Annotated in this window: 61 protein-coding genes and 1 pseudogene (2 of these 62 cut by a window edge); 31 read left to right on the plus strand and 31 right to left on the minus strand. The window is 63.9% G+C overall.

What is annotated here, in order from left to right; genetic code table 11:
• A protein-coding gene (locus tag NVV79_RS06210; protein WP_303987258.1) for an ActR/PrrA/RegA family redox response regulator transcription factor crosses the window boundary here: on the plus strand, window positions 1–464 show its 3' portion. The gene continues 88 nt to the left of window position 1, outside the view; 464 of the gene's 552 nt are visible here — the last part of the coding sequence; the start codon falls outside the window, past its left edge; the stop codon is at window positions 462–464.
• Between the two features lie 2 nt (window positions 465–466).
• Here the strand turns inward: NVV79_RS06210 and NVV79_RS06215 are convergent, their stop codons facing one another.
• Entirely contained in the window at window positions 467–817 is a 351-nt protein-coding gene (locus NVV79_RS06215) for a DUF1428 domain-containing protein (RefSeq protein ID WP_303987259.1), read from the minus strand.
• 125 nt (window positions 818–942) lie between these two features.
• Between NVV79_RS06215 and NVV79_RS06220 the strand changes: the two genes are divergently transcribed.
• Window positions 943–2,595 carry an MBL fold metallo-hydrolase RNA specificity domain-containing protein gene (locus NVV79_RS06220; protein WP_303987260.1) on the plus strand — a complete coding sequence of 551 codons (1,653 nt, stop codon included), beginning with the start codon at window positions 943–945 and terminating at the stop codon, window positions 2,593–2,595.
• Window positions 2,596–2,606: 11 nt separating this feature from the next.
• On the opposite strand, the gene NVV79_RS06225 is transcribed toward NVV79_RS06220, so the two are convergent.
• Together NVV79_RS06225 and NVV79_RS06230 are read right to left on the minus strand one after the other, a co-directional pair.
• Window positions 2,607–3,005 carry a DUF4260 domain-containing protein gene (locus tag NVV79_RS06225; RefSeq protein WP_303987261.1) on the minus strand — a complete coding sequence of 133 codons (399 nt, stop codon included), beginning with the start codon at window positions 3,003–3,005 and terminating at the stop codon, window positions 2,607–2,609.
• Between the two features lie 95 nt (window positions 3,006–3,100).
• Window positions 3,101–3,472 carry a DoxX family membrane protein gene (locus tag NVV79_RS06230; RefSeq protein ID WP_303987263.1) on the minus strand — a complete coding sequence of 124 codons (372 nt, stop codon included), beginning with the start codon at window positions 3,470–3,472 and terminating at the stop codon, window positions 3,101–3,103.
• Between the two features lie 429 nt (window positions 3,473–3,901).
• Between NVV79_RS06230 and NVV79_RS06235 the strand changes: the two genes are divergently transcribed.
• Window positions 3,902–4,252, plus strand: a complete 351-nt coding sequence (locus NVV79_RS06235; protein ID WP_146291227.1) for a septal ring lytic transglycosylase RlpA family protein — start codon at window positions 3,902–3,904, stop codon at window positions 4,250–4,252.
• 55 nt (window positions 4,253–4,307) lie between these two features.
• On the opposite strand, the gene NVV79_RS06240 is transcribed toward NVV79_RS06235, so the two are convergent.
• Window positions 4,308–5,270, minus strand: coding sequence for an aldo/keto reductase (locus NVV79_RS06240; protein ID WP_303987266.1), 963 nt, complete (start codon window positions 5,268–5,270; stop codon window positions 4,308–4,310).
• Complete coding sequence (locus NVV79_RS06245) at window positions 5,267–5,431, minus strand: DUF1127 domain-containing protein (protein ID WP_146291223.1); 165 nt, start codon at window positions 5,429–5,431, stop codon at window positions 5,267–5,269. Before NVV79_RS06245 ends, NVV79_RS06240 begins: the two co-directional genes overlap by 4 nt.
• A 182-nt stretch (window positions 5,432–5,613) precedes the next feature.
• Between NVV79_RS06245 and NVV79_RS06250 the strand changes: the two genes are divergently transcribed.
• The 6 genes from NVV79_RS06250 to NVV79_RS06275 all read left to right on the plus strand — a co-directional run bounded on the left by NVV79_RS06250 (window position 5,614) and on the right by NVV79_RS06275 (window position 11,213).
• Entirely contained in the window at window positions 5,614–6,483 is an 870-nt protein-coding gene (locus NVV79_RS06250) for a LysR family transcriptional regulator (protein WP_303987268.1), read from the plus strand.
• Window positions 6,484–6,551: 68 nt separating this feature from the next.
• A complete protein-coding gene (locus tag NVV79_RS06255; protein WP_303987270.1) occupies window positions 6,552–7,109 on the plus strand; it encodes a hypothetical protein in 558 nt (185 codons plus the stop codon).
• A 139-nt stretch (window positions 7,110–7,248) separates the two neighbouring features.
• Entirely contained in the window at window positions 7,249–8,421 is a 1,173-nt protein-coding gene (locus NVV79_RS06260) for an MFS transporter (RefSeq protein ID WP_303987271.1), read from the plus strand.
• Window positions 8,418–9,608, plus strand: a complete 1,191-nt coding sequence (locus NVV79_RS06265) for an MFS transporter (protein ID WP_303987273.1) — start codon at window positions 8,418–8,420, stop codon at window positions 9,606–9,608. Before NVV79_RS06260 ends, NVV79_RS06265 begins: the two co-directional genes overlap by 4 nt.
• The gene (locus tag NVV79_RS06270) at window positions 9,601–10,062 is read left to right on the plus strand and encodes an MmcB family DNA repair protein (RefSeq protein ID WP_303987275.1); all 462 of its coding nucleotides are present in this window, start codon (window positions 9,601–9,603) and stop codon (window positions 10,060–10,062) included. The genes NVV79_RS06265 and NVV79_RS06270 overlap by 8 nt, the downstream gene beginning before the upstream one ends.
• Window positions 10,059–11,213 (plus strand): MFS transporter, encoded by a 1,155-nt coding sequence (locus NVV79_RS06275; RefSeq protein ID WP_303987277.1) that lies wholly within the window; start codon window positions 10,059–10,061, stop codon window positions 11,211–11,213. The genes NVV79_RS06270 and NVV79_RS06275 overlap by 4 nt, the downstream gene beginning before the upstream one ends.
• 12 nt (window positions 11,214–11,225) lie before the next feature.
• On the opposite strand, the gene NVV79_RS06280 is transcribed toward NVV79_RS06275, so the two are convergent.
• On the minus strand, window positions 11,226–11,831 hold the full coding sequence (locus NVV79_RS06280) for a dihydrofolate reductase family protein (RefSeq protein ID WP_303987279.1): 606 nt from the start codon (window positions 11,829–11,831) through the stop codon (window positions 11,226–11,228).
• A 75-nt stretch (window positions 11,832–11,906) separates the two neighbouring features.
• Complete coding sequence (locus NVV79_RS06285; protein ID WP_303987281.1) at window positions 11,907–12,626, minus strand: TetR family transcriptional regulator C-terminal domain-containing protein; 720 nt, start codon at window positions 12,624–12,626, stop codon at window positions 11,907–11,909.
• Window positions 12,627–12,801: 175 nt separating this feature from the next.
• Here NVV79_RS06285 and NVV79_RS06290 point away from each other — a divergent pair, with 175 nt between their 5' ends.
• From NVV79_RS06290 to NVV79_RS06335, 10 genes are all read left to right on the plus strand, one after another.
• Window positions 12,802–14,082 carry an aspartate aminotransferase family protein gene (locus tag NVV79_RS06290; protein WP_303988337.1) on the plus strand — a complete coding sequence of 427 codons (1,281 nt, stop codon included), beginning with the start codon at window positions 12,802–12,804 and terminating at the stop codon, window positions 14,080–14,082.
• Complete coding sequence (locus NVV79_RS06295) at window positions 14,082–15,578, plus strand: CoA-acylating methylmalonate-semialdehyde dehydrogenase (RefSeq protein WP_303987282.1); 1,497 nt, start codon at window positions 14,082–14,084, stop codon at window positions 15,576–15,578. The genes NVV79_RS06290 and NVV79_RS06295 overlap by 1 nt, the downstream gene beginning before the upstream one ends.
• 109 nt (window positions 15,579–15,687) lie before the next feature.
• On the plus strand, window positions 15,688–16,167 hold the full coding sequence (locus tag NVV79_RS06300; protein WP_303987283.1) for an endonuclease domain-containing protein: 480 nt from the start codon (window positions 15,688–15,690) through the stop codon (window positions 16,165–16,167).
• Window positions 16,130–17,380: a Zn-dependent hydrolase gene (locus tag NVV79_RS06305; RefSeq protein WP_303987285.1), complete on the plus strand. Its 1,251-nt coding sequence runs from the start codon at window positions 16,130–16,132 to the stop codon at window positions 17,378–17,380. The genes NVV79_RS06300 and NVV79_RS06305 overlap by 38 nt, the downstream gene beginning before the upstream one ends.
• Before the next feature lie 137 nt (window positions 17,381–17,517).
• The gene (hydA, locus tag NVV79_RS06310; RefSeq protein WP_303987287.1) at window positions 17,518–18,972 is read left to right on the plus strand and encodes a dihydropyrimidinase; all 1,455 of its coding nucleotides are present in this window, start codon (window positions 17,518–17,520) and stop codon (window positions 18,970–18,972) included.
• Window positions 18,972–19,790, plus strand: coding sequence for an ABC transporter ATP-binding protein (locus NVV79_RS06315; protein WP_303987289.1), 819 nt, complete (start codon window positions 18,972–18,974; stop codon window positions 19,788–19,790). Before hydA ends, NVV79_RS06315 begins: the two co-directional genes overlap by 1 nt.
• Window positions 19,791–19,971: 181 nt before the next feature.
• A complete protein-coding gene (locus NVV79_RS06320) occupies window positions 19,972–20,868 on the plus strand; it encodes an ABC transporter permease (protein ID WP_303987291.1) in 897 nt (298 codons plus the stop codon).
• Window positions 20,865–21,965 (plus strand): ABC transporter permease, encoded by a 1,101-nt coding sequence (locus NVV79_RS06325; protein WP_303987293.1) that lies wholly within the window; start codon window positions 20,865–20,867, stop codon window positions 21,963–21,965. Before NVV79_RS06320 ends, NVV79_RS06325 begins: the two co-directional genes overlap by 4 nt.
• A gap of 19 nt (window positions 21,966–21,984) precedes the next feature.
• Window positions 21,985–22,959: an ABC transporter substrate-binding protein gene (locus tag NVV79_RS06330; RefSeq protein WP_303987295.1), complete on the plus strand. Its 975-nt coding sequence runs from the start codon at window positions 21,985–21,987 to the stop codon at window positions 22,957–22,959.
• A gap of 291 nt (window positions 22,960–23,250) precedes the next feature.
• Window positions 23,251–24,141, plus strand: coding sequence for a hypothetical protein (locus tag NVV79_RS06335; RefSeq protein WP_303987297.1), 891 nt, complete (start codon window positions 23,251–23,253; stop codon window positions 24,139–24,141).
• Window positions 24,142–24,272: 131 nt separating this feature from the next.
• Here the strand turns inward: NVV79_RS06335 and truB are convergent, their stop codons facing one another.
• The 4 genes from truB to NVV79_RS06355 form a co-directional block, all read right to left on the minus strand.
• Window positions 24,273–25,175 carry a tRNA pseudouridine(55) synthase TruB gene (truB, locus tag NVV79_RS06340; protein ID WP_303987299.1) on the minus strand — a complete coding sequence of 301 codons (903 nt, stop codon included), beginning with the start codon at window positions 25,173–25,175 and terminating at the stop codon, window positions 24,273–24,275.
• Window positions 25,172–25,582: a 30S ribosome-binding factor RbfA gene (rbfA, locus tag NVV79_RS06345; RefSeq protein WP_303987301.1), complete on the minus strand. Its 411-nt coding sequence runs from the start codon at window positions 25,580–25,582 to the stop codon at window positions 25,172–25,174. The genes truB and rbfA overlap by 4 nt, the downstream gene beginning before the upstream one ends.
• Before the next feature lie 31 nt (window positions 25,583–25,613).
• Entirely contained in the window at window positions 25,614–26,261 is a 648-nt protein-coding gene (locus tag NVV79_RS06350) for a hypothetical protein (RefSeq protein WP_303987303.1), read from the minus strand.
• 178 nt (window positions 26,262–26,439) lie between these two features.
• Entirely contained in the window at window positions 26,440–27,465 is a 1,026-nt protein-coding gene (locus NVV79_RS06355) for a D-glycerate dehydrogenase (RefSeq protein WP_303987305.1), read from the minus strand.
• A gap of 104 nt (window positions 27,466–27,569) precedes the next feature.
• Here NVV79_RS06355 and NVV79_RS06360 point away from each other — a divergent pair, with 104 nt between their 5' ends.
• A complete protein-coding gene (locus tag NVV79_RS06360) occupies window positions 27,570–28,148 on the plus strand; it encodes an SH3 domain-containing protein (protein WP_303987307.1) in 579 nt (192 codons plus the stop codon).
• 70 nt (window positions 28,149–28,218) lie between these two features.
• On the opposite strand, the gene NVV79_RS06365 is transcribed toward NVV79_RS06360, so the two are convergent.
• The 3 genes from NVV79_RS06365 to NVV79_RS06375 all read right to left on the minus strand — a co-directional run bounded on the left by NVV79_RS06365 (window position 28,219) and on the right by NVV79_RS06375 (window position 30,600).
• Window positions 28,219–28,998 (minus strand): siderophore ferric iron reductase, encoded by a 780-nt coding sequence (locus NVV79_RS06365; RefSeq protein ID WP_303987309.1) that lies wholly within the window; start codon window positions 28,996–28,998, stop codon window positions 28,219–28,221.
• A gap of 67 nt (window positions 28,999–29,065) precedes the next feature.
• A complete protein-coding gene (locus tag NVV79_RS06370) occupies window positions 29,066–29,722 on the minus strand; it encodes an aquaporin (RefSeq protein WP_303987310.1) in 657 nt (218 codons plus the stop codon).
• A gap of 119 nt (window positions 29,723–29,841) precedes the next feature.
• Entirely contained in the window at window positions 29,842–30,600 is a 759-nt protein-coding gene (locus NVV79_RS06375) for a copper homeostasis protein CutC (RefSeq protein WP_303987311.1), read from the minus strand.
• A 462-nt stretch (window positions 30,601–31,062) separates the two neighbouring features.
• Between NVV79_RS06375 and NVV79_RS06380 the strand changes: the two genes are divergently transcribed.
• Together NVV79_RS06380 and NVV79_RS06385 are read left to right on the plus strand one after the other, a co-directional pair.
• Window positions 31,063–31,488 carry a TadE/TadG family type IV pilus assembly protein gene (locus tag NVV79_RS06380; RefSeq protein WP_303987313.1) on the plus strand — a complete coding sequence of 142 codons (426 nt, stop codon included), beginning with the start codon at window positions 31,063–31,065 and terminating at the stop codon, window positions 31,486–31,488.
• A complete protein-coding gene (locus NVV79_RS06385) occupies window positions 31,485–33,140 on the plus strand; it encodes a TadG family pilus assembly protein (protein ID WP_303987314.1) in 1,656 nt (551 codons plus the stop codon). The genes NVV79_RS06380 and NVV79_RS06385 overlap by 4 nt, the downstream gene beginning before the upstream one ends.
• A 211-nt stretch (window positions 33,141–33,351) precedes the next feature.
• On the opposite strand, the gene NVV79_RS06390 is transcribed toward NVV79_RS06385, so the two are convergent.
• Window positions 33,352–33,525, minus strand: a complete 174-nt coding sequence (locus NVV79_RS06390; RefSeq protein ID WP_303987315.1) for a hypothetical protein — start codon at window positions 33,523–33,525, stop codon at window positions 33,352–33,354.
• 140 nt (window positions 33,526–33,665) lie between these two features.
• On the opposite strand from NVV79_RS06390, the gene NVV79_RS06395 reads away from it, so the two are divergent.
• The 4 genes from NVV79_RS06395 to NVV79_RS06410 all read left to right on the plus strand — a co-directional run bounded on the left by NVV79_RS06395 (window position 33,666) and on the right by NVV79_RS06410 (window position 37,768).
• A complete protein-coding gene (locus NVV79_RS06395) occupies window positions 33,666–34,148 on the plus strand; it encodes a response regulator transcription factor (protein WP_303987317.1) in 483 nt (160 codons plus the stop codon).
• Window positions 34,149–34,159: 11 nt separating this feature from the next.
• Window positions 34,160–34,336, plus strand: a complete 177-nt coding sequence (locus tag NVV79_RS06400) for a LuxR C-terminal-related transcriptional regulator (RefSeq protein ID WP_303987319.1) — start codon at window positions 34,160–34,162, stop codon at window positions 34,334–34,336.
• On the plus strand, window positions 34,333–36,147 hold the full coding sequence (locus NVV79_RS06405) for a sensor histidine kinase (RefSeq protein WP_303987321.1): 1,815 nt from the start codon (window positions 34,333–34,335) through the stop codon (window positions 36,145–36,147). Before NVV79_RS06400 ends, NVV79_RS06405 begins: the two co-directional genes overlap by 4 nt.
• 196 nt (window positions 36,148–36,343) lie before the next feature.
• The gene (locus NVV79_RS06410) at window positions 36,344–37,768 is read left to right on the plus strand and encodes an MFS transporter (protein WP_303987323.1); all 1,425 of its coding nucleotides are present in this window, start codon (window positions 36,344–36,346) and stop codon (window positions 37,766–37,768) included.
• A 187-nt stretch (window positions 37,769–37,955) separates the two neighbouring features.
• On the opposite strand, the gene NVV79_RS06415 is transcribed toward NVV79_RS06410, so the two are convergent.
• The 12 genes and pseudogenes from NVV79_RS06415 to NVV79_RS06470 all read right to left on the minus strand — a co-directional run bounded on the left by NVV79_RS06415 (window position 37,956) and on the right by NVV79_RS06470 (window position 45,136).
• A complete protein-coding gene (locus NVV79_RS06415) occupies window positions 37,956–38,591 on the minus strand; it encodes a peroxiredoxin (protein WP_303987325.1) in 636 nt (211 codons plus the stop codon).
• 162 nt (window positions 38,592–38,753) lie between these two features.
• Entirely contained in the window at window positions 38,754–39,251 is a 498-nt protein-coding gene (locus tag NVV79_RS06420) for a CreA family protein (RefSeq protein WP_303987327.1), read from the minus strand.
• A 187-nt stretch (window positions 39,252–39,438) separates the two neighbouring features.
• Window positions 39,439–40,239: an amino acid ABC transporter permease gene (locus NVV79_RS06425; RefSeq protein ID WP_303987329.1), complete on the minus strand. Its 801-nt coding sequence runs from the start codon at window positions 40,237–40,239 to the stop codon at window positions 39,439–39,441.
• A gap of 221 nt (window positions 40,240–40,460) precedes the next feature.
• Window positions 40,461–41,264, minus strand: coding sequence for a transporter substrate-binding domain-containing protein (locus NVV79_RS06430; protein WP_303987331.1), 804 nt, complete (start codon window positions 41,262–41,264; stop codon window positions 40,461–40,463).
• 70 nt (window positions 41,265–41,334) lie between these two features.
• Entirely contained in the window at window positions 41,335–41,496 is a 162-nt protein-coding gene (locus NVV79_RS06435; RefSeq protein WP_303988339.1) for a YegP family protein, read from the minus strand.
• Between the two features lie 24 nt (window positions 41,497–41,520).
• Window positions 41,521–41,703: pseudogene (locus NVV79_RS06440) on the minus strand (YegP family protein); the annotation flags it as partial.
• An 86-nt stretch (window positions 41,704–41,789) separates the two neighbouring features.
• Entirely contained in the window at window positions 41,790–42,077 is a 288-nt protein-coding gene (locus NVV79_RS06445) for a SelT/SelW/SelH family protein (RefSeq protein WP_303987333.1), read from the minus strand.
• A complete protein-coding gene (locus NVV79_RS06450) occupies window positions 42,078–42,539 on the minus strand; it encodes a Crp/Fnr family transcriptional regulator (RefSeq protein ID WP_303987335.1) in 462 nt (153 codons plus the stop codon).
• Window positions 42,540–42,643: 104 nt separating this feature from the next.
• A complete protein-coding gene (locus tag NVV79_RS06455) occupies window positions 42,644–43,282 on the minus strand; it encodes a DUF1236 domain-containing protein (protein ID WP_303987337.1) in 639 nt (212 codons plus the stop codon).
• Between the two features lie 140 nt (window positions 43,283–43,422).
• Complete coding sequence (locus NVV79_RS06460) at window positions 43,423–43,893, minus strand: glutathione peroxidase (RefSeq protein WP_303987339.1); 471 nt, start codon at window positions 43,891–43,893, stop codon at window positions 43,423–43,425.
• 61 nt (window positions 43,894–43,954) lie between these two features.
• Window positions 43,955–44,149: a hypothetical protein gene (locus NVV79_RS06465; RefSeq protein WP_303987341.1), complete on the minus strand. Its 195-nt coding sequence runs from the start codon at window positions 44,147–44,149 to the stop codon at window positions 43,955–43,957.
• Window positions 44,150–44,557: 408 nt separating this feature from the next.
• On the minus strand, window positions 44,558–45,136 hold the full coding sequence (locus NVV79_RS06470; RefSeq protein ID WP_303987344.1) for a hypothetical protein: 579 nt from the start codon (window positions 45,134–45,136) through the stop codon (window positions 44,558–44,560).
• A 139-nt stretch (window positions 45,137–45,275) separates the two neighbouring features.
• Between NVV79_RS06470 and NVV79_RS06475 the strand changes: the two genes are divergently transcribed.
• Entirely contained in the window at window positions 45,276–45,704 is a 429-nt protein-coding gene (locus NVV79_RS06475; protein ID WP_303987346.1) for a hypothetical protein, read from the plus strand.
• Between the two features lie 5 nt (window positions 45,705–45,709).
• Window positions 45,710–48,442 (plus strand): KGGVGR-motif variant AAA ATPase, encoded by a 2,733-nt coding sequence (locus tag NVV79_RS06480; RefSeq protein WP_303987348.1) that lies wholly within the window; start codon window positions 45,710–45,712, stop codon window positions 48,440–48,442.
• A gap of 11 nt (window positions 48,443–48,453) precedes the next feature.
• Here NVV79_RS06480 and lepA read toward each other — a convergent pair whose 3' ends face one another.
• Entirely contained in the window at window positions 48,454–50,259 is a 1,806-nt protein-coding gene (gene lepA / locus NVV79_RS06485; RefSeq protein ID WP_303987350.1) for a translation elongation factor 4, read from the minus strand.
• Between the two features lie 101 nt (window positions 50,260–50,360).
• Between lepA and NVV79_RS06490 the strand changes: the two genes are divergently transcribed.
• Window positions 50,361–51,236, plus strand: coding sequence for an extensin family protein (locus tag NVV79_RS06490; protein ID WP_303987352.1), 876 nt, complete (start codon window positions 50,361–50,363; stop codon window positions 51,234–51,236).
• 133 nt (window positions 51,237–51,369) lie between these two features.
• Here NVV79_RS06490 and NVV79_RS06495 read toward each other — a convergent pair whose 3' ends face one another.
• Both NVV79_RS06495 and NVV79_RS06500 read right to left on the minus strand, forming a co-directional pair.
• Window positions 51,370–51,831 carry a hypothetical protein gene (locus NVV79_RS06495; protein WP_303987354.1) on the minus strand — a complete coding sequence of 154 codons (462 nt, stop codon included), beginning with the start codon at window positions 51,829–51,831 and terminating at the stop codon, window positions 51,370–51,372.
• Window positions 51,832–51,888: 57 nt separating this feature from the next.
• On the minus strand, window positions 51,889–52,035 hold the full coding sequence (locus NVV79_RS06500; protein WP_303987356.1) for a hypothetical protein: 147 nt from the start codon (window positions 52,033–52,035) through the stop codon (window positions 51,889–51,891).
• Window positions 52,036–52,140: 105 nt separating this feature from the next.
• Here NVV79_RS06500 and NVV79_RS06505 point away from each other — a divergent pair, with 105 nt between their 5' ends.
• Window positions 52,141–53,052, plus strand: coding sequence for a LysR substrate-binding domain-containing protein (locus NVV79_RS06505; RefSeq protein WP_303987357.1), 912 nt, complete (start codon window positions 52,141–52,143; stop codon window positions 53,050–53,052).
• Here the strand turns inward: NVV79_RS06505 and NVV79_RS06510 are convergent.
• Window positions 53,037–53,717 (minus strand): cation transporter, encoded by a 681-nt coding sequence (locus NVV79_RS06510; protein ID WP_303987359.1) that lies wholly within the window; start codon window positions 53,715–53,717, stop codon window positions 53,037–53,039. The two genes, NVV79_RS06505 and NVV79_RS06510, sit on opposite strands and share 16 nt — an antisense overlap.
• A gap of 72 nt (window positions 53,718–53,789) precedes the next feature.
• Between NVV79_RS06510 and NVV79_RS06515 the strand changes: the two genes are divergently transcribed.
• On the plus strand, window positions 53,790–53,792 hold the 5' portion of the coding sequence (locus NVV79_RS06515) for a helix-turn-helix domain-containing protein (RefSeq protein ID WP_303987361.1). The gene runs 402 nt beyond the window's last position; 3 of the gene's 405 nt are visible here — the first part of the coding sequence; it begins with the start codon at window positions 53,790–53,792; its stop codon lies beyond the right edge, outside the window.

The following is a 53,792-nucleotide window of genomic DNA, read 5'->3' on the forward strand; positions in this document are numbered from 1 at the left end:
CCATGGCGCGCCGCGGCTTCGATGTCCGCATTGCCGGCTCGGTCGCCGATGGCCTGGCCGCGGTGGCGGAAAAGCCGCCCGCCTATGCCGTGGTCGACCTGCGGCTCGAGGATGGCAACGGGCTCGACGTGGTCTCGGCGCTCCACACCAGGCGCCCAGACGCACGCGCCGTGGTGCTGACTGGCTATGGCAATATCGCTACCGCGGTGACGGCGGTAAAGCTGGGCGCGGTCGACTATCTCAGCAAGCCGGCCGATGCCGACGATGTCATCAACGCCCTGCTCGCCACCGGCGAGGACAAGCCCGAGCCGCCCGAAAACCCGATGTCGGCCGACCGGGTGCGCTGGGAACATATCCAGCGCGTCTATGAACTCTGCGACCGCAATGTGTCCGAAACGGCCCGCCGCCTCAACATGCATCGGCGCACCCTGCAGCGCATCCTGGCCAAGCGCGCGCCGCGCTGACCTCAGAGCGCGAACAGGTTCTGGAAGCCCCCGAAGATCATCCTTGCGCCATCGAACGGCATGTCGGGCACACCGGCCATTTCTTCGGGTGACATCATCTTTTCCATGACGCGGTCGCGCGTGGCCTTGTCCGGATATTCGATCCAGGAGAACACGATCACCTCGTCCGGCCTGGCGGAAACGGCACGCTGAAAATCGGTGTTTTCGCCCGTGGGGACGTCATCACCCCAATTTTCCACGACCCGCGTCGCGCCCCAACCCTTGAGTTTTTCGGCCGCTGCCCGTGAATGGGCGATGTAGAGTTCCTTGTTCGCCTTGGGCACGGCGGCGACAAATCCATCGACATAGGACATGGGGTTTCTCCTCTTTTGGGGGTATGCGGGCTAACGCCACGCTGACCGCATAGTTGCGGCAGCTTCTCGACAAGGACGTTTTGCTGGGGCTAACTCCGACAAAGCATCAACCGAGGAGCCAGCCCATGACCGTCACCCTTCATTTTCATGGCGCGGCGGGCACGGTGACCGGCTCATGCTATCGGGTGGTGCATGAGCAGGGTCAGTTCCTGGTCGATTGCGGACTGTTCCAGGGCAACAAGTCGGTTCGCGACCTCAATCTCAAGCCGACGCCATTCGACCCCAAGGCGATCGACTTCCTGCTGCTGACGCATGCCCATATCGATCATGCGGGCCTGCTGCCCAAGCTCTATCGCGAAGGCTGGCGCGGGCCGATGTGGATGACCGAACCGACTGCAGGCCTGCTGGAATATCTGCTGCCCGACAGCGCCGGCATCCAGGAGAGCGAGGCCGAACGCGAGACCAAGAAGCGTGGCAGGCGTGGCGATGAACCGGCCAAGCCCCTCTACACAATGGAGGATGCCGAAGAGGCATTGCAGCACCGCCAGACCTGCAAATACGGCGAATGGATCGAGCCGGGGCCGGGCGTGCGGGCACGCTACTGGAATGCCGGCCACATTATCGGCTCGGCCTCCATCGAGGTGGAAGTCAAGGACGGCGACAAGACCATCCGCCTGATGTTCTCCGGCGATATCGGGCCGGACGAGAAAGTGTTCTACAATGAACCCGAGGGCCCGTCGGGCTTCGACTATATCCTCAGCGAAAGCACCTATGGCGGGCGCGAGCGCGAAGATTACACCCTGGTGCAGCGCCGCGAGGCATTGAAAGAAGAGATCAATGCCGCCATGGCGCGGGGCGGCAATCTCGTTATCCCGGCCTTTGCCGTGGAGCGCAGCCAGGAGTTGCTGCATGACATCGGCGTGCTCATCAAGAGCGGCGAGATCGATCCGCGACTGGTCTTCCTCGACAGCCCGCTGGCCAGCAAGGTCACTGGGGTTTACCGGAAATATGCGAAAATGTTCGACGATGTCGAACTGGGCGCCGACGAGCTGTTCAACGATCCACGCTTCCGCATCATCGAATCCGTCGATGAATCCAAGGCGATCAACTCGATCCGCGGCGGCGCCATCATCATGTCGGCCTCGGGCATGGCCGATGCCGGGCGTATCAAGCATCACCTGCGCAACAACCTGATCCGTGCCAATGCCACCGTGCTCTTCGTCGGCTATCAGGCGCCGGGCACGCTGGGCCATGTGATCCTCTCCGGCGCGAAGGAAGCGCGCATCCATTCGACGCTGGTGCCCATCCGCGCCACGATCCGATCCATGGGCAATTACTCGGCCCATGCCGACCATTCCGAATTGATGGACTGGATTCGCGAGCGCCTGCCGGTGCATGGCGCAATCTTCCTGACCCATGGCGAGGACGAGGAGCGGGCTGCCCTGCGCGCCGCATTGATGGCGACAGGAGTTTCCGGCGACCAGGTCGTGCTGCCCCAGCTTGACGATTATTTCGAACTGAGCGCCGCCGGCGTCACTGGCAAGGCCCGCCCCGCAACGCCACGCATCGACCCGCTGCAGGTCCATTCGGACTGGCATAATGCCTTTTCCGATTTTTCCATCCGCCTGAGCCAACGCCTGCAGGCCGGGTCGGACGCGGAAAAACTGGCGGTGATGCGGGCCTTGCAGAAGGAACTCGATGCGCTCGGCGCCGCGCCGACGCCACCCCCGGTGGCGACCCCGATCACGCCGGTGGAAAGCCAGAGCTTCGACGAATAGGCCGGCGGTAATCAGCGCTTGCGCCGCGCCTTGCCGATCACGCCGAGATGGGTGTGTTCGAAGCCCGTCTCGAGCTTGAGGCCATAGCCCAGGAGCCGGTCGAAGCCGATATGGGCGGTCCAGATGGCGGCCAGTCCATAGGCCAGCGGCCCGACTGCCAATCCGGACAGGGCCAGCAGGGCTGGCGCGGCATAGGTGTGGACAAGGTTATAGGTCAGAGCACCAAAACGAGGCGAGCGCAGATAGCCCAGCATGGCGATGTCAGGCACCAGGAACAGCAGGGCGAAGACCCACCAGGACTGGCCGAGCCAGATATAGACAGCCACGCCCAGACCCAGGGCGGCAAGGCCTTCAAGACGCTGCAGCAGGATGGCGTCGGCGATCGGATTGGAAGCAGTCACGGTGCTCATGGCAAAAACCTTTCTTGAACTGAGCCAACCCTAGAGCCATTCAAGAACGAGGTGAATTCGCCAAAATCAGGCGTTTATCATTCAATATTGAATAGCTAGAGGCTGTCTGCGATCACCAGCAACAGGCCGGCGGCCAGGGTGATATTGACCAGAACCAGATAGAGATGCGGGTCCCGCGCCTTGCCCTCGAACGCGAGCGGGTTGTGGTAGCAGGCGGTGGCCAGCACGAGGAAGGCGATCAGCACCAGCGCGCCGAGCACCGGATAGAAACTCAGCACCAGCGACAGACCGCCGATCCACTGCATGGCAAAGCCGCCCGCGACCAGAACCGGCGGCATGGCCCAGCCATAATTGGTGGCGGAGGGAATGCGTTCGCGGAAATGAATGGTGTTGCGGAAGGCGGCAATAAGGAAAAAGAGGCCGAAGACGATGCGGCCCGTCAGCATCAGCAGGCTGGCTGTGGTCATGATTCTCTCCCTCACCCTCCTGACTAGCTGATTGCTCGCGACGAATGAAGCCCGGAAACACCGGCCATAATCGCGCCACAATTGGACTAGGCACGCCTTCAAAGCATCCCGATTGCGCGTGGAACCGACTGCGCTGATCCATTTTGGCACAGTTGACGCGGAACCGTGGCATCATGGCCACAGCGTGCAAACTGAATCCAGATGGGCGCCCGTTTGCCGGGTGAGAAGCCGCCGAAATGGGAAGATGGCGGATTCATTTCCTCCAGTGCCAGCAATTCATTCAACAACAAGGTTGCAATAAGGCCGAAGTTGCTGCGGCAAATGGGCAACACACGAGCCGACCGAGCCAGTCTCGGCCAATATGGGCTCATTGTGGCCCGGCAAGCAGATTACTCGGCACTCACCTCCAACTGACGTGAGTTCTGAAGTTTGACTAGAAAAGCCGTTTTCGTCGCCGCAATTGCTGCAGCCTTCCTCTCCTCCACTGCAGCCTATGCCCAATGCGGCGGCGCCTCCTGGTACGGTCCCGGCTTCAACGGGAAGCGGGCCGCCTCCGGAGAAATCTTCAACGAGAACGCCATGACGGCGGCGCATCGTTCCCTCCCCTTCGGCACCAAGGTCATGGTCACCGACCAGCGCACCGGCGCCAAAATCGAAGTCACCATCAATGACCGCGGCCCCTTCCATGGCGGGCGTATCATCGATCTCAGCAAGGCCGCAGCCACCAAGCTGGGCTTCCGCAATCGTGGCACGACCTCGGTCTGCCTCAGCCAGCTCTGATTTGCCGGCAGTGAACTGAACAGGGCCGCTCCCGATGGGGGCGGCCCTTTCGTTTTCAGCGCAGACCCAGCGCGTCGATCGCTGCCACCTGTTCGGCATCGAGCGGTCCGCGCCGCTCGGCCACCAAAGCCTGGTTGAGCTCGGCGACATTCTTGACGCCCAGCACCAGCGTATCGACACCCTCGATGCCCATCGCATAGCGATGAGCCACAATGGCCGGGTCCTCGCCCCATTGCGTACAAAGCTGCCGATAGGGCTCGGCGCGGCGGAAATCCTCTGACGTGGGCGAGTCCTCCGCCCGGTCCAGCCCCGCGGTCAGCGCGCCGGCCTGCACCGCCCGCACGCCCATGACGCCGACGCCATTGGCCTTGGCTGCGGCGATGACGGTGCGCGGGCGCGGCGCGAGGCCGGTACCGTTCATTTCGCCCGGGCTGTCGAGCAGGTTGGCAATGGCCTGCACCGCGGCTGGAAGTGGCGCGGCAGACAGCGCATCGATGGTGGCTGCAGCATGGTTGATGCCCGTAATGCCCCAATGGCCGATCAACCCTTCGCTCACCAGACGGGTGAAGGCTGGCCGAACGGCCTCGCGATAGAGCGACAGGCTGGTTGAGCGCTCGTCCCTGGGCGGCTGGCCCGGCGGGTATTCGAAGTCATCGGGCCGGATTTCGCTGTGCAGCAGCAGCATGTCGACCCGTTCGAGCCGCATGGCCTTGAGGCTCTGCTCCAGCGAGGCCCGCAAGCGTGGATAGACCTCGTCGGCCGACACGGTGCCCAGCCCATGCTTGGTGGTAACCCGCACGCCACGCGGCAGCTTGCCCTCGAAGGCGCGCCCGATCATGGCCTCGCAGATCTTGTAGCCGGGCGCCGCATCGATCAGGTCGATGCCGCTATCGACGGCATGGCGAAGGGTCGCCACCGCATCGTCCTCGGAGGTGGGCCCCCAGACCTGGCCGATGCCACCGCCGCCCAGGGTGAGGCGGCTGACAGAACCGAATGTGCCGAGCGTATTGAGTTTCATGAGAGGCTCCCCCGGCAGTCGACGCTGGCGACAAAGCAGGCGATATCCTCGCGCCGCGTGCCAATATCGGCCAGCAAGCGATCATCGAGAGTATGCAGCTTGCGGACAGCGATCCGGCGCAGACGCCAGTCGGTGAATTTCCTGGTCAGGGGTTCAAACATGTCTCGTCTCCTTCGTAGCGGCAAAGCGCAGCCAGCGCCGAAACGATGGGTTTCGGATTTTCAGGTCTGGCGGTACTGACTTTGCACGACGGCGCATCAGTGGTGCCGTCTGGACATACCTTGCTCATTTTGCTGGGTTTTCGCTATAGTCGAGATTGCAAGGCCTTTTGCAGAAATGAAAAATGGACTTCAGTTGGGATGACCTGCGCCTGTTTCTCGACGTGGCGCGGCTGGGCGGGCTCAGCGCCGCCACCGAAACGACGCGGCTGAGCGCCGCCACTTTGGGCCGACGTGTTGCGGCGCTGGAGAGGCAGGTGGGAGAACCGCTGTTCCACCGCAGCCAGAGCGGCTATCGCCTGACCCAGGCAGGCGAGGACCTGCTGGCTCGCGCCGAGGATGTGGAGGCGGCTATGCTGTCGCTCAAGCGCTGGAAGGAAGGCGCGGTGGGCGAGCGTGTCGTGCGGCTTTCGGCCGGGTCATGGACCGGCGCTTTCGTCGCCAGTCATATCGGGGAAATCTGGACCGTCGAAGACCGCTTCGGGCTCGAATTCGTCACCGCCATGCAGAAGGTCGATATTGGCCGCCGCAATGCCGATCTCGGCATCCGCAACCAGCGGCCGACCGAGCAATGGCTCGCCGGGCGGCTGATCGGTACGGTAGCCTATGCCATCTATTCGGGGCTCAACCTGATCAACGGCATCAAGGCAGGCTATTTCGTCGGCGTGGCCGGCGAGGCCGGGCAGACTCATTCGGCCCGCTGGATGCAGGCACGCCATGGCGATCGCATCGCTGTGCGCGGCAATGACGCCATGGGCGTGCGCGAGCTGGTGGCAGCGGGCGCGGGGCTTTCGGTCTTTCCCTGTTTCGTGGGCGACAGCGACCCACGATTGGTGCGTGTTGCCCCACCCATCACGGAACTGGAAACCGACCAATGGCTGGTGAGCCACCACGAGGAGCGGCATGAGCCCGCGGTGCATGCCGTGGCCGACCGCATCGCCGCATTGATGAAGCGGCATGGCCCGCTGTTCAGGGGCGAAACGCCGCTGCATTGACCGGTGTTAGCCGTCCCTTAGCACTCGGCCCCTACCATGCGCGCCGGGAAGACAGGAGAGGCAGGGGCATGAAGGCTGCCGCCTATATCGTCGGGCCGCTGGACGGGCCGGGCGCTGCTTTGATGGATCTGGCGCGGCGGCTGCACTTTGCAAGCGTGCTGCCCTATGCCGGCGTGGCGCAGGCCGAGCAGCAGGTCAACCGCACGCCGGTCTGCTTCTTCCTCTTCGCGGCGGTGCCCGATGTCGGCACGCTGCGCAACGTGGCCGACGCCATCCGCTTTTGCCCCAGCCGGCGCGTGCGCTTCTCGCCGCTGATCTATTTCTCCGAAAGCCCCTCGGTCGAGACCATTACGCGCTGCATCAATATGGGGTTCGACGACGTCATCACCATGCCCTTCACCCGAGCGCGCGTGGCTGAGCGTATCGAGCGGCAGATCGGCCAAAGCCATATCTACTACGAAACGCCGGGCTATTTCGGCCCGGACCGGCGCGACCGCGTCACCGCCCCCAAGCGCCCGGCCGAAACCCGGCTCGGTGGTCAGTTCCGCCGCCTCGAAATCGTCCGGAACCTCATGACCGGGGTCAATGTGGTGCGTGATGATCTCCACGTGGCGCCGGTAGCGTAGGCCGCCGACTTGGTATCCGCGTGCGTCTCTGCGGCATTCTGCAACGTTGCAAAAACCTTCGTAAAACGTTTTCGGCCGCTATTTCCCGCGCCTCTGTTTTCGCTTAGCTTCGGGCCACTGACGTCGCGAGTATTTCAGCATGAGATTCGGCATTGACCTGCCGCCCCAGATCAAGGTGTTCGGGGCGTTTTTCGTTTATTCGTTCTGCATGGGCAGCATGTTTCCGCGCCTGCCCGATATCCAGCAGGCCATGGGCGTCGGCGAAGGCCAGCTCGGCCTGGCGCTGATCGGCTCGGCCGTCGGCACGCTGATCTCGCTCACCTTTGCCGGCCGCCTCGTCGAAAAAGTCGGCTATCGCCGCGTGCTGCTGTCTGCCATTCCGCTGCTGTCGGTGTTCTATGCGCTGGCCATGTGGGCGCAGGGTCCGCTGATGTTCTTCCTGCTGCTGCTGCCGGTCGGCCTCACCATTGGCGCCATCGAGGTGATCATCAATATCGAGGCCGATCGCGTCGAGCATGTCATCGGCCGTCGCATCATGAGTCGCGCCCACGCCTTCTGGAGCCTTGGCTTCTTCTCGGCCGGCATGGTCGGCTCCTTCATCGCCCAGGCGGGCCTGTCCGTGCAAATCCACCTGCTGCTGATGATCCCGGTCATAACAGTCGCCACGCTGGTCGTGCTCGGCCGCTTCGAGCCCGCACCGCATCGCGCCGGCTCCAGCACCGACGAAACGCCGCATTTCGCGCGCCCGACCCTGCCCATCATGATGCTGGTTGCCGTCTGTCTTTCGGCCATGCTGATGGAAGGCGCCGGTATCGACTGGTCGGCCATCTATATGCGCAACATATTTGCTGCCGAGCCGTTCTGGGCCGGTATTGCCGTGGCCACTGTCGCCGGCTCGCAGGCCTTTGCCCGCTTCTTCGCCGATGGCTTCGTCGATCGGTACAATCCGGTCGCCGTGGCGCGGGCGCTGCTCGTCATCCTCGGTGCCGGCGTGTTGCTGGTCTTCTTCGCGCCTGTCGCCTGGTCGGCCTATCTGGGCTTCGCCATGATCGGCATCGGCTCCAGCGCGCTGTTCCCGCTGGCCATGTCGGCCGCGGCGCAACAGACCGACCGTCCGGCCGCCATCAATGTGGCGGCGCTGGCGCAATTCTCCTTCACCGCCTTCCTGCTCGGGCCACCGCTTTTGGGCTATGTTGCTGAGCATTTCGGCATCCAGTGGACCTTCGGCGTCGGCTTCCCGCTGGTGCTGCTGGGCCTCTTCACCGCCCAGGCGCTGGCGCCGCACCCTGCCCGTAAAGTCGTGACGCCATGAGAATTGCGCCGCAGCATCGGCTCTATGCCTGCTTCTTCCTGTTCGCCCTGACGACAGGCGCGCTGATGGCGCGCCTGCCCGATATCCAGACCCATCTCGGCGTCACCGAAAGCCAGCTAGGTCTCACCATGATCGGCATGTCCATCGGCTCGCTGATCTCGCTGACCTTTGGCGCGGCAGTGATCGAAAGGCTGGGCGTACGCACCACCGCCTTCGTCACCGTCCTAGGCCCTTCCCTGCTCTTCGCGCTGATCCCCTGGCTCGGCGCTGCGCCGGCCGTATTCGGTGTGCTGTTCCTCACCGGGCTGCTGTCCGGGGCGCTCGAAATCAACCTCAATGTCGAGATCGACCGGCTGGAAATGCATACCGGGCAGCGCTTCATGAACCGGGCGCATGGCTTCTGGAGCGTCGGCTTTTTCGTGACCGCTCTGGCCGGCGCCGCCATCCGCCAGTCGGGCCTTTCGGTCGAGGCGCATCTGGGGCTGATGGCGGCAATCGTCGTCGTGGTCGGCGGGTTCATGATTTCGGGCATCGTGCCGGCCCCCGCGCCGCAACGCACCCAGTCCGAGAATACCAACCGCATTGCCTTTCCGCATTGGGGCCTGCTGCCGCTCTGCCTTATCGGCTTTGCCGCCTTTCTGGTGGAAGGCGCCGGCATCGACTGGTCGGCCATCTATATGCGGGACGTGTTTTCCGCCGAGCCCTTCGTGGGCGGCATGGGGCTGACGCTCTTCGCCTTCTGCATGGCGGTGATGCGTCTCTTCGCCGATCCGGTAGTGGAGCGGTTCGGGCCGCGCAACGTGGCCATGGTGCTGCTCAGCCTGGCCAGTATCGGCGTGCTCATGGTTGGCTATGCCCCCGGCACGAGCGTGGCGCTGGCGGGCTTCGCCCTGATGGGTATCGGCTGCTCGGCGGTCTATCCGCTGGCCGTGTCCGCCGCAGCGCAGCGCACCGACCGGCCGGCCGCCGTCAATGTCGCCGCGCTCGGGCAGGTGAGCTTCGTGGTGTTCTTCCTTGCGCCGCCTTTGCTCGGCTTCGTCGCCGAATATCTCGGCATTCGCAATTCCTACCTTATCTGCCTGCCATTGCTGCTGGCCGGGCTGTGGGCCTCGAGCTTTGCCCTGGGCAAGCGCAAGGTCGAGGTGCCGCACGGATTGCCACCCGAGCCGGTTCCGCCCCATGGCTGATCTGCCGCCCATCGTCGACCTGCGCCAATCGGCAACGGCGCTGCGCGTACAGCGCGGGGTCATGCGCATGCTGCGCGAGCGGCATGATATGGCCTGTTATGCCGAGGTGCCGCTGGCCAATGGACGGCGGGCCGACGTGCTGGCGGTGGGGCCGAAGGGCGAGATCTGGATCATCGAGATCAAGTCGAGCCTGATCGATTTCCAGGTGGATCGCAAATGGCCGGAATACCGGGAATTCTCCGACAAGTTCTTCTTCGCCAAGCCGCCCGAGCTCGATTCGGAAATCTTCCCCGAAAGCGAGGGATTGATCGTCGCCGACGGGCATGACGGCGCCATCCTGCGCGACAGTCCCGACACGCCGCTCGCCCCTGCCCGCCGCAAGGCGCTGATGCTCAAGCTCGCCCGCCTGGGCGCCGACCGCATCCATGTGCTGATGGATCCCGGCCCAAAGTGACTCCCGCCATCCTGCGCTGGCGCATCATTGCGCTGTTCTTCGTTCATGCCCTGGCCATCGGCGCGCTGCATACGCGCATTCCCGATGTGCAATTGCTGATCGGGCTCAGCGAGGGGCAGCTCGGACTGGTGCTGATGGGCCAGCCGCTGGGGGCGCTGGCCATGTTCCTGTTTTCCAGCCACATCATCGAACGCTTCGGGCCGCGCGCCGTCATTCTCTGGCTATTGCCGGTAGCAACAGTCGGGGCATCACTGGTCACGGTGCTGCTCAACCCGGTGGCGATGTTCCTGCTGCTGGCCCTCAACGGCATGGGCTTCTCGCTCACCAATATCGCTATCAATGTCGAGGCCGACCGGGTGGAAGCGGCCACCGGGACGCGCGTGATGAATACCTGCCACGGCGTGTGGAGCATCGGGTTCCTGCTCACCTCGCTGCTGGGCGCGGCCATGCGCGGGCTCGATATTTCCCCGGCACTGCATCTGTGGCTGCTGGCCCCGATGGCGATCGGGCTCATGCTGCTCATCGTGGTGCCGATGCCGCTTATCCCGCCGCGGCCGCATGCCGGTGACAACAGGCGCAAGCTGGCCTGGCCGACGCTGGCGACGCTGGGCCTGGTGGCCTTCGGTCTGGGTGCGGCCCTGACCGAGGGCGCGGCCCGCGCCTGGTCGATCATCTATCTGCGCGACAATTTCGACGTCGCCGCCTGGGTGGAATCCATGGCCCTGCCCGCCTTGCTGGTCACCATGGCGGCTGGCCGGCTCGTCGCCGATCGCTGGATCGACCGTTTCGGGCCGGTGCTGGTGGCCCGTATGCTGGCAGGCATCGCCGTCGCCGGCATGGTGTTGCTCGTGGTCTCGCCCACCGCGGTGCTGGCGCTGGCCGGCTTCGGCCTCGTCGGCGTGGGCATCTGCGTGCTCTATCCGCTGACCCTGTCGGCTGCCGCGCGGCTGGGCGACCGCCCAGCCAGCCAGAATGTGGCGGCAACGACGCTGATCTTCCAGCTGGTCAATCTCGGAGCGCCGGCGCTGATCGGCACTGTGGCGCAGAGCCTGGGAATCCGCATGGCATTTGCCATGCTGCTGCCACTGCTGGTGCTGACCTGCCTGATGGCCGGGAAACTCGCGCCGAAAGGCGAGGTCGTCCCGGCCTGACTATCGGCCGGGTCAGGCCTTCATCACGCGATAATCCATGTGCGTGGTGAATGGCGTCGCCCGCGCGCCGACTGGTTCCAGCGTCGCGGTCAGCCCATGCCACAGGCATTCACCCGCGCCCAGGACAATCGGCGCGATCTGCAGATGCAGCCTGTCCACGGCGCCGGCATTGAGATAGTGCCGCAAGGTGCTCACGCCGCCGGCAATCACCACATTGCGCGCGCCGGCCGCCTGCCGCGCCCTGGCCAGCGCCACGTCCGGCCCTTCGGTCACGAAGTGAAACACGGTGCCGCCTTCCATCTCGATCGGGTCATGGGCATGGTGGGTCAGCACGAAAACCGGTGCGTGATAGGGCGGATTGGGACCCCACCAGCCCTTCCATTCCTCCTCCCACACATCCAAGCCCGGCGCGGCGAACATGTTCCGTCCCATGATGAAGGCGCCATAGGCGCAGATGGCGTCGATCTCGGCCTTGTTGTTGTCGGCGTCCTCGAACATCCAGCGATGCAGCGGCTCGCCTTCGGGAATGTCGCCGAAGGGCTTTTCCCGCGTCTGGTTGCGGCCCGTGCCATAACCGTCGAGCGACAGGCTCATATGGGCGTGTACTTGCTGGGTCATTTCCCACTCCATAACTTAAACGTTGACTTAAGTAATGGAGCAGCGAGTGATGATTGTCAAGCGCTGACTTAACAATCAGCCCTTCGGTCGCGGTGTGAGGCCGAACAGGAACAGTTGCTCGAGATAGCGGGCGGCATCCTCAAAGCGGCCTTCACCGCCCCGATCCTTGCCCAGAACGGCGCGCACCTGCACGTCGAAATCGGCGTAATGCTGGGTGGTGGCCCAGATCGAGAAGATCAGGTGGTAAGGGTCGGTATGGGCGAGCTTGCCCTGGTCCATCCAGCCGAGCAGAATCTTGGCCTTTTCGTCGACCAGGTTCTTGAGGTCGACTTCGAGCATTTCGATGATGCGCGGCGCACCCTGCAGCATCTCATTGGCAAAGAGCCGGCTTTCGCGCGGATAGTCGCGCGCCATTTCGAGCTTGCGACGGATATAGGAGCGGATTTCGGGAAAGGGATCGCCATCGGCGTCCATTTCCTTGAGCGGCGCCAGCCAGGTGTCCAGCAAGGCCGACATCAGCCGGCGATGAATCTCCTCCTTGCGGGGGAAATAATATAGCAGGTTGGGTTTGCTCATCCCCGCCACTTCGGCGATCTGGTCGATGGTGGAACCGCGAAAGCCGTGCATCGAAAAGACGTCCAGCGCCGCTTCGAGAATGAGGTCCTGCTTCTCGCGCTGGATGCGCGTCAGCGGCCGCGGCTTGGCATGGGGATGCGCCGCCGCCTTGGCGTCAGCCTTGTGCTGGCGTCTCGGGGTGAGGGCGGGCTCGGCACTTTTCACTTTGTTCGGCGGCATTTTCGCCTTGCTAGAAAGTTTGGGAGTGCTAACATTTTTCCAACTGGTCAAAATTTGGGGACCTTAGCGGGTCCGCGTCAAGAGACAAAAGACGAGCCAGTGCAGAATCAGAGGGGAGCGCGACTTCGTGTCCAATTCAAATGCGGTGGTGCCGAACGATCTGAATGCGTTCTGGATGCCCTTTACGGCAAATCGCCAGTTCAAGAAATCCCCGCGCATGTTCGTCGCCGCCAAGGACATGCACTATACGACTTCCGACGGTCGCCAGGTGCTCGACGGCACGGCGGGCCTGTGGTGCGTCAATGCCGGCCATACCCGCCCCAAGATCGTCGAAGCCATCGCCAAACAGGCCGCCGAGCTCGATTACGCCCCCGCCTTCCAGATGGGCCATCCCAAGGCGTTCGAGCTGGCCAACCGCATCGTCGACATCGCCCCCAAGGGGCTCGACCATGTGCTCTTCACCAATTCCGGCTCCGAATCGGTCGAGACCGCGCTCAAGGTGGCGCTGGCCTATCATCGCGTAAAGGGCGACGGCGCCCGCTCGCGCCTGATCGGCCGCGAACGCGCCTATCACGGCGTCAATTTCGGCGGCATTTCGGTGGGCGGCATCGTCACCAACCGCAAGATGTTCGGCAGCCTGCTCACCGGCGTCGACCACATGCCGCACACGCATAACCTCGCTAAGAACGCCTTCTCCAAGGGCCTGCCCGAGCATGGCGTGGACCTCGCCGACGAGCTGGAACGCATCGTCACTCTGCATGATGCCTCGACCATTGCCGCCGTCATCGTCGAGCCGGTGGCCGGCTCCACTGGCGTGCTGATCCCTCCTGCGGGCTATCTGCAGCGCCTGCGCGACATCACCAAAAAGCACGGCATATTGCTGATCTTCGACGAGGTCATCACCGGCTTCGGACGGCTGGGCACACCCTTCGGCGCCGATTATTTCGGCGTCACGCCCGATATCATGGTGACCGCCAAGGGCCTGACCAACGGCGTCATCCCCATGGGCGCCGTTCTGGTGAGTTCCGACATCCACGACGCCTTCATGCAGGGGCCAGAACACGTCATCGAGTTCTTCCACGGCTATACCTATTCGGGCAATCCCATCGCCTCGGCGGCGGGCCTGGCCACGCTCGAAACCTACAAGGACGAGGACCTTCTCACGCGCGGCGCCGAACTCGCGCCCGTCTGGCAGGATGCGCTGCATTCGCTCAAGGGCGAACCGCATGTCATCGACATCAGGAATATCGGCCTGGTCGGCGCCATCGAGCTCGAACCCATTGCCGGCGCGCCGACCAAGCGCGCCTTCTCGGCCTTCGTGAAAGCCTTCGAGGATGGCTACCTGATCCGCACCACCGGCGACATCATCGCGCTGAGCCCGCCGCTGATCGTCAGCAAGGCGCAGATCGCCGAACTGATCGATGCCATTCGCACCGTCTTGAGGAGCATCGACTGATGAACATCATCGAGAACGCCGTTGCTGGCAAACGCTATGTCTCCGCCTCGACGCGCCGCGTGCCGGTGTTCAATCCGGCCACCGGCGAGCAATCGGCCGAATTGCCGCTCTCGACCATGGGCGAGTTGAACGAGGCCGTTGCCTCGGCGAAAAAGGCGCAGGTCGCCTGGGGCAATACGACCCCGATGAAGCGCGCCCGCGTCATGTTCAAGTTCAAGGCACTGCTCGATCAATATGCGGACGACCTGGCGCGGGAGATTTCCAAGGAACACGGCAAGGTGCATGACGATGCTTTGGGCGAAGTCGCCCGCGGCATCGACTGCGTCGATTATGCCTGCGGCATTCCGCAACTGCTTAAGGGCGAATTCAGCCGCAATGTCGGTCCCAGCATCGACACCCATTCCGATCGCCAGCCGCTCGGCGTCGTCGCCGGCATCACCCCGTTCAATTTCCCGGCCATGGTGCCGATGTGGATGTATCCTTCGGCCATTGCCTGCGGCAACAGCTTCATCCTCAAGCCGTCCGAGCGCGACCCCTCAGCCTCCATGCTGGCCTGGAACCTCTTCATGGAAGCGGGCCTGCCCGAGGGCATTCTCAATATCGTCCATGGCGACAAGGAAATGGTCGATGGCATTCTCGACCATCCAGACATCAAGGCAGTGAGCTTTGTCGGCTCCACCCCGATTGCCGAATATGTCTATCAGCGCGGCACCAAGGCCGGTAAGCGCGTGCAGGCCCTGGGCGGCGCCAAGAACCATATGGTCATCCTGCCCGATGCCGATCTCGACCAGGCCGCCGATGCGCTGATGGGCGCCGGCTATGGCTCGGCCGGTGAGCGCTGCATGGCTATTTCCGTCGCCGTGCCGGTCGGCAAGGAAACTGCCGATGCGCTGGTGGCCAAGCTCAAGCCGCGCGTCGAAAGCCTCAAGATCGGCCCGGCCACCGACAAGGACGCCGAAATGGGTCCGGTCGTCACCAGGATGCATCGCGACAAGATCGTGGGCTACATCGACTCAGGCGTCGAGCAGGGCGCCGAACTGGTGGTCGACGGCCGCGGCTTCAAGCTGCAGGGCTATGAAGGCGGCTACTATGTCGGCGGCACGCTGTTCGACAATGTCACGCCCGACATGACCATCTACAAGGAAGAGATTTTCGGCCCCGTCCTCTCGGTGGTGCGCACCAATCATTATGACGAGGCGGTCAAGCTCATCAACGACCACGAATATGGCAATGGCACCGCCATCTTCACCCGCGACGGCGACGCCGCCCGCGAATTCGCCGACAAGATCGAGGTCGGCATGGTGGGCGTCAACGTGCCGATCCCGGTGCCGGTGGCCTACCACTCCTTCGGCGGCTGGAAGCGCTCGCTGTTCGGCGATCACTCCATCTACGGCCCCGAAGGCGTCCACTTCTACACCCGCCTCAAAACCGTCACCACCCGCTGGCCCGCCGGCATCAAGGGCGGCGCCGAATTCTCCTTCCCGAGCGCGAAATAGCGATATGCACAAAGCTCCTCCCAGCGCCGAGGCGGTTCCCACCTCTCCCCTCAGGGGAGAGGTCGCCGCGCAGCGGCGGGTGAGGGGTTCGGTGCCGCGGGCACGTTCATTGCGTCGCAATCCGACGGATGCCGAACAGCGCCTGTGGTCCATCCTTCGCGCTCGCCAATTGGGCGGGCATAAGTTTGTCCGTCAGGTTCCGATTGGCCCCTATTTTGCTGATTTCGTCTGCCGCGAAGCGGCGCTGATCATTGAAGTCGACGGTGGCCAACATGCGGGTTCTTTGCATGACAAAAAACGTACCGCTTTCCTGACCGCTGAGGGCTATTCCGTATTGCGATGCTGGAACAATGATGTGCTGGGCAACCTGCAAGGCGTTGCGGAAAGCATTCTCGCCGTCCTGGCATCGTACCCCTCACCCGACCTCCGCTACGCTCCGGCCACCCTCTCCCCTCAGGGGAGGGGGGAAGAAAGGCTCGACTGCCGCCACGTCCAAACAACGCAGCTATCGGCTGACGGCCGATCTGCCCCGTCTCGTGAAGGATTGAAACATGTCTGCCCCAGGAGAAAACCTTCGTATCAATGGTGATCGGCTCTGGGACAGCCTCATGGAGATGGCGAAGATTGGCCCCGGCATTGCCGGCGGCAATAATCGCCAGACGTTGACCGACAGCGACAAGGAAGGGCGCGAACTCTTCCAGCGCTGGTGCGAGGATGCGGGCCTCATCATGGGCGTCGACAAGATGGGCACCATGTTCATGACGCGGCCGGGCACCGACCCGGACGCGCTGCCGGTCTATGTGGGCTCCCACCTCGATACCCAGCCCACCGGCGGCAAGTATGACGGCGTGCTGGGCGTGCTGTCCGGGCTCGAAGTGGTCAGGACGATGAATGACCTGGGCATCAAGACGAAACACCCCATCGTGGTCACCAACTGGACCAATGAAGAAGGCGCCCGCTTCGCCCCGGCCATGCTGGCCTCAGGCGTCTTTGCCGGCATCCACACGCTGGAATACGCCTATGATCGCAAGGACCAAGAGGGCAAGAGCTTCGGCGACGAGCTGCAGCGCATCGGCTGGGTCGGCGAGGAGCCGGTCGGCGCCCGCAAGATGCATGCCTATTTCGAATATCACATCGAGCAGGGCCCGATCCTCGAAGCCGAGAACAAGCAGATCGGCGTCGTCACCCACGGCCAGGGCCTGTGGTGGCTCGAATTCACCTTGACCGGCAAGGAAGCCCATACCGGCTCGACGCCGATGAACATGCGCGTCAATGCCGGTCTGGCCATGGCGCGGATCCTCGAAATGGTGCAGGCCGTCGCCATGGATCACCAGCCCGGCGCCGTCGGTGGCGTGGGCCAGATGAAGTTCTCGCCGAACTCACGCAACGTCTTGCCGGGCAATGTGGTCTTCACCGTGGATATCCGCTCGCCGGAACTGGGCAAGCTCAATTCCATGCGTGGGCAAATCGAAAGCAAGGCGCAGGAAATCTGCCAGCAACTCGGCGTCGGCTATGCCATGGAGGCGGTCGGGCATTTCGACCCCGTCACCTTCGACCCGACCCTGGTCGGGCGCGTCCGCGCCGCCGCCGAGAAGCTCGGTTACAGCCACATGGACATCATCTCCGGCGCCGGTCATGACGCCTGCTGGACCAACAAGGTGGCCCCCAGCACCATGGTCATGTGCCCCTGTGTGGATGGTCTCAGCCATAACGAAGCCGAAGACATTTCCCGTGAATGGGCCACTGCCGGCGCCGATGTGCTGTTCCACGCAGTGGTGGAGACGGCGGAGATCGTGGAATGATGCGGCAGGGATGACACCACCGCCCGCCGGATGATCAGGAGGACATTCGGCAACTGGCACCGAACTTGCAGCAATGGCCAAGATGGGCCGGACAGGGCGAATGAAACAGCGAATTTGACTAAGGGAGTGAGCAAGAAATGGGCAGCACTGTCGTAAAAAACGGCACCGTCGTTACCGCGGACCTGACCTACAAGGCCGATGTGAAGATCGAAGGCGATGTTATCGTCGAGATCGGCCAGAACCTGTCGGGCGACACGGTGCTGGACGCCACCGGCTGCTTCATCATGCCGGGAGGCATCGACCCGCACACCCATCTCGAAATGCCGTTCATGGGCACCTATTCGGCCGATGATTTCGAGAGCGGCACGCGCGCTGGCCTGGCCGGCGGCACCACCATGGTGGTGGATTTCTGCCTGCCCAACCCCAACCAGAGCCTGCTCGAAGCCCTCTCCATGTGGGACAACAAGACCGGCAAGGCCTCGGCAGACTACAGCTTCCACATGGCCATCACCTGGTGGAGCGAGCAGGTGTGGCGCGAAATGGCCGAAGTGGTCGATCGCGGCATTACCAGCTTCAAGCATTTCATGGCCTATAAGGGCTCGCTCATGGTCAATGACGACGAGATGTTCTCGTCGTTCCAGCGCTGCGCAGATTTGGGCGCCCTGCCCCTGGTGCATGCCGAAAATGGTGACGTCGTCGCGGCCATGACAGCCAAGCTGCTGGCCGAGGGCAATAACGGCCCGGAGGCCCACGCCTATAGCCGTCCGCCGGAAGTGGAGGGCGAAGCCACCAATCGCGCCATCATGATCGCCGACATGGCCGGCGTGCCGCTCTATGTGGTGCATGTCTCGGCCGAACAGAGCCACGAAGCCATCCGCCGCGCCCGCCAGAAGGGCATGCGCGTCTATGGCGAACCGCTGATCCAGCACCTGACGCTGGATGAAAGCGAATATTTCAACGCCGATTGGGACCATGCCGCCCGTCGCGTCATGTCCCCGCCCTTCCGCAACAAGAGCCATCAGGATTCGCTGTGGGCCGGGCTGCAATCGGGTTCGCTCTCCTGCGTCGCCACCGACCACTGCGCCTTCACCACTGACCAGAAGCGCACCGGTATCGGTAATTTCGCCAAGATCCCCAATGGCACGGGTGGGCTCGAAGATCGCCTGCCGGTGCTCTGGACCACGGGCGTCAATACCGGCCGGCTGACCATGAACGAATTCGTGGCCGTGACCTCGACCAATATCGCCAAGATCTTGAACCTCTATCCGAAGAAGGGCGCGGTGCTGGTGGGGGCCGATGCGGACCTCGTGGTCTGGGACCCCAAGCGCAAGAAGACCATTTCGGCGGCGAGCCAGCAGTCGGTCATCGACTACAACGTGTTCGAGGGCTTCGAGGTCACGGGCCTGCCGCGCTATGTACTCTCCCGCGGCAAGGTTTCCATCGTCGAGAGCGAGGTCAAGGCTGAACCGGGCCATGGCAAGTTCGTTGCCCGGCAGGCAAAAAATCCCGTGAACCGGGCCTTGAGCCAGTGGAAAGAAATCGTCGCGCCCCGCAAGGTGGAGCGCTCGGGCATTCCGGCGACGGGGGTTTGATGGTTTTTGACGCATTTGAGCAGGGCCGCTTCATGACCCCGGTCGTCTCCGCCCAAAATCTTGGCCTGACTTTCAAGACCAATGACGGCGACGTCGTTGCGCTCAGCGATGTCAATCTCACCATCAACAAGGGCGAGTTCGTCTCCTTCATCGGTCCCTCGGGCTGCGGCAAGACCACGTTCCTGCGCACCATTGCCGATCTCGAGCGCCCCACCTCGGGCAAGCTGACCATCAATGGCCAGACGCCGGAAGTGGCGCGCAAGGCGCGCGCCTATGGCTATGTGTTCCAGGCGCCGGCGCTCTACCCCTGGCGCACGATCGAAAAGAACGTCGCCCTGCCGCTCGAAATCATGGGCTATGGCGCAGGCCAGCAGGCCGAACGCGTCAGGCGCACCATGGACCTGGTGAACCTCTCCGGCTTCGAGAAGAAATATCCCTGGCAATTGTCCGGCGGTATGCAGCAGCGCGCCTCGATCGCCCGGGCGCTCTCCTTCGATGCCGACCTGCTGCTGATGGATGAGCCCTTTGGCGCGCTCGACGAAATCGTGCGCGACCACCTCAATTCCGAACTGCTCAAGCTGTGGGACCGTACGCAGAAAACCATCTGCTTCGTGACCCACTCCATTCCCGAGGCGGTCTATCTCTCCACCAAGATCGTCGTCATGTCTCCGCGCCCGGGAAGAGTGACCGACGTGATCGAGAGCGACCTGCCCAAGGAGCGGCCACTCGATATCCGCGAAACGCCGGAATTCCTGACGATCGCCGCGCGTGTGCGCGACGGGCTGCGGGCCGGACACTCCTATGAGGAGGCGGTGTGATGGCGAGGTGCGGCATCCACCGCTCCTCCCTCGCCCCTTGTGGGAGAGGGACTGCAATTTCCTCGTCCAGAGGAAATTGCAGGGTGAGGGGTGCTGCGCTCGCCCATGCGTCCATGTCGTGGATGGCACCACGCCCCCTCATCCGCCCCTTCGGGGCACCTTCTCCCACGAGGGGAGAAGGATGGACACAGTGCGTGGGGCGAAATCCGTGACCCGTACCGGCCCGATCATCGTCGTCCTGCTCGCCATGCTCGTGGTCTGGTATGCCGCCGCCATCGGCATGAACGCGCCATGGCAGACGACGCTCAATACCCGCGCCGGGTTGGCCGATGTGCCCTTCACCGATTTCGCCCTGCAGACCTGGGCGCAGGACCGGCCGGTGCTGCCGGCGCCGCATCAGGTATTGGGCGAAATCTGGAATGCCACCGTGGCGCTGGAACTGACCTCGAGGCGCTCGCTGGCCTATCACGGCTGGATCACCCTGTCCTCGACGCTGCTGGGCTTCGTGCTGGGCACCACGCTGGGCGTCGCCCTGGCCGTGTTCATCGTGCATAACGAAGCGGCCAATCGCTCGCTGATGCCCTGGATCATCGCCAGCCAGACCATTCCCATTCTGGCCATCGCGCCCATGGTGGTGGTGGGGCTGGGCTCGGTGGGCATTACCGGCACGGTGCCGCGCGCCCTGATCTCGATGTATCTCAGCTTCTTCCCGGTCGTGGTGGGCATGGTCAAGGGCCTGCGCTCGCCCGAGAGCATCCAGCTCGACCTGATGCACACCTACGACGCCTCGCCGTGGCAGACCTTCTGGAAGCTGCGCTGGCCCGCCGCCATGCCCATGCTGTTCGCCTCGATGAAGGTGGGCATTGCCATTTCACTGGTCGGCGCAGTGGTCAGCGAGCTTTCCAATGCTGCCGGTGGCGGGCTGGGCGTGCGGCTGCTGACCGGCTCCTACAATGGCCAGACCATCCAGATCTGGGCCGCCCTGTTCATCGCCGCGGCGCTTGCCGCCATATTGGTGATGATCGTCGGTGCGGCCGAACGCATGGTCAATGCCCGCATGGGGGCTCGTCCCGCATGAGCCAGTTGCAATATTTCCTGGCCCTTGTCGCGGGCGGTCTCTCCGCCGCAGCCCTTGCCTACAGTTTCGTCACGCCCTTCGAGCAGGCGCTGCTGCTCAAGGCCTTCCTGGCTTTGGGCTTCCTGTCGCTGATCCGCTTCTTCGTGCCGCTGGGCCTGTGGGCCGATGGCGCCTTTGCGCTGCTGGGGGCCGTCGCGGTGCTCACCAGCCTCGGGGCATTTGCGCCGCCACTGCCATTTTTCTGGATGGCGGTCGTGGTGGCCTGGCTGTTTGCCTGGCTGTTCGTGGAACGCCTCAGCAAGAGCCTGGCGCCCCGCCTCAGCGACAATGCCGGACTGGGCCTGCTGGTCCCCGTCGTCTTCGGGGCGGCCCTCCTGGTCATCTGGGAAGTGGTGACGCGCGGCGCCAATGTGCCGCCGGTTTTGCTGCCCGCCCCTTCGGCAATCGGCGCACAACTGGCCAATTCCGCCCCCATCCTGTGGGCCGATTTCGTGCAGACCTTCATCAAGTCGGTGCTGCCGGGCTTTGCCATCGGGTGCCTGTCAGGCCTCGTCGTAGCGATTCTGGTCGACCGGTCGCCCTTTCTCAAGGCAGGGCTGTTGCCGATCGGCAATTTCATGTCGGCGCTGCCCATTATCGGCATCGCGCCGATCATGGTGATGTGGTTCGGCTTTGACTGGCAGTCGAAGGCCGCCGTCGTCGTGGCGATGACGTTCTTTCCCATGCTGGTCAACACCGTGGCCGGCCTCAATGCCAGTTCCAGCATCGAGCGCGACCTGATGCGCACCTATGCCGCCGATTACTGGCAAACGCTTCTGAAGCTACGACTTCCCGCTGCCGGGCCTTTCATCTTCAACGCCCTCAAGATCAACTCGACTCTGGCCTTGATCGGCGCAATCGTAGCGGAATTCTTCGGGACGCCCGTTGTGGGAATGGGTTTCCGAATATCGACAGGCGTTGGCCGGCTGGCCATCGACCTGGTCTGGGCGGAGATCGCCGTTGCAGCGATCGCGGGGTCCGCCTTCTACGGGGTGATCGCCCTCATCGAGAGGGGCGTCACCTTCTGGCATCCGTCTGTCCGTGGTGGACGGGCGTAACAGGGAAAAGGGAACGAAAATGAAGAATACTATCGCAGGTCTGCTCGTCGGCGCCCTGGCGCTTTCGACCGCACCCGCCTTCGCGCAGGATGCATTGACGCTGCAGCTCAAATGGGTGACCCAGGCGCAGTTTGCCGGCTATCTCGTTGCCGAATCCAAGGGCTTCTACGACGAGGAAAACCTCGACGTCACCATCCTGGCGGGCGGCCCCAACATTGCTCCCGAACAGGTGATTGCCGGCGGCGGCGCCGACATCATCGTCACCTGGATGGCCGCCGGCATGGCCGCCCGCGAAAGCGGCGTGCCACTGGTCAATATCGCCCAGCCGTTCAAGCGAAGCGGCCTGATGATGATCTGCCCGACCGAAACCGGCATCACTGAGGTCGCCGATTTCCCGGGCCATACGCTGGGCGTCTGGTTCTTCGGCAATGAATATCCGTTCTTTGCCTGGATGAACAAGGAAGGCATTGCCACCGACGGCTCGGAAGGCGGCGTCACCGTGCTGCAGCAGAGCTTCGACATCCAGCCGATGATCCAGGGCCAGGCCGACTGCATCTCGGTCATGACCTATAACGAATATGGCCAGGCGCTCGATGCCGGCTATGGCCCGGAAAACCTGACCATCTTCAACTATACCGAGATGGGCAATGACCTGCTCGAAGACGGTCTCTATGTCCTCGAAGACAGCCTCAGCGATCCGGCCAAGGTCGATGCCTATACCCGCTTCGTCCGCGCCTCGATGAAGGGCTGGGCCTATGCCGCCGAGAACCCGGAAGAAGCCGCCCAGATCGTCGTCGACATGGACGATACCGGTGCTGCGACCCTCGACCACCAGCTCTACATGACCGGCGAGGTCGCCAAGCTGGTCGACCCCACCGACCCCAAGCTGGACATGGCCACCTATGAGCGCACGGTGAAGGCCCTGCTCGACCAGGAGATCATCAAGGCGACCCCGGAAGGCGCCTATACGACCGCGGTCACCGACGGGCTCTAGGCCCAATAGCATTGCCAATGCATGAGAGGCGGGGAGCAATCCCCGCCTTTTTGCTTGTCGGCTGGCGACATGCCGCCCAGATCATCGCCCCATCTGCCTAAAATCCGTGCAGCCTGCGGGAACGATTCACCGCCGCCTTCGGTTGATGCCACACCCGGTCAACAAGAAGGCAATTCCCATGAACTCCATCATCTATCTCGTCGGCCTCGTCGTCATCGTCATGGCCATCCTGTCCTTCATCGGCCTCGCCTGATCATGGCCAGAGCAACCCGCAAGACAGGAGAAGCCGCCATGACCATCGATGCGCCCACAGGCGTCGCCATCGTCGAAACTGCTGCCACCAATCGCGACCAGTCCTCTTACGTCGATTGGCCCGCCATCATTGCCGGCATCGTGCTGGCTTCGGCCATCAGCCTGGTGCTGATCAGCTTTGGCTCGGCCGTCGGCCTCAACTTCCTCGATTTCGGCTACAACCAGTCCGCCGCCGCCTCACCGATCTTCGTCGGCATCGCTGCCGCGAGCTGGTTCCTCTGGGTGCAGATTTCGAGCTTCATGGCCGGCGGCTATCTCACCGGCCGGCTGCGCCGTCGCTATTTCGACGCCAGCGAGGATGAAAGCGACCTGCGCGACGGCGCCCATGGCCTGCTGGTCTGGGCAGGTGCCGCAATCCTCGGCGCGGTGATCGCCGTGGGTGGTATCGGCGCTGCGGCCAGTGCCGTCGGGTCCGCCGCTGCGACGGTGACCACGGCCGCCTCCAATGTCGCGGAGGACGCCGTGGATCCCAATGCCTATTTCGTCGATACGCTGTTCCGCAGTGCGCAACCGGTGGACGCGGCTGTGGCACGGGACGAAGCCGGCCGCATCTTCGCCCAGGCGGCGCTGGGCGACGGCACGGTGGCCGATGAAGACCGCACCTATCTCGCCAGCGTCGTGGCCGCCAATACCGGCCTGGCACCGGACGAGGCTCAGGCGCGCGTCGACCAGGTGATCGCCAATGTCGAGGCGGCTCGCCAGGACGCCTTGGAAGCGGCGCGTATTGCTCGAAACACCGCCATTATCGGCGCCTTCCTGCTGGCAGCCTCGCTGCTGATTTCGGCCATCGGCGCTTTCTGGGCGGCGCAGAAAGGCGGCAACCATCGCGACAACAACACCGTCTTCGCCGACGTGTACCGTCGCTTCTAGGCCAGGACAGGAAAGGAAAACACCATGTTTCGTGCTCTCGGTCTCTGGCTGCTCGGCGTGCCGATCTGGCTGATCATCATCATTTTCTTCCTTCGCTGAGGAAGATGGAGGCGGGGCGAAAGCTCCGCCTTTTAGTTGAACACCCGGCGGCACTTGAACTGGCCGAATTCGACCCAGCCGGTGGCCAGCACCTCGCCCTTGAAGCTCACCCAGCATTCGTCCAGCGAGACCGGCGCTCCCGCACCGGTCAGCAGCACCGGATTGCCATGGCGCACCGCTGTGGCCTGCTGCGCATCGAGCCGGATTTCCGGCAGTTCGGCAAAGCCGGCCGAAACCGGCTTCAGCAGGGCGTCGCGCTCGTCCAGCGGCAAAGCCTCGAGCTGGTCGATGGTTACGGCGTCTTCATCGTGGAACGGCCCGACCGCGGCGCGATGCAGCATGCTGACATGGCCGCGCGTGCCCAGGGCCTCGGCAATGTCGCGCGCCAGCGAGCGGACATAGGTGCCCTTGCCGCAGGTGACTTCGAGCACAGATTGCTCACTGCCGTGTTCGATCAGCGCGATCCCGTCCACGTCGATCTCGCGCGGCGGCAGGTCCACCGCCTCGCCAGCCCGCGCCAGGTCATAGGCGCGCTCGCCGTCTATCTTGAGCGCCGAATAGATCGGCGGGCGTTGCAGGATCGTGCCGGTGAATTGCGGCAGCACGGCTTCGAGCGCCGGCCGCTCCGGCCGGATATCGGAAGTGGCGACCACGGTGCCTTCGGCATCGTCGGTGGTGGTGGCGCTGCCCCATTTGATGGCGAAACGATAGACCTTGGTGCCGTCCTGCACCTGCGGCACGGCCTTGGTGGCCTCGCCCAGCGCGATCGGCAATATGCCTGTCGCCAGCGGGTCGAGCGTGCCGGCATGGCCAGCCTTGGCCGCACCGAACAGCCAGCGCACCTTGCCCACCGCCTGGGTCGAGGTCATGTCATATTGCTTGTCGAGCACCACCCAGCCGGAAATGGCGCGCTTGATCCGCTTGGCCTGGCTCACTCGGTCTCGCCATCGTCGTCGTTATCGAGATCGCGCTGCACCTTGTCCGAGCGCAGGATGGAATCGATGCGGCTGGCTTCCTCGAAAGTGTCGTCGACATAGAAGCGGATTTCGGGAGCGTATTTCATGTTGATCTGCGGTGCCACGCGCCCACGCACGAATTTGCGGTGCCGGTTGAGCGCCGCGACGATTTCCTCGGCATGGAGACCGCCCAGCGGCATGATATAGGCATTGGCGATCTTGAGATCGGGCGTCATGCGCACTTCGGGCACGGTGATGACCGCACCGCGCAGCGCGTCGTCCTCGATTTCGCCCCGCGCGAACATGGCGGCCAGCGCGTGGCGCACCAGTTCACCGACGCGCAGCATGCGCTGGCTGGGGCCGACAGGTTTGTTGTCTTTGCTCATTGCGGGGAGATATGCCCTCGCCGCGCCGCCGTCAATCGGCGAGGGTCAGCATGGTTTCGGCCTGCAGCCGGCGCGCCTGTGCCTCGATCGTCCCCGAGGGTGCCGGCCAGTTCGCGGCACTCAAGGGATCGAAGGCCGTGCCGCGCCACTGCTGGTAGACGATGGCCAGACCCGCCGCGGATGTGCGCAGGCTGATCGCCATGACCTCGCCCATGCGCGTATTGGCGCGCTGGGCGCCGCAGATCAGCAGCAGGGGCGCCTGGACGTCGTCGGGATCATCGCCCAGTTGCACGAAGGCGCTCAGCCCGGGCATGCAGGCGCGCCCGAAGCCATCGATCACCGCATCGCGGTAGTTGGCGGGCACGGCGTCGGGATTGCTGACCATATGGGCGCCGTAAACCGTCTGGGCCAGGGCATAGACGGCGCCATTGCGATAGAGCTTGAGATCGGCTTCGCCGTCGCCGGAGCGGAACTCGGCCTCGAAGCCATCAAGCACGGCATCCCCTGCCAGATCCGCCGCCACCCAGTCCGGGGGCGGCAGGGTCAGGCGCTGGCCGAGCGTGGTCAGCTCCAGCGCGCGATCCGCCACGGCCAAAGGCGGTTCGCCACGGATTTGCGCCATGGCCGGCAACGCGACCAGCAGGCTGGTGAGGCAGACAATCGTGCGCAGAAATGCCATTGCGGGGCTCCACCCGGAATCGGTCTTGGGCAGCGCCTTCCCCCGACAGGCCCTGACTTTCGCGACAACTATGCGGCGGGGCCGGCTGAAGCAAGGCCCTGCCCCGCATCGGGCCGACAACGGGCCGGATATGGGTATTTGCTGCAACACTGGTCCGCTGCGCCGGGCCATGCCGGCGTCAGTCGGGCAGGCTGCGCGCGGCGCCATGCACCCCGTCGGGCAGCACACGATGGGGCGGCTGGTGCCCATCCATGAAGGCACGGATATTGACGATGACGGTCTCACCCATTTCGATGCGGGCTTCCAGCGTGGCCGAGGCCATATGGGCGGTCAGCACGACCTTGTTGGCTTCGGCCAGGGCCAGCAGGCGCGGGTCGATGCCGCGCTTGTTCTCGAAGACATCGAGCGCCGCGCCCGACAGATGGCCGCTTTCGATGGCGTCGACCAGGGCCGCCTCGTCGATGAGTTCCGGCCTGGAAACATTGACCACGAAGCTGCCCGGTTTCATGCGCCTGAGACGGTCGGCCGAGAGGATGTGGAAGGTTTCCCGCGTATGCGGGGTATGCAGGGAGACGATATCCACCGCCTCGATCATGGCGTCGAGATCGTGCCAATAGGTGGCTTCGAGCGGGGTTTCGACGCCAGGCGGGCGGCGGTTGCGCGAGAAATAGTGGATATTGAGGCCGAAGGCCTTGGCCCTTTGCGCCACCGCCGTGCCGATGCGGCCCATGCCGACAATGCCGAGCGCCTTGCCGCGCAGGCGGTGGCCCAGCATGGAGGTGGGCGACCAGCCGGCCCAGACCCCGTCGCGCACCAGCATCTGCGTGCCTTCGACCAGCCGGCGCGGCAAAGCCAGCATCAGCACCATGGCCATGTCGGCCGTGTCCTCGGTGAGGACGGAGGGCGTATTGGTGACGGTGACGCCGGCGGCCCAGGCCGCTTCGATATCGATATTATCAACGCCATTGCCGAACTGGGCGATCAGCCGCACGCTGCGGGGCAGGCGGGCGATGAGGCGGGCATCGATGCGGTCGGTGATCGAGGACACCAGGACATCCTTGCCCTCGAGCCCGCCGATAATATCATCGCCGGTGAGGTTCACGTCGTCTTCGTTGACATGGGTCTCGAACAGGGTTGCCATGCGCGCCTCGATGGTTTCGGGCAGGCGCCTGGTCACGAGAATGTGCGGTTTGTGGCTGGCCATAAGTTCCAGGATCGGGGCGGGCGATATGTGGAAAACCCCACAATTCAGCGCCCATTAAGGATCATTGGCTAGTGATAGGGCAATTCCATTTGTTCTGCAAAGTCATGTTTGACCAGACCGTGCACGGCCGCTTTCGCCATATCCTCAAGGCCCTTTGCCACCGCCTGCCCTGGGCGATGCTGGTGCTGGCACTGCTTGCCCCGCCGGCATTGGCGCAGGCCGGCAATCCCAGCGGGCTGCCGCTGCCGCGCTTTGCCGCGACGCGGTCGGAGCCGATCAATGTGCGGGTAGGGCCGGGCCAGAAATACGATATCGCCTGGACCTTTCTCAAGTCCGGGATTCCGGTGGAAATCACCCAGGAATTCGATACCTGGCGCAAGATTCGCGATGTCGACGGGGCCGAGGGCTGGATCCATCAGAACCTGCTGACCGGCACGAGAGCCGGCTATGTGACGCCGCTGGTGGCCAATGGCGAAATCCCCCTGCGGGCCGGGCAATCGGACGATTCGGGGGTCCGCGCGCGGCTCGGCGCCGGGCTCAAGGTGACCATCACCGAATGCGACGGCACTTGGTGCCAGGTCAGCGCCACCGGGCATGATGCGAGCCAGCGCAGCACGACTTATTCGGGTTATCTGCACCAGGAAGAGCTCTGGGGCGTCTATCCGGATGAGGTCTTCGACTAGTTCACAACCCAGCCGAATTCGTTAGCACACTGTTAGCATCGACGCGCTGAACGCGTGAATCGCGCAGCGGTCAAAGCTCGGCCAGCGCGTTGGCGGTCTGGCGCGCGATTCGAACCGCATTGTCCTGCTTGGGGCAGGTGGCGCAGTAGCGATCGGGGTCAATCAGATAGTCGAGGCAGCAACCCTTGCGCTTGACGATGAGCAGGCGGCGGCCACCGGCCTCGACCGGCTCCAGCGTGCCCTGCCCGGTCAGACCCAGCGCTTCCAGCCACTGAGCGGCATAGGCCGCGATCGCTTCCGGCGGCAGGTCGCGGCGGCGCTGGCCCAGCCAGACCATCAGGCTCAGCATGCGGTCGGCGAAGAGGCGCCGCGCCGGCAGGGGCTTCAACCGAACCAGCAGATTGACCTCCTCGAGCATGGTGGCCGCCATGGGCCTGAGCTGGGCCGCCGCCCGTTCGATCAGCACCTCGACCGGGCCGCTCTGCTGGGCGCCGGGCAGCAGCCGGTAGCCATCGATATAGATGCCGCGCCTCTGCTGGCTGAGGCCTGACAGGTCGGGCATGGCGCCATGGATATGGGCTGATATGACGGCGAGATAGGCGGGTTGCCAGAGCAGGTTGGTCCAGAGCCGCACCGCATGGAAGGCCGGGCCGGCCGCGGGATAGGTGGTGGCGAGCGCCGCGTGGAGTTCGGCCAGCATGGCGGCGTTGTCGCCGCCGGGGCGATACCAGCCCGGCCGGGCGGGGCCGGGTTCGCCCTTCATGAAGCCGGTCAGTTGCGCCGCCGTCGCGATCAGCCGCGTGGTCGCGGCATCGCCGGAATCTTGCGCGAAGAGGAAGGAGCGGGCCATGGGCCGCTTTTAGCGTTCCGCCAGCCGCGAGGAAAGGCCGCCGGATGGTTCCGGCGGCCTATGCCGATCAGGCCTTGAGGATCTTGAAGCGGTAGAGCAGGCCCCCCAGGAGACCGCCGGCCAGGGGCGCGACGATGAACAGCCAGAGCTGGGCCAGCGCATCGCCGCCCACCAGGATGGCCGGACCGAAGCTGCGGGCCGGATTGACCGACACGCCGGTCACCTGGATGCCGACCAGGTGGATGGCCACCAGGGTCAGGCCGATGGCGAGGCCGGCGAAATGCGGCGCGGCGCGCTCGCCGGTCGAACCGAGGATGACCACGACGAAGATGGCGGTGAACACGACTTCGAAGATCAGGGCGGCCAGCATGGAATATTCGCCGAGATAGCCCGGACCCCAGCCATTCTGCCCCAGGCTGGCATTGCTGCCGACAATGGCCCAGAGGATCAAGGCGCCGACCAGGGCGCCGGCAAACTGGGCGACCCAGTGCTGGATCATGCTCATGAGGTCCATGCGCCCGTCGATATAGAGCGCCAGGCTCACCGCCGGGTTGATATGGCAGCCCGAAATCGGGCCGATGGCATAGGCCATGGCGACGATGGCCAGGCCAAAGGCAAAGGCGATGCCGACCTGCCCGATGGCGTCGCCGCCCAATACGGCCGCTCCGCAGCCGATCAGCACCAGCACTGCCGTGCCGATGAATTCCGCAATCAGTTTGTTCATGACGCTTGGTATCTCCAGAAAGACTTCCCATGCCGGGCCGAATCACCGGCCGACATGCAAGCCTTCCTGCGACACCCCGCCGCAGGCAAGCGCGGAGAGTCCTGTCAGCACAGGATTTTTCAGGCGGCGGCGCGGGCCGCAGCGATGGTGCGGCGCACCGCATCGACATCGGTGAGGGTGATTTCGTATTCGCGCTCGATGGCGGTGCCGCCCATGCCGACATGCGGATTGCGGAACACCATGCCGCTCTTGATGGTGTGGAGCGCGGCGAAATGCATCTCGTCGACGCCGGTGGCCTGCCGCACCTGGGCGATATTGCCTTCATCGAGCGCGCCACAGGCCATGATGACGATGCGGCCATTGGCGATGGCAGCCGTGTCCTTGAGAATGTCGATCCCTTCCAGCGCCGTGTCGCGCTGGCCGCTGGTCAGCACCCGGTCGACGCCGCAGCGGATCAGGGCCTCGATAGCCTCGCGATAGTCGGCCGTCATGTCGAAGGCGCGGTGGCAGGTGACCTTCATGGGTCGCGCCGCCTCGACCAGCGCTTTGGTGCGCGCCTCATCGATGCGGCCATCGGGCGTGAGGCAGCCGATGACCACGCCGGCCACGCCCAGGTCCTTCAGCGCCTTGATATCGTCGACCATGGTGGCGAATTCGAGCTCGGAATAGAGGAAGTCGCCGCCGCGCGGGCGGATGATGACATGGAAGGGAATGGTGGCCACGCGCAGGGCCTCGCGCACCACGCCCAGGCTGGGCGTCAGCCCGCCTTCGAGCAGGCTGGCGCAAAGTTCCACCCGGTCGGCCCCCGCCGTCTGCGCCGCCACCAGGCCATCAATGCCTTCGACGCAGATTTCGATCTTGAACGGGTGCTTGCTCATGAGTGGTCTCCAATTGGTACGGTATTGGTAGTGTGGCGGGCGGTTGGGGGCAAGGGGGTACTGCCTGCCGTGGGCGGGTTCGCCTTCTCCCCTTGAGGGAGAAGGTGCCCGAAGGGCGGATGAGGAGTGTGCTTCCGCAAGCCGTGAAGCATGGGCGAGCGCAGAACCCCTCACCCGGTTCTTCCGCTGAACGCGGAAGAACCACCCTCTCCCTCAAGGGGAGAGGGTGGCAGGGCCTGAGTGCGGCACGAGATTACCCCCACCCAGCTCTGCTACGGCACGATGGGCCTAGCGACGCTGCCCTCCCACAAGGGGGAGGGAGACGATGAACACCGATATCGGTGCTGGAAGTCTTCGCCGTAGCCCCGTCATTCTCCCAACAGCCCTCCGCACTATTCCGCATAGGCCGGGTGACCCCGTGTGAGCCAGCGCGGCGCATGCTGGTCGCTCGGAGGATTTGCCATGCGTCGCCTTGCTGGCTGGGTCCGCGATGACAGCGGTACGTCGGCCGTTGAATTCGCCATATTGATGCCGGTCTTCCTGCTGCTGCTTACCGGCATGCTGGCCTATGGCATCTATTTCGGGGCCGCCCATTCGCTGCAGCAGTTGGCCGCCGATGCGGCACGCACAGCCATTGCCGGGCTGGACGAGACCGAACGCAATACGCTGGTGGGGGACTTCCTTGCGGCCAATGCCGACAGCTATGCGCTGATCGATGCCAACAGGCTCAGCGTGAGCATCGGCGACAAGCCCGGCGATCCGGATCATTACCGCGTGGTGCTGGAATATGATGCCGGGGACCTGCCGATCTGGGACCTCTACCCGCCCTTGCCGCTGCCCAGCCGGCAGATCATCTACAGCTCCACCATCAGGCGGGGCGGGATATGAGCCTGTGGACCGATACTCGCGGCAATATGGCGGTGCTGTTCGCCATGGGCTTTGCCATTTCCGCCGTGGTCTCGGCCGTGGCGGTGGATGGCGCCGCGCTCTATCATGAGCGCCGCATGATCCAGAACGGGGTGGACCTGGCGGCCCTGGCGGCGGCCGGCAACCCGGCCGAGGCCACCGCGCTGGCCCAGGCTTCGCTGGTCGAGGCGGGATTGCTGCCCGAGGGCTCCAGCGCCGGCCTGACGGTGACGACCGGCCATTACGACCCCAACCCGACCATTGGCCCCGCCGACCGGTTCACGCCGGGCCGGGCGCCGCTCAATGCGGTTGCGGTGCGGTTGCAGCGGCGCGGCGCGCTCTATTTCGCGCGGGGCTGGGCCGAGCCGCCTGAGCTGGGCGCCATGGCCATTGCCAGCGTGACCCCGCAAGTGTCGTTCTCGCTGGGCTCGCGCCTGGCCAGCCTCAATGGCGGCATCGCCAATGGCGTGCTCAACACGCTGCTGGGCACCAATGTCGCGCTCGATGTGATGGATTACCGGAACCTGCTCGGTGCCAAGGTGGATGCCTTCGCCTTTCTCGATGCGCTGGCCGGGCAGTTGGGCGTCACTGTCGGCACTTATGACGACCTGCTGGCGCTCGAGGCCGATCATGGCCGGCTGGCCGGGGCGCTGGCCAGCCTGCTGACGGGGGTCGAACACACCGCCATGCTGAAACTGGCCGGCTCAGCCGGGCATAATGGCAGCGTGCCACTGGCAAAGCTGTTCGACCTCGGGCCGCTGGGCGGACTGGCCATCGGCTCGGGCAGTGGAGAGGGCCTCTTTGCCGCCATTTCGGCGCTGGACCTGCTGACGGCCAGCGCCGGGCTGGGCGATGGCGACCGGCAAGTGGCGCTGGCGCTGAGTGCCGGCATTCCGGGGCTTGTGGGCATCGATGCGCAACTGGCGATCGGCGAGCCGCCACAGGGCGGGGCGTGGTTCGCCATTGGCGGCGTGGGCAGTGTGGTGCGCACCGCCCAGTTGCGGCTGCGCGTGGTCGCCGAAATCCTGGGCAGCGGGGCGCTGGTCGGGGCGCCGATCCGCCTGCCGCTCTATCTCGAAATGGCGCAGGCCGAAGCCGTGGTGGGAGCAGCCAGTTGCCCATCGGGCGCGGGAGGCAAGGGCAGCGCCACCATTCTCACCAGACCGGGCGTGTTGCGCCTGATGATCGGGGAGGTCGATGCTGTCAGGTTCGGCGATTTCAACACCACGCCGGTGGTGGCGCCGGCAAAGCTGGCGGAGGTCAAGCTATTGGGCATTACCGTGCTGAAAGTGCTGGCCTCGTCGCTGGTCGAAATCGCCCAGACCACGCCGGTGGCGCTCGGCTTTTCGAGCAGCGACATTGCCGGCGGGGTGGTCAGGACCGCGCGGACGACCACCATGGTGAGTTCGCTCACCGGCTCGCTGCTGGGCAATATGGTGTTTGATGTGCCGGTGCTCGGCCTGGGGCTGAACCTGACCGGGCTGACCGGCCTGCTCAACACCATCCTGGCGCCACTGACGCCGGTGCTCGACCTGACGCTGGCGCGGCTGCTCGAACCGCTGGGGCTGTCGCTGGGCGAGGCCGATGTGCTTGTCTATGGCGTGCGATGCAGCCACCCGGTGCTGGTGGGTTAGGGGAGGCATATTTTGGCGCCGCAATTCGGAGGCACCTTGGGTGTTCAATTGTTCGTTCGTCCGGTGCGTGTGGCTACCCCCACCCTTGATCCCTCCCCACAAGGGGGAGGGAGACGATGAACACGGACCTCTGAGCTGGCGCCTCCCTCCCCTCGATGGGGAGGGATTGAGGGTGGGGTGATGGGAGCCACAGAAATCCGAAGTGGACCGTTCAGCGCGTCGGCAGGGCGGCGGAATCGCCGGCGGGGCGGATCAGGGTGCGGGTCACCAGCGGGGCTGGTGGCGGGGCGAGCGTCAACTGGCTGGTGGCGGTGGCATCGCGGGCCAGCCAGGCATTGAAGGCGCCCGACAGCCTTTGCCGCCAATGCCGCATCTGTCCGATCATGGTTCCATCCCCCCGGTTGACCAGTCGTTGGGGCGGACCATAGGAGGGCGGGGAGGCCGGCGGGATACCATGAAAGGGGTATCGGGTCGGCGGGCATCCCGACTATAGTTCGGCTCGGGGCAGGCTGGCAGGAGCGGGGTATGACGAACGGGCCGGAGGGGGCGCCGCTGCGGATCGTTCTGGTCGAGGACGACGAACCGATCCGCCGGCGGCTGGCCGAACTCATCACCGACTGGTCCGGCGCCACATTGGTGGCCACCTGCGCCACGCTGGCCGAAGCGCTGGCGGCGATCGAGGCGCAGAGCTTCGACCTGCTCGTCACCGATCTGAAACTGCCCGACGGCAACGGCATCGAGGCGATCCGGCTGGTCGGCAAGCTACAGCCGCAGGCCGAATGCATGGTGATTTCGGTGCTGACCGACGAGCGCTCGGTGCTCGACGCCATCGAGGCGGGGGCAGCGGGCTATCTGCTCAAGGATGCCGAAGCGCTCGACCTGATCGAGGCGATCACCGACCTGATGGCGGGGCGTTCGCCGATTTCGTCGCGCATTGCCCGCGTGCTGGTGCGCCGGCTCGCCGAACGGGGGAAAGCAGCGGGACGGAGGAGGACAGGCCGAGCCTGACGCCGCGGGAAATGGATATCCTGTGGGGCATTGCCAAGGGCTTTACCTATGGCGAGCTGGCCGAGCGGCTGAGCATGTCGCGCCAGACCGTGCCGGTGCATATCCGCAATATCTACCGCAAGCTACAGGCCTCCAATCGCAGCGAGGCGGTGTTCGAAGCCACGCGGCTGGGGCTGATCAGGCTATGAGGCCAGCCGGACTGGCAGGACCGGCTTTGCTGCTGGTGGCGCTGACGCTGCTGCTGGCCAGCATGCCGGCCTGGCTGCACCTGCCGCTGCCGGACAATGGGCTGGTGCTGACGCAGGCAGCGCTGGTGGTGGATGATGGGAAGGTGCAGGCGGTGACGTTGCCCCATACGGTGCGGACGCCCGAGCCCGGACGCGCAGTGATCCGCTATGAGATGGAATTCCAATTGCAGGCGCAGCTCGAACGGGCGCAGACCGTCTATATCCCGGCGGCGCGGCACCCGCTTTCCGTCGCGGTGAATGATCGGGCGGTGCAGTTGCCGGCCGATTCGCCGTGGCTGCAGCAGGCGCAGGGCTATACGAGCCTGCTGCGCGTGCCGGCCGACTATCTGGTTCAAGGCGAAAACCACATCGTGGTGACATTGGTGCGGCGCGATGCGGCCATCCCCTTCTATCTGAGCCCGGTCCATATCGAGGCCGGCGCCGGGCTGGATCGCTCGCCATGGCTGGCGCTGGCCATGGCCGGACAGGGGCGCATCGCCGCCTTCGTGCTGCATCTGGTGGTATTGCTGGGGCTGCTGACGCTGTGGACGGCGCGGCGGCACGATCCGCTGTTCCGCTGGCTGGCGCTGATCGGCAGTACGACGCTGCTGGCCAACCTGCTCGATATCGCCCAGGTGCTGGACGGATTTGCCTCCTGGGCGCCGGCCCAACACGTATTGATGTGCGCCTTCGGCCTGATGGCGCTGGGCGTGGCGCTGGCGGCGGCGGAACGCCCGACGCCGCGCTGGCTGGCGCCGGCCATGATCGTGCTGCCGCTATTGCTGCTCGGGCTGGGCCTGCTGCTGGGGGAGCGACCGCTGCTGGTGACCGGCATCAGCGCCGGCATCGCCATTGGCGGGCATATCGTGGCCACCGTGCTGCTGGCGACCAGTTTCCTGCGCACCGGGCGGTGGGACCAGGGATTGCTGGCCGTGCCGTTCTTTCTCGTCGCCTGGATCGGGCTGGGGGACATGATGGTCGTGACCGGGCTGCGCGAAGCGCCGTTCCTGCTGACCAATTATGTGCGGCCGCTGACCCTGCTGACCATCGTCATCGTGCTGATGCGGCGGCTGGCCAACAGCCTCAACAGCCTGGACGAGGCCAATGACCTGCTGCGCCACAAGCTGAACGAGCAGGAGCGGCAATTGTCGTCGCTGCATGCGCGGGAGCGCCGGCGCGCCGCCGAGGCGGTGCTGGAGGATGAGCGCGAGCGGCTGACGCGCGACCTGCATGACGGGCTGAGCGGGCATCTGGTATCGATCATCGCGCTCAGCGAACGGGGCGCCGATGCCGCCACGATCGAGCGCTCGGCTCGCGCGGCGCTTGACGACCTGCGGCTGGTGATCAATTCGCTCGATGTCGGCGACGAGGACCTGCCGCTGGCTTTGGCCGGCTTCCGCGAGCGGCTGGAGCCGCAACTGCGCCGGCTGGGCGTGGGGCTCGACTGGTCGATGGAAAAGCTGCCTGAAATCGGCGGGGTGACGCCGGGCAATGCGCTATCGGTGCTGCGCATCATGCAGGAAGCGGTGACCAATGCGCTCAAGCACGGCCCGGCGCGGCATATCCGCATCGAGGGGCAGCGGGGCTATGGCGGCGCGGCCGTAATCGCGGTGGCCAATGACGGCGGCGGGGGCGAAGCGGCGCGGGCCGGACATGGGCTGAGCAATATGAGCCGCCGGGCCCGCTCGATCGGCGGCGACGCCGTGTTCGAACGGCTGGAGGGCGAGGCGATCATGCGCCTGACCCTGCCGCCGCGACTGCTGGACGCCTAGGGCTTTTGGGGCCCCCGCGCTCCCAGCCTCGTGGTTCGACAGGCTCACCATGAGGCCTCCGATAGGTGAGTGCTTCAGCCCCGGGCGCCGGCTCCGGCGGATTCTCCTCGCTTCGGGCAGGCCGGGGGACTATGCAATTGCGCTTGCTCTTCGCATAATATATCAAGCAATTCCTTTTTTAATTCGAGTCGTTGCCATGACCGATTCCTCCCAAAGCAGTTGGGCCGAAATTTTCACGCCCCGTTTCGCGACGGTGACGCTGATCCTGTGCCTGGGCGTGGCGCTGCTGGCGTTCAACGCCTTTCTCGCCTCGATCTCGCTGCCGACCGCCGTGCAGGAAATGGGTGGGGTGGCGCTGATCTCGTGGGCGCTGACGCTGTTCCTGGTCTTTGCCATTGTCGGCGGGTCCGGCGCGGCCCTGCTCAAGCAGAGGCTGGGCGCGCGCACGGCGCTGCTGGCTTCGGCCGGCGTTTTCCTGGCAGGCACGGTGGTGGCCGCCACGGCCACATCCATGGAGCAGGTGCTCGTGGGGCGAGCCCTGCAGGGGCTGGGCGAAGGGGTGGTGTCGGCCATCTGTTTCGCGCTGATCCCGGAGCTGTTTCCGTCGCGGCTGGTGCCCAAAGTGTTCGGGCTGCAGGCGATGATCTGGGCCATTGCGGCCTTTGGCGGGCCGGCGGTGGCGGGGCTGTTGACCGAGCTGGTCTCCTGGCGCGCGGCATTTCTCGTCAATGTGCCGCTGGTGCTGCTGTTTGCCGCCATGGTGACGGTGAAAGTGCCGGCTCATTCGCCCGAGGACCGCAAGGTGGTGAGTTTTCCGGGCATTCGCCTGCTGACCATCGGCGCGGCGATCATGCTGGTGGCTTTGGCCGGGCTGGCGCAGCCGCTGGCGGCGACGGGCCTGTTGATCGCGGCCGCGGCACTGCTGGTGCTGGTGGTGTGGCTCGATGCCCGCGCGACGGATCGGCTGATGCCGCCCGATGCGTTCCGGCCGATATCGGTGGTGGGCACCGGACTGTGGATGGTGCTGCTGATCAATGTCGCCGGCGCCGGTTCGGCGGTCTATCTGGTGCTGGTGGTGCAGGAAATGTGGGGCTATGGCCCCACCGCGGCGGGCGCCCTGGCGGCCACGCTGGCCGTGGCCTGGAGCGCATCGGCGATCCTGGTGGCCAATGTGCGCAGCAAGGAGACGCGCAAGACCCTGATCCGGCTGGGGCCGGCGATGATCGGCGCGGGACTGCTGCTGGTGCTGGCCGGGCTGGAGCTGGACCAGGTGGCTATCGTGGTGGCCGGGCAATTGATCATCGGCTCAGGCTTCGGCACCTGCAACGGCTATCTGAACCTGACGATGATGGAGGCCGCCAGCGACGCCGAACGCGACCGCACCTCGGCGCTGATGCCGACGACGCAATCGGCGGGCAATGCGATCGGCGCGGCGCTGGCCGGTGTCGCCGCCAATTCGGCGGGCATGGCCGACGCCGTCTCGGCCGTGGAGATCAAGCTGGCCGTGATGCCGATCTATGTGCTGGGCGCGGCCATGGCCGCCCTGGCCTTTGCGGCGGCGTGGCGCATGGTGAGCATGATACGGCCGCAGGACGTGAATTCGAGCTTTGCGGCGGGGTAGGTACCCCCTCCATTCCTCCCCCTGATAGGGGGAGGAATGGATCGGGGATTTGGTACCATGTTGCCCTGTCCACTGGGCGGCTCCTCCCCCTATCAGGGGGAGGTTGGGAGGGGGTATCCGGACAAAGAAAAAGGGCGGTGAATGAACCACCGCCCAGTTTTGTCAGGGAGAAAACGTGTGCGCGCTCTTACGCGCGGGGCTGGGGAACAATGCGCAGATAGGGCTTGGGTTCCTTCCAGCCATTGGGGAACTTTTCCCTGGCGGCATCATTCGACAGGGAGCTGGCGATGATGACATCCTCGCCATTCTTCCAGTTGACCGGGGTGGCCACGGAGTGGTTGGCGGTGAGCTGAAGGCTGTCGATGACGCGCAGCACTTCATCGAAATTGCGGCCGGTGGAGGCCGGATATTCGATCTTGAGCTTCACCTTCTTGTCCGGGCCGATGACGAAGACCGAACGCACGGTCAGCGTGTTGTCGGCATTGGGATGGATCATGTCATAGAGGCGGGCGACTTCGCCCTTGGTGTCGGCCAGCAGCGGGAAATTGAGGGCGGTGCCCTGGGTTTCCTCGATATCCTTGGCCCAGCCGCCGTGATCCTCGAGCTTGTCGACGGAAAGGCCCAGCACCTTGACGCCGCGCTTGTCGAATTCGGGCTTCAGCTTGGCGGTATAGCCCAGCTCGGTGGTGCAGACGGGGGTGAAATTCTTGGGGTGGCTGAACAGCACAGCCCAATGGCCGTCGATATAATCATAGAAATGAATCGGGCCTTCGGTGCTGTCGATGGTGAAATCGGGGGCGGTATCGCCAATCAGAATTGCCATGTCTTGATCCTTACCGGGCCAGCAAAGGGCCCCTACTCGCTTTAACAAGGAATATCGTCTTCCCGGCCGCAGAATGCAGCGGCCGGAAGCGAAATCCTTTTATGTTTTGCCGCGCCGGAACGCCATGGCGTTCCAAAGGTGCGGCCGGGAACAGGAAAGCCTTCAGCGCGTGGCGGGAGCGCCATTGCTCCAGGTGACCTGCTCGGTGGCGAGGGGAATGACCGAAAGGCTCATCTTGCCGGAGCCCTGCTGGATCTCGCGGGCATGGGCCAGGTAGATCAGCGCATTGTTGGTGGCATCGTAGACGCGGGTGACGCGCAGCGACTTCCAGATCAGCGAGCGCCCTTCCTTGAAGATTTCCTCGCCGCCGGCACGGGTATTGATATCGCCGATGGTGATCGGCCCGGTGACAGAGCAATCGAGCGCCGAATAGGAGGGGTCCTCGAACCAGTTGCCCTGCTGCAGGCGATCGATGAAGGAGCGGTTGAAATAGGCCAGGTGGCAGACGACGCCATCGACTTCCGGATCGGCCACCGCATCGATGGCGATATCATTGCCGGTCCAGTCGACCCCGACGCTGCCCACTTCGCGGCTGTCGCCACAGGCGGCAAGGGTGACGGCAAGGGCGGCAGTCATGGCGATTGCGGCGAGGCGGTTCATGGGCAGGCTCCCTGGTTGCGGGGATTAGATGGGATGTTTGGGGGTGAGTGCAATGGGCGGGGCACAAATGAGCCTCATCCTCGGTCGTCATCCTCGGGCTTGACCCGAGGAGACTTCACTTGTGCCAGCGTTTCGCAAGTGCAGAGCCCTCGGGTCAGGCCCGAGGGTAACGCGCGGTGTTGGTTGCCTAGTAGCTGCGCTCTTTCAGATATCGCTCCAGCAGGCGCACCAGCAGGGACAGCGAAATGGTCATGGTGAGATAGAGGAAGGCCACGACATTGTAGGTTTCGAAGAACAGGAACGTGCCCGAGGAATAGACCTTGCCGAGCTGGGTAATATCCTGCACGCCGAGGGCCGAGACCAGGGCGGAATCCTTGATCATCGAGACGAAGTCATTGGCCAGCGGCGGCAGAATGGTGCGCAGGGCCTGGGGGAAGGTGACGAGGCGGAAGCATTTCCAGCGGGAAAGGCCGAGCGAGCGCGCCGCTTCGAGCTGGCCGCGATCGACAGATTCTATCCCCGCGCGGAAAATCTCGGCGATAAAGGCAGAATAGCAGATGGTGAGCGCGACGATGGCGCGCCAGACGAAATCGAACTGGCGGATGGTGACCACGGTATCGAAGGGCTGCAGCAGCCAGTTGAGGCCGGCTACCATGCCGGGAGCGCCGACAAAGGCGACGTAGAACAGGAAGACCAGCACGGGAATGCCGCGGATGATTTCCACGTAGAAGGTGGCGATCTCGCGCAGGATGCGGTTGCCCGAAGTGCGGGCCAGGGCGACGAGCAGGCCGATCAGCGTGGCCGATGTGAAGGCGACCAGCGTGACCCAGATGGTGGTGAGGACGCCGCTGGAGAGGGCCCGGAAGATTTGGCTATAGCCGGCATCATTGGTGATGGCCCAGAGCCCGGTGACAAAGAGCAGCCCGATGGCGAGCAGCCACCAGGGGATGCGGGCGAAGATGGAGGGACGGCGGGGGATGTAGGTCATGGTGTTTTATTTGCCCCGCAGGCTCAGTCGTTCTTCCCTCCCCCTTGTGGGGAGGGATCGAGGGTGGGGGTGTCGAGGGTGCCACAGGCGCCGAGTTTGTGGAGCCCTCGACACCCCCACCCTGCTCGATTCAACGGACTTAGCAAGCTAAGTCCTATCTCGCTTCCCTCCCCACAAGGGGAGGGAGGGTGCTGACTGATGGATCGTAATCGGACCGACGCCTACTGCGCCGCGTTGTACTCGTAGAACCACTTCTGCTGCAGGGCATCCATGGTGCCGTCGGCCTTGATCTGGGCCAGGGCGGCGTTGATGGGGGCGACGAGGTCGGAGCTCGGGGTCAGGATGAAGCCGAAATCCTCGGTGCCGAGGGGCTCGCCGATGACTTTGAAGGCGCCGGGATTGGCGCCGATATAGCCATTGGCCGAGGTCTGGTCCATCAAGACGGTATCGACATCGCCCGAGGCCAGGGCCTGCACCGAGGCGCCGAAGGTTTCGAACAGCTTGATGCGGGGATTGGCCTCGTCGCCATCGAGCACGTCGTAGACGGCGACGTAGAAATTGGTGGTGCCGGCCTGGGCGCCGACCAGATTGGCGGCATCGGCGGCAAAGCTGGCCGCATCGGTGAAGCGGTCCTCATCGGCGCGGACCAGCATGAGCTGCTGGCTGGTGAGGTAGCTGTCGGAAAAATCGATCTGGCTCTTGCGCTCGTCATTGATGGTGATGCCATCCATGCCGACTTCGAACTGGCCGTCGCGCACCGCCTGGATCATCACGTCCCAACTGGCGAGCTGCCAATCGACCTCGGCATTGAGGCGGATGGCGATTTCGTTGAACAGGTCATATTCGAAGCCGATGCCCTCGCCACTCGCTGGATCGGCGAAGTTGAGCGGCACATAGGCGTTTTCGGTGACGGCGACGATGGTGCGGCCGCCCAGATCGGGCAGCGCATCCTGCGCCTGGGCGGCGGGCAGGCCAAGGGCAACAACGGCCGCTGCGGCGGCGAGGAGTTTGGTGAGCGAAGGCATGAGGCGGCAGTCTCCCGGTCAATGTTTTGCCGGGAGACTAGAGCATTCGGTCGAAGCTTGGAAATGGGCTTTATGCCCCGTCTACCACGTCGGCGCCGGGGCCGTTCTTCTGCAGCGACTCGATAGCGTTCCTGGCCGAGGCCTTGGATGTATAGGTTTCGGTGCGGACCATGGTCTCGCCATTGCCGGCGACGAAGCGCACGAAATGCTGGCCATCCTTGGAGGCGACGATCTCGAAGCGGTAGCCGGAGCCGGTCTCGTCCTTGGAGAGATCGACCGTGGCGGCGCCGGGCGCATTCTTCTTCAGGGACTCGATGGCCGACTTGGCGCTGGCCTTCTGCTTGTAATTCTCCGACCAGAAAATCTTCTCGGAATTGTAGGAGAAATCGAACTTGAACTGATCGTTGGCGGCTGGGGTGACGTTGAATTTATGCGCCATGACGCTGGGACTCCTCTTCGACAGCCGCGACCCGACTGCCCTCACAAGGGGGTAGCTTAGCGGCATGGGAGCAGAAGGGAAGCCCTCTATGTCCGGTCGATATGGCCCAGGTCGCGGTCGGGATCGATGCGGTCGCGGACCAGTTGCTTGAGCTGCTTGACGTCGGGAAAGCCGCCGTCGCGCTTGCGTTCCCAGACCAGCTCGCCATCGAGATGGATTTCGAAAATACCCCCGGTGCCGGGCACCAGGGTCACGGAGCCCATTTCGAGGCTGAAGGTGGAGAGGACTTCGGACGCCATCCAGGCCGAGCGCAGCAGCCAGTTGCACTGGGTGCAATAGGTGATGGTCAGCGCCGGCTTGCCGTTGTCGCTCACCTAGGCCTTCTTGCGCTTCTTGAGGTCGGCGGGATCGACAAGGCTCGCCAGAATCTGGTCGACGAGGTCGAGATCCTGCCGTTTGCCGGCGGCCTGCTGCTGCAGGTCGACCAGGTAGGACGTGGTGTAATAGAGCCGCCGCGCCAGCATGGTGGCGATATGCAGCGAGAATTCGGGGCGGGAATCGAGGAAGGTCAGCGCATCGGGGATTTCATAGGCGGTGACCGCCGAGAGCGCCTTGACCGTGGCCGAATGGGGCATATCGAGCAAAACCGCCATTTCGCCGAATATGGATCCAGGTTCGTCGACATGGGTGACCTGGGTGCGCTCGCGGATGACTTCCACCTGGCCCTCGACCAGCACGTAGAGCCGGCCGAAGCGCTCGCCTTCGGGCAACATGACGGCGCCCGGCTTGAACGTCACCTGATTCAGACCCTGGCAATATTCGAGAATGTCGGCCATGTGCTCCCTCCGCCTGCCGGCCTTCTATATCGCGCAAAGTCCCGGCCGGTCAAAGCAAAGCCGCCCGGCGCGAACCGGGCGGCTGGAGAGGGCTGGCGCAAGGATCAGTTGATCCACACCACCGTGCGATTGGTAGAATCGACCAAAGCCGGCCGGTCGCCGAGATAGACATAGCCATAGCGCGAATCGGGAATGGTGGCGATTTCGGTGCCGTCGGGCAGGACATAGCCCACCACCGCGTCACCCTCGACCTCGACCGAAGTCACGGGATTGGCCACGGCGAAATCGGCGGCGGTCTGGGGTACGAGATAGCCCGGGGACTGCACCAGGGCGCGGCTTTCCAGATCGACGATCCAGACGCGGTCATTGGCGTAGACATAGCCATAGGCCGGGTCGCCCTCGATGGGATAGACCGTGACGTCGGTCGGCACGACAAAGCCGATATCGGCGCTGCCGTCGAAATAGATCGGCTCGACCGGATGGGCCGCGACATAGTCGATGGACGAGGTGGCGATGCCCGCTTCGGCGCCGATCGTGGCGCCGGCAAAGCCGCCGATGACGGCGCCGATGGGGCCGCCCAGCAGGCCGCCCACGACAGCGCCGGTGGTGCCGCCGCCGGTGGCGCCGATGACGGCGCCGGCATCGGCATCAGGCTGGACGCCGACGACCCGGTCCTGGGCGACGGCAGGCAGGGCAGCGGCGAGCGAAAGTGCGGCCATGGAGGCCAGGAGAAGCTTTTTCATTGTCTTGATCCTAACGTAAGCGAGCAGGCCGGAGGCCGGCTCATTGCGGATTGCGCGGGGCCAATGACGGCGGCGCGCGGTTAACCGCCCCGTGGGTTTGCAACGGGAGCCCGTGGCGGTTCGTTCCGCAGATGTGAGGATCAGGCGGCGAGCTGTTGCAGAATGGCACCGGCGAGATCGGCCGGCTGCACATCCGGCGCGAAGCGGGCGGCAACCTGCCCGTCCCGGCCGATGAGGAACTTGGCGAAATTCCATTCGATATCGCCCGGATGCCCGGATTTGAGCCAGGCATAGAGCGGGCTTTCATGGGGGCCGTTGACATCGAGCCGGGCGAAAAGCGGGAAGCTGACGCCGAAATTGACTTCGCAGAATTCGGCGATCTCGACCGCCGTGCCCGGCTCCTGCCCGCCGAACTGGTTGCAGGGGAAGCCCAGCACGACCAGGCCTTCATCCCCATGCGCGCGCCACAATGCCTCGAGCCCGCCATATTGGGGCGTGTGGCCGCATTGGCTGGCGGTATTGACCACCAGCACGACCTTGCCGGCATAGGCGGCGAGGGGCTGGGGCGTGCCATCGAGCAAAGGCAGGGTGAAGGCGCTGAGGCTGGTCATGGCGGGCAAGAATCCCAATGGTCGGGGATAGGTAGGCCCCGCTGCCGGGCGCGGCAAGGGCTCAGTGCCGGATGAGCTGCAGATCGTTTTCCGAGACGATGCGCAAATGGGTCTCGGCCTTGGCCTGGACCTTGTATTGCACCTGGTGGCCCTCATAGGGCAGCAGGGCGACGATCTGGCATTCGCCGGCCTTGCGGCTGCTGCTGGCGCGATTGGGCAGCAGGTCGAGCGTCTGGCCGACCTTGTATTTGTGCATGTGGGGAACTCCGGCAAAAACCGACTTTATCAGCTTGAAGGCGCCGACACAAAGCAAACGATTCGCCCGGGCAGGCGGCAGTGCCGGACGGCGCGAGCGCCTCCGGGTGCAAGGTTGAACGAGCGGACCCCGAGACGGCTTTCGCCTCGAAAGGTATTTTTTAATGAGACGAAGGCCGCCTCGGGGTGCCGGGACTTGCTCGGACGGCGCGATCGCAAACCCCAGCGGATTGCCGTAGCGCCCCGCCCGAATGTTTCGTCCGCTCGACCCGAAAGCAGGCGCGACCCCGCCTTCCCCGGCTGGCTTCCGGACGCTCGTCGCTGCAGCGCCGCCCGTATCCCGAAAGCTGGGGGCATCATACGCGCGGTGATGCCCGCGGGGATAAGATGGATAACTTTGCTTGGGACTCTAGCGATTGCGATATTGCTCGATGCGCTTGGCCAGCTTCTGGCGCAGATCGAGCATCTTCGCCTGGTAGGCAGCATATTTCGGATCGGCATGCGACGCCTGCGGCGTCTCCAGCCGCGGCCGCAGCCGCCGCACCGGCAGGGGCACCTTGTCCTTCACCAGCCAGACATAGGCCTTGAGATCGCTGCGCCAGACGCTGTTGGCCGCCTCCCAACCATCGAGCTCCGCCAGAGCCTGGCCGAGCTGGGTGGCAAGCCCGCCATGGTCGGGGGCCGCCATCGGCAGGGGATCATCATGGGCAAGGAAGGGCCTGGCGTCGCGCAACAGCGCCTCGGCCACGCCGCTGGTGTGGCGGGAAACCGGCGCCTCCGGGCGGCGCGTGGCCACGGCAGTGATCTGGGCCTGCAGGGCGCTGAGCCGGAGCCAGAGGGCTTCGTGCCGGGCCGCGAGGGCGTGGGTGACGCGCGGCAGGGATTTTTTGCGCGGCCTGGCGGGATGGGCGGAGACAGGCGCAGCCTGCGGCGCAGGCTGGTCCTGAGGCGTTTGCCCGAAGGACGGCTGGGTGGTGTGTGGGGTCATGGTGTTCTCCTGTTGGGGTGGGATGCCGGACAGGAGAGGATAGAGCGGGGTGGAGGGGTGGGGATTAGTTTTGTGGCATCGACATTCAAGCAATTTTCGGTACAGCTTCTGTGGGGAAGCAAGCTCATTGGAGCCGCCGATGGCTAATGTGCCGTCTGATGTAACAGACCTAAAGAGAGCGTTTGGTGCGCATCGCCAGCTTGAAGGCAACCTTCAAGTGTCTCGGCGGTCGCGTGTTATGGCATTGTTTTATGCTGCAGAATGCGGCCTAAAGTGCGTACTTATGGCATCGGCTAACCTGACTAACGTCATGGATCTTAAGCCCATATTCAAGACAAAGTACGGGAAATCAGATCTGCATGACATTGAGGCGCTTTGTATCGAAGCGTCTATTCTTCCGAGCGATGTAGGCGCGACCCCTAGCGATTTCGTTGTCAACGGAGCAACGTTCGCTTCTTATAGAATTCACGAGGCAGCGCGATATGGCGTTAAGTTACCCGACATTTATCTAGTCGCTGTTGAAAACTGGCTGAGAAACATCGCCACGCAGGTTTCTCTGAGGATTTAGGCTACATGCAAGAGTACTATACATACCTGGATGTGCTTGACCGACTCCGTGATCTTGAGCCGGAAAAGCGCCCTCCTGCTGGCACAGTTCGAGCAGACGCAACGCCAACTCGCCTAGCCATAACTATAAGCGCCAACACCAATCTTCAGCAGGTGATGGCGTGGCTCAAGGAAACCTTCGGGCCTCGCTATTCGCAAGAGGGGGGGTTTTTGTCCCTTGAAACGGCGGGCGAAGAACAAGCACGCCGTTTGGCAATTGATATTGTTCGTTCCGATGATGAAAACGATGCGCCGGTAAAAGTCCGACTCAGGCCAACACTGTCTAAATCTCGGTTTGTGGCCTTTGAGAACACTTACGAGCCGTTGCCGAAGGATAGCCTAGCCGGCTTGCCGCCTGTGATGACTTTCCATTCTTTTAAAGGGGGCATGGGTCGTACAACGCTTGCACTTGCATTCGCTGACTCCCTGAGCAGAGGTAATCATAAAGTTCTTTTTGTGGATGGGGACTTTGAGGCCCCCGGAATATCCAGCATGCTAAGGCACATTATGCCGGCACCTCGCGTTTCTTTTGCTGACTTGCTAGCGTTGGCACATGCTGATCCTGACCCTTTAGCCAAACATTCCATACAGTTAGTCGCCGAACGCCTTGTCGACCAAGAGGTCGAAGGAATCGTCGTCCTGCCATGCACCAGAGACTTGAGCCTGCCTCACATAACGCCAGAGGCGTTGACGTTCTCCCCGGCGAGATCGCCTTTTTTTGTGGGTGACATCCTTGCGAAGCTGGCCCAGTTGGTCGGCGCTGACTTGGTGATCGTAGATTTACGGGCTGGTCTATCCGAACTTGCAGCGTCACTGTTTTTGGACCCGCGACTTGAGCACGTTTTAGTCACAACTCTAAATGGCCAAGCTATTGATGGTACAATAGCGCTCCTTAACGAGTCCGAGCGTGCCGCGATGGAGTGGCGTAAGGCCACTGGCGAGGCTCTAATGGGATCCTTGACCGTAGTGGTCAATCAAGCGCCAAGCGGAATCACTTCCGGCGGTCCGAGCTCCGAGACAATTGCTGCAAACTCAATGACTGCGCTTGACGACGCATTGAGACGCATTTCTGAGAAGCAGTCAGACTCCGCGAGTTCCAGTAGTGCCAACCCGTTTTTTGACTCACCACTTGTGCCGTTGATTATAGAAAGCACACCTGCTGTAGCGATCTTGCCAAGGGATCTTTCTGCTGCACGTCGTTTGTTGGCGGAACATTTTACGCACAGAGAGTTTCTGGACAAATTTATTCAGATACTACCTGAGAAAGAGCCATCTCCTGCGCAGACAATAGATGCTCCCGTCTCAGATCGTCGTCGGAAACTAGCCGACTACGCAAAAGGTGCGGTATTCGCGGAGAGTGGGGCAAGGCAAGAAATCTTTCCAACCCGTTCACTAATGAACTTGGTTGATAGGCATCAGCGTTCCCTGCCAACGATTGTTGTACTTGGAGATAAGGGTGCGGGGAAGACCTACACCTTTATGTCCTTGGCCCTGTCCCGCACATGGAGGCAGTTTGCTGGTAGAGTTTCGCCCTCAGCAGTTGTCGTGGGCGACGATCTTATACTGCCGGTTACGCCTCCCCAAGATTTGGGTGAAGGTGGACGAGCGAGTGAGCGAGAAATTACCCGCCAGGTAGCCACCGCAGTTTCCGGCCTGCCACCACTAAACGATCAGCGGCTTTCGGACGTGATAGAGCGTCAGAAGGCATCAGATGGATCAGAAAGCTTGAGTTCTTGGCGCGATTTTTGGCTGGACTTGATCGCCTGGCGCTGCGGCATAGATGTGGAGGTGGCTGGGGCATTTCAAACGCTAGTCGCGACACACACATCGCGTCGTCTAGTAGCAATCTTTGACGGCATCGAGACGCTCTTTACCAACATAAAGTCCTCCATTGTGGAGCGCACGGCGGTAGAGGCTTTGCTGAGGGCTGTGCCCGATTGGTTGGCGCAACTTCCTGATAGACCGTTGGGGACATTAATCTTCATACGGGAGGATGTGGCTCGAGCTGCACTTCCGAATAACTTCAAACAATTCGAAGACAGATACGGAGCCTATGCTCTGAAATGGAATTGGTCAGAAGCGTCGGCCTTGGCATTCTGGATTGCGCAGCAGGCTGGCGCCCTAGACTCGACACGATCTCCAATCGACTTGGTGGAGATGGACGAAGAGACTCGCGGTCGCGAGCTAGAAGCACTTTGGGGTCTGAAGATGGGGCCCAACACCTCACGAGAAGCGCGCTCTCAGGAGTGGGTGATGTCTTCGCTTTCTGATTTCAACAGGCGCGTCAAAGCTCGCGATCTGGTTAGATTCATGTTTGAATCTAGCCAAAGGTCTACGGACGACCAGATATACTATGACAATCGAATCCTTAGCCCAAGAGCCATGCGTGACTCGATTGATCCTTGCAGCGAGGCTCGTGTCGTAGAAACTGGTGAGGAAAATAATGAGCTTCGCCAAATCTTCGAGAGAATTAGACAGTTGACCAGCGAGCAGCGAGAGTTGCCATGGCGACTTGAAGATGCCATCCAGTTTATGGGTGCGGAATCCGTAAGAGCGCTAGATGAGAATGGCGTTCTTTTCAGAGATAGAGACGAATATTATGTCCCTGAAATATACAGACACGGCCTTCGGTTCTACTATTCTGGCGGTGCGCGGAGAAAGGTCGTTACGCTCATGAGGCGGGCGCCCGTTTACGAGTAGCAATCGAGCGCTCAGTCATCCCCCATCTTCAGCGCCTTGATAAACGCCTCCTGGGGTATCTCCACTGATCCAAACTGCCGCATCCTCTTCTTGCCGGCCTTCTGTTTCTCCAGCAGCTTGCGCTTACGCGTCGCGTCGCCGCCGTAGCATTTGGCCGTCACGTCCTTGCGCATGGCGCGGACGGTTTCGCGGGCGATGATCTTGCCGCCGATGGCGGCCTGGATCGGGATCACGAAGAGATGCGGGGGGATCAGTTCCTTGAGCTTTTCGCACATGAGGCGGCCGCGGCTTTCGGCGACGGTGCGGTGGACCAGCATGGAGAGGGCGTCGACCGGTTCGGCATTGACCAGGATGGAGAGCTTGACCAGGTCGCCGGGGCGGTGGGTATCGAGCGTATAGTCGAAGCTGGCATAGCCCTTGGAAATGGACTTCAGGCGATCGTAGAAATCGAACACGACTTCATTGAGGGGCAGATCGTATTCCACCATGGCGCGGGAGCCGACATAGCTCAGGTTGCGCTGGATGCCGCGGCGATCCTGGCAGAGTTTCAGGATCGAGCCGAGATATTCGTCGGGGGTGAGAATGGTCGCCTTGATCCAGGGCTCGCGGATTTCGGCTATCTTCATCACGTCGGGCAGGTCGGCCGGATTGTGCAGCATGACCGTATCGCCCGATGTCATCTCGATCTCGTAGACAACAGAGGGGGCGGTGGCGATGAGGTCGAGATTGAACTCGCGGGAAAGGCGCTCCTGGATGATTTCGAGATGCAACAGGCCCAGGAACCCGCAGCGGAAGCCGAAGCCCAGGGCGGCTGAGGTTTCCATCTCGAAGGAGAAGCTGGCATCGTTGAGCCGCAGCTTGCCCATGGCGGCGCGCAGCTCGTCGAAGTCCGAGGCATCGACGGGGAAGAGGCCGCAGAACACGACGGGTTGGGCCGGACGGAAGTCCGGCAGGGGATTGGTGGTGGGGCGGCGATCGTCGGTGATGGTGTCGCCGACATTGGTATCGGCCACTTCCTTGATCGAGGCGGTGAAGACGCCCAGTTCGCCCGGCGACAGTTCCTTGACCTCGACCAGCTTGGGCGTGTTGACGGCGACGCGATCGAGCTCATAGGTGGCGCCCGAGGCCATCATGCGGATCTTCTGGCCCTTCTTCATCACGCCGTCGATGATGCGCACCAGCACGACGACGCCGAGATAGGTATCGTACCAGGAATCGACCAGCAGGGCCTTGAGGGGCGCCTCGATATCGCCCTTGGGGGCGGGCAGGCGGTGGACGATGGCTTCGAGCACGGTATCGATGCCCAGGCCCGATTTGGCGGAAATCTCCAGCGCGTCGGAGGCGTCGAGCCCGATGACATCCTCGATCTGCTGCTTGACGCGGGGAATATCGGCGGCGGGCAGATCGACCTTGTTGAGGACGGGGACGATTTCGTGATTGGCATCGAGCGCGTGGTAGACATTGGCCAGCGTCTGCGCCTCGACGCCCTGGGAGGCGTCGACGACCAGCAATGAGCCTTCCACGGCGGCCATGGAGCGGGAGACTTCGTAGGCGAAATCGACATGGCCGGGCGTGTCGATGAGGTTGAGGATATAGGTCTCGCCATCCTGCGCCTTATAGGTCAGCCGGACGGTCTGGGCCTTGATGGTGATGCCGCGCTCGCGCTCGATATCCATGGAATCGAGCACCTGCTCCTTCATCTCACGGAGCTCCAGCCCGCCGGTCATCTGGATGAGGCGGTCGGCCAGGGTGGACTTGCCATGGTCGATATGGGCGACGATGGAGAAATTGCGGATGCGGGAAAGCGGCGTTGTCATGTCGCGCTGATAGCAGAAGCGCGGGGGGCGAGAAAGATGGTTTCCGCCACGTTAACAGCGGTTGAGCGGTGCCTTTTGCATGGTTCGTGCGTTAGGCAGGCATGCGCACCCAATTTCGACTGCTGATCGCCCTGCCCCTGTTGATGGCCGCCCCCGCCGCGGGGCAGGACCTGCTGGGGCCCCTGCAGAACTTCGTGGACACGCTGACCGAGCGACCGGCGACGCCAGGACCGGCGCCGGAAGCGGAGCCGGCAACACCCCCGCCGGTGCCGCGGCCACGGCCGCCCAGCCTGCCCGACGAGCCGGTGGTGGAGCCGCCGCGGCCGCCGATTGCGGCGCCTGACGTGGAGGCAGAGCCGGAGGAGGCCCCTGCCCCGGCGCCGGTTGCCGAGCCGGAACCGGATCCCGAGCCCGAACGCGTCTATCAGGTGGCCTGCCCGGCCGTGATCATGGGGCTGGTGGAGGCCGAGATGGCGCCGCCGCTCAGCGAGGGGATATGCGGGGAGCAATCGCCGCTGGTGGTGACAGGGGTGATGAGCCGGGGGCGGATGGTGCCATTATCAAGTCCGGTGACGACAAATTGCCAGATGGCGAGCGCCCTGCCCCGCTGGGTCGAGACGGTGGATGGATATGCCGAGGCGATGCTGGGCAGCGCCGTAGCGGAGATCGGTGCGGGCACCAGCTATATGTGCCGCAACCGCAACAATGCCGAGGCCGGCTTTACCTCCGAGCATGGCTTTGCCAATGCCGTCGACGTGACCGGATTTACGCTGGAAGACGGGCGGAGCATTGGCGTCGAGGGCGACTGGCTGCCGGCGGCGGAGCCGGAGGGACGGCTGCTGCGGCTGGCGCATGACGCGGCGTGTTCGGGGTTCAGCACCGTGCTGGGGCCGGAGGCGAATGAAGAGCACAAGGACCACCTGCATCTCGACCTGGGCTGCCATGGGGCGAGCTGCACGGCGCGGATCTGCGAGTGAGCTTCCCCTCTCCCCTGTGGGAGAAGGGGGCTGCGCTATCCCATACTTCAATGCCTGCGGATAGCTCCCCAGCCCCTCATCCGCCCTTCGGGCACCTTCTCCCACGAGGGGAGAAGGGAAGTGCCTCGGAAACTTACTGAGCCGGGGTCGCCGGCGGTTCGGTGGTGACGGTGCCGGCCGGCGGGGCGGCGGGGGCTGACGTGGCCGGGGTGGCGTAGATGGCGGTTACGGCATCGACGCCGCGGCGATCCTCGCTGCCTTCGGTGCAGTCGGGCGCGGTCTTTTCGACATCGGCCTTGACCTGGTCATAGGCGGTTGCCGCCATGGCGGGGTCCATGCCGAGGGCGGTTTCGAGGCGCTTGCGATCGGCTTCCATGCCGGCGGTGATGTCGGGCTCGATGGTGACCGCGCAGATATCGATGACCGCCAGCGTGGCATAGAAGCCGGTCAGCATATTGGCCTGCTTGGGCGTGGTGTTGAGGGTGGCGGCGGGATCGACGACGATGTCGGGCGTCGCGGGTGGCGCGATTTCCTGCGCGGCTGATGTGCCGAGCGTGAGGGCGAGGGCGGCGAACACGGCGAGCGGACGGATCATCGGGGGCTCCTTGAAGGGCGGGTCTGGTTACCCCCCTTCAAAGGCCCGATTATGGCTTCAGCACGGCGCGCGATCGCAGACCGGGTGATGGACCGGCAGATCGGCCCAATCATGCAGGCTCATGCTTTCAGGATCGAGCGGAGCGCTTGACGGCGCGAACAGGCCGGCGAAGAGGCGGCCGAGTTGCAGAAGAAGACTGGACATTTTGTGACCTCCTTTCAGGTCGCTGCATTGGCAATGACTGGTATTTGCGCCTTGCGAGCGCGGACCGCAATGGACAAGGTCGCAGGACCATTGTAGAAAAACTATATGGCTAGCCCCTTCCCCATTCCGCTCAATGCGCTGCGCGCCATCGAAATCGTGGCGCGGCGGGGCGCGCTGGCGCCGGCCGCGGAGGAACTGGGCGTGACCATCGGGGCGGTGAGCCAGCATTTGCGGCGGGCCGAGGAGCGGCTGGGCATGGAGCTGTTCGAGCGCACCCCGGCCGGATTGCGGCCGCTGCCGGCCCTGAAGGCGGCCTTGCCGCAACTGGCGGCGGGCTTTGCCGCGCTGCAGGACGGGCTGGGCAGCCTCAAGGGCAGCGACGAAGGCGTGCTGAACCTGACGGTGGGGAGCGTCTTCGCCTCGCGCTGGCTGATCTGGCGCATCAACAAATTCACCGCTGAGAATCGCGATATCGAAGTGCGGCTCAATGTGACGGCGGCCATGCTGGATCTCAGCCGCCCCGATGTGGATTGCGGCATCCGCTATGGGCATGGGCAATGGCCGGGAGTGAATGCGGAACTGGTGGGCGGTACCGCATATCAGCCGGTCTGCGCGCCAGTGGTGGCCGAGCACCTGAAACACCCCGCGGACCTGGCGCATGTGCCTGTGATCCAGGACGAGACGACCATGCTGAGCTGGGACGCCTGGCGGGCCGAAGTGGGGCTGGACCCGGCGATCAAATTGAGCGGGCCGGTCTATTCGGATGCGTCGCTGGCCTTCGACGCGGCGATTTCCGAGCAGGGCGTGCTGATGGCGGCCGACATGATGAGCGCCGACGCGGTCAGCGACGGGCGGCTGGTGCGGCCCTTCGCGCATTCGGTGGATGGGCCGCAGGGCTATTGGCTGGTCACGGCCAAGGGACGGCGGGAAAGCCGCAAGATCAGGGCGTTTCGCGACTGGCTGAAAGTGGAGGTGCCGGCCAGCGTGCGCGGCTATGTGTATCAGAGCCGGGGCTGAGAGGCCCCCTCCGGCCTGATTTCGGAGGACGGCTTGTCCGTTCTAGCGGTCGCGCGCAGTTCCGCCAGAGCCTGCGGCAGCAGGGTGGCCGCGCCCTGGATGGCCAGCAGGGCCATGATGGCGGCAACGGCGATATCGGGCCAGGCCGTGCCCGTGCCGAAGACACCCAGCGCCGCCAGCAGCACGGCGATATTGCCCACGACGTCGTTGCGCGTGCAAATCCAGGCGGACCGCATATTGCTGTCGCCGGCGCGGAAACGCCAGAGGATGCCGAAGGAGGCCGCATTGGCAACCAGCGCCGTGGCGCCGACAATGCCCATCGTATGGACTTCGGGCAGAGTGCCCGTCATGGCATGCCAGAGCGCGACACCCAGAACCCAGACGCCGAAGACCAGCATGCTGGCGGTCTTGACCAGGGCGGCACGGGCCCGAACATGCAGCGCCATGCCCACGACGAAGAGGCTGATGCCGTAATTGGCGGTGTCGGCGAGAAAATCGAGGCTATCGGCCTGCAGCGCCGCCGAACCGGACAGCAGGCCGGCGCTGATCTCGACAAGGAACATTGCCCCATTGATGGCCAGCACCAGCCATAGCGCCAGGCGATGGCCTGCGCCGATATCGGGCTTTGGCGGGGTGGCGTGGTGGTCGCAGCAATGGGCGCTCATGCGTGTTCCTTGTTCGATGGTCGGGCATGAGCCTACAATCTCCAGTGACTAGAGGATCAAGGGCTATTTTCGATG

This window comes from Devosia ginsengisoli, from assembly GCF_024707105.1.
GTDB classification, from domain to species: Bacteria; Pseudomonadota; Alphaproteobacteria; order Rhizobiales; family Devosiaceae; genus Devosia; species Devosia ginsengisoli_A.

What these genes read in the sequence shown, in the direction of transcription:
- NVV79_RS06480 (WP_303987348.1), top strand. Translation starts at nt 45,710, where the DNA reads ATGCAAGAGTACTATACATACCTGGATGTGCTTGACCGACTCCGTGAT.
- NVV79_RS06370 (WP_303987310.1), bottom strand. Translation starts at nt 29,722, where the DNA reads ATGAACAAACTGATTGCGGAATTCATCGGCACGGCAGTGCTGGTGCTG.
- NVV79_RS06385 (WP_303987314.1), top strand. Translation starts at nt 31,485, where the DNA reads ATGAGCCTGTGGACCGATACTCGCGGCAATATGGCGGTGCTGTTCGCC.
- NVV79_RS06470 (WP_303987344.1), bottom strand. Translation starts at nt 45,136, where the DNA reads ATGACCCCACACACCACCCAGCCGTCCTTCGGGCAAACGCCTCAGGAC.
- NVV79_RS06280 (WP_303987279.1), bottom strand. Translation starts at nt 11,831, where the DNA reads ATGACCCAGCAAGTACACGCCCATATGAGCCTGTCGCTCGACGGTTAT.
- NVV79_RS06410 (WP_303987323.1), top strand. Translation starts at nt 36,344, where the DNA reads ATGACCGATTCCTCCCAAAGCAGTTGGGCCGAAATTTTCACGCCCCGT.
- NVV79_RS06380 (WP_303987313.1), top strand. Translation starts at nt 31,063, where the DNA reads ATGCGTCGCCTTGCTGGCTGGGTCCGCGATGACAGCGGTACGTCGGCC.
- NVV79_RS06505 (WP_303987357.1), top strand. Translation starts at nt 52,141, where the DNA reads ATGGCTAGCCCCTTCCCCATTCCGCTCAATGCGCTGCGCGCCATCGAA.
- NVV79_RS06430 (WP_303987331.1), bottom strand. Translation starts at nt 41,264, where the DNA reads ATGCCTTCGCTCACCAAACTCCTCGCCGCCGCAGCGGCCGTTGTTGCC.
- NVV79_RS06285 (WP_303987281.1), bottom strand. Translation starts at nt 12,626, where the DNA reads ATGCCGCCGAACAAAGTGAAAAGTGCCGAGCCCGCCCTCACCCCGAGA.
- NVV79_RS06490 (WP_303987352.1), top strand. Translation starts at nt 50,361, where the DNA reads ATGCGCACCCAATTTCGACTGCTGATCGCCCTGCCCCTGTTGATGGCC.
- NVV79_RS06360 (WP_303987307.1), top strand. Translation starts at nt 27,570, where the DNA reads ATGTTTGACCAGACCGTGCACGGCCGCTTTCGCCATATCCTCAAGGCC.
- NVV79_RS06295 (WP_303987282.1), top strand. Translation starts at nt 14,082, where the DNA reads ATGAACATCATCGAGAACGCCGTTGCTGGCAAACGCTATGTCTCCGCC.
- NVV79_RS06225 (WP_303987261.1), bottom strand. Translation starts at nt 3,005, where the DNA reads ATGAGCACCGTGACTGCTTCCAATCCGATCGCCGACGCCATCCTGCTG.
- NVV79_RS06475 (WP_303987346.1), top strand. Translation starts at nt 45,276, where the DNA reads ATGGCTAATGTGCCGTCTGATGTAACAGACCTAAAGAGAGCGTTTGGT.
- NVV79_RS06260 (WP_303987271.1), top strand. Translation starts at nt 7,249, where the DNA reads ATGAGATTCGGCATTGACCTGCCGCCCCAGATCAAGGTGTTCGGGGCG.
- NVV79_RS06255 (WP_303987270.1), top strand. Translation starts at nt 6,552, where the DNA reads ATGAAGGCTGCCGCCTATATCGTCGGGCCGCTGGACGGGCCGGGCGCT.
- NVV79_RS06415 (WP_303987325.1), bottom strand. Translation starts at nt 38,591, where the DNA reads ATGGCAATTCTGATTGGCGATACCGCCCCCGATTTCACCATCGACAGC.
- NVV79_RS06450 (WP_303987335.1), bottom strand. Translation starts at nt 42,539, where the DNA reads ATGGCCGACATTCTCGAATATTGCCAGGGTCTGAATCAGGTGACGTTC.
- NVV79_RS06250 (WP_303987268.1), top strand. Translation starts at nt 5,614, where the DNA reads ATGGACTTCAGTTGGGATGACCTGCGCCTGTTTCTCGACGTGGCGCGG.
- NVV79_RS06375 (WP_303987311.1), bottom strand. Translation starts at nt 30,600, where the DNA reads ATGAGCAAGCACCCGTTCAAGATCGAAATCTGCGTCGAAGGCATTGAT.
- NVV79_RS06365 (WP_303987309.1), bottom strand. Translation starts at nt 28,998, where the DNA reads ATGGCCCGCTCCTTCCTCTTCGCGCAAGATTCCGGCGATGCCGCGACC.
- NVV79_RS06325 (WP_303987293.1), top strand. Translation starts at nt 20,865, where the DNA reads ATGAGCCAGTTGCAATATTTCCTGGCCCTTGTCGCGGGCGGTCTCTCC.
- hydA (WP_303987287.1), top strand. Translation starts at nt 17,518, where the DNA reads ATGGGCAGCACTGTCGTAAAAAACGGCACCGTCGTTACCGCGGACCTG.
- NVV79_RS06425 (WP_303987329.1), bottom strand. Translation starts at nt 40,239, where the DNA reads ATGACCTACATCCCCCGCCGTCCCTCCATCTTCGCCCGCATCCCCTGG.
- NVV79_RS06335 (WP_303987297.1), top strand. Translation starts at nt 23,251, where the DNA reads ATGACCATCGATGCGCCCACAGGCGTCGCCATCGTCGAAACTGCTGCC.
- NVV79_RS06460 (WP_303987339.1), bottom strand. Translation starts at nt 43,893, where the DNA reads ATGACCAGCCTCAGCGCCTTCACCCTGCCTTTGCTCGATGGCACGCCC.
- NVV79_RS06390 (WP_303987315.1), bottom strand. Translation starts at nt 33,525, where the DNA reads ATGATCGGACAGATGCGGCATTGGCGGCAAAGGCTGTCGGGCGCCTTC.
- NVV79_RS06400 (WP_303987319.1), top strand. Translation starts at nt 34,160, where the DNA reads ATGGATATCCTGTGGGGCATTGCCAAGGGCTTTACCTATGGCGAGCTG.
- NVV79_RS06420 (WP_303987327.1), bottom strand. Translation starts at nt 39,251, where the DNA reads ATGAACCGCCTCGCCGCAATCGCCATGACTGCCGCCCTTGCCGTCACC.
- NVV79_RS06465 (WP_303987341.1), bottom strand. Translation starts at nt 44,149, where the DNA reads ATGCACAAATACAAGGTCGGCCAGACGCTCGACCTGCTGCCCAATCGC.
- NVV79_RS06495 (WP_303987354.1), bottom strand. Translation starts at nt 51,831, where the DNA reads ATGATCCGTCCGCTCGCCGTGTTCGCCGCCCTCGCCCTCACGCTCGGC.
- lepA (WP_303987350.1), bottom strand. Translation starts at nt 50,259, where the DNA reads ATGACAACGCCGCTTTCCCGCATCCGCAATTTCTCCATCGTCGCCCAT.
- NVV79_RS06220 (WP_303987260.1), top strand. Translation starts at nt 943, where the DNA reads ATGACCGTCACCCTTCATTTTCATGGCGCGGCGGGCACGGTGACCGGC.
- NVV79_RS06455 (WP_303987337.1), bottom strand. Translation starts at nt 43,282, where the DNA reads ATGAAAAAGCTTCTCCTGGCCTCCATGGCCGCACTTTCGCTCGCCGCT.
- NVV79_RS06290 (WP_303988337.1), top strand. Translation starts at nt 12,802, where the DNA reads ATGCCCTTTACGGCAAATCGCCAGTTCAAGAAATCCCCGCGCATGTTC.
- NVV79_RS06230 (WP_303987263.1), bottom strand. Translation starts at nt 3,472, where the DNA reads ATGACCACAGCCAGCCTGCTGATGCTGACGGGCCGCATCGTCTTCGGC.
- NVV79_RS06395 (WP_303987317.1), top strand. Translation starts at nt 33,666, where the DNA reads ATGACGAACGGGCCGGAGGGGGCGCCGCTGCGGATCGTTCTGGTCGAG.
- NVV79_RS06245 (WP_146291223.1), bottom strand. Translation starts at nt 5,431, where the DNA reads ATGTTTGAACCCCTGACCAGGAAATTCACCGACTGGCGTCTGCGCCGG.
- NVV79_RS06305 (WP_303987285.1), top strand. Translation starts at nt 16,130, where the DNA reads ATGTCTGCCCCAGGAGAAAACCTTCGTATCAATGGTGATCGGCTCTGG.
- NVV79_RS06510 (WP_303987359.1), bottom strand. Translation starts at nt 53,717, where the DNA reads ATGAGCGCCCATTGCTGCGACCACCACGCCACCCCGCCAAAGCCCGAT.
- NVV79_RS06500 (WP_303987356.1), bottom strand. Translation starts at nt 52,035, where the DNA reads ATGTCCAGTCTTCTTCTGCAACTCGGCCGCCTCTTCGCCGGCCTGTTC.
- NVV79_RS06265 (WP_303987273.1), top strand. Translation starts at nt 8,418, where the DNA reads ATGAGAATTGCGCCGCAGCATCGGCTCTATGCCTGCTTCTTCCTGTTC.
- NVV79_RS06405 (WP_303987321.1), top strand. Translation starts at nt 34,333, where the DNA reads ATGAGGCCAGCCGGACTGGCAGGACCGGCTTTGCTGCTGGTGGCGCTG.
- NVV79_RS06315 (WP_303987289.1), top strand. Translation starts at nt 18,972, where the DNA reads ATGGTTTTTGACGCATTTGAGCAGGGCCGCTTCATGACCCCGGTCGTC.
- rbfA (WP_303987301.1), bottom strand. Translation starts at nt 25,582, where the DNA reads ATGAGCAAAGACAACAAACCTGTCGGCCCCAGCCAGCGCATGCTGCGC.
- NVV79_RS06330 (WP_303987295.1), top strand. Translation starts at nt 21,985, where the DNA reads ATGAAGAATACTATCGCAGGTCTGCTCGTCGGCGCCCTGGCGCTTTCG.
- NVV79_RS06240 (WP_303987266.1), bottom strand. Translation starts at nt 5,270, where the DNA reads ATGAAACTCAATACGCTCGGCACATTCGGTTCTGTCAGCCGCCTCACC.
- NVV79_RS06320 (WP_303987291.1), top strand. Translation starts at nt 19,972, where the DNA reads ATGGACACAGTGCGTGGGGCGAAATCCGTGACCCGTACCGGCCCGATC.
- NVV79_RS06270 (WP_303987275.1), top strand. Translation starts at nt 9,601, where the DNA reads ATGGCTGATCTGCCGCCCATCGTCGACCTGCGCCAATCGGCAACGGCG.
- NVV79_RS06350 (WP_303987303.1), bottom strand. Translation starts at nt 26,261, where the DNA reads ATGGCATTTCTGCGCACGATTGTCTGCCTCACCAGCCTGCTGGTCGCG.
- NVV79_RS06355 (WP_303987305.1), bottom strand. Translation starts at nt 27,465, where the DNA reads ATGGCCAGCCACAAACCGCACATTCTCGTGACCAGGCGCCTGCCCGAA.
- NVV79_RS06215 (WP_303987259.1), bottom strand. Translation starts at nt 817, where the DNA reads ATGTCCTATGTCGATGGATTTGTCGCCGCCGTGCCCAAGGCGAACAAG.